General features: G+C 57.0%; 55 protein-coding genes, 2 tRNA genes and 1 pseudogene. 42 read left to right on the forward strand and 16 right to left on the reverse strand.

Translation table 11 applies throughout. The features are described 5' to 3' along the window. The 3 genes from ACE3SE_RS17755 to rstA all read right to left on the reverse strand — a co-directional run. Positions 1-268: hypothetical protein (locus ACE3SE_RS17755; RefSeq protein WP_374557231.1), on the reverse strand; the 268-nt coding region annotated here is incomplete at its 3' end. Positions 269-406: 138 nt separating this feature from the next. Beyond that, positions 407-1678, reverse strand: coding sequence for a two-component system sensor histidine kinase RstB (rstB, locus tag ACE3SE_RS17760; RefSeq protein WP_374557233.1), 1272 nt, complete (start codon positions 1676-1678; stop codon positions 407-409). Positions 1679-1681: 3 nt separating this feature from the next. Continuing rightward, positions 1682-2398 (reverse strand): two-component system response regulator RstA, encoded by a 717-nt coding sequence (rstA, locus tag ACE3SE_RS17765; RefSeq protein WP_045847672.1) that lies wholly within the window; start codon positions 2396-2398, stop codon positions 1682-1684. Positions 2399-2614: 216 nt separating this feature from the next. Between rstA and ACE3SE_RS17770 the strand changes: the two are divergent. From ACE3SE_RS17770 to recG, 15 genes and pseudogenes are all read left to right on the forward strand, one after another. Next, positions 2615-3787, forward strand: a pseudogene (locus ACE3SE_RS17770) (FIST signal transduction protein); the annotation flags it as partial. Beyond that, positions 3770-4600, forward strand: a complete 831-nt coding sequence (locus tag ACE3SE_RS17775; RefSeq protein ID WP_374557300.1) for a methyl-accepting chemotaxis protein — start codon at positions 3770-3772, stop codon at positions 4598-4600. The pseudogene ACE3SE_RS17770 and the gene ACE3SE_RS17775, both read left to right, overlap by 18 nt. A 707-nt stretch (positions 4601-5307) precedes the next feature. Further along, complete coding sequence (cyoA, locus tag ACE3SE_RS17780; RefSeq protein ID WP_231588899.1) at positions 5308-6192, forward strand: ubiquinol oxidase subunit II; 885 nt, start codon at positions 5308-5310, stop codon at positions 6190-6192. 6 nt (positions 6193-6198) lie between these two features. Beyond that, positions 6199-8241 (forward strand): cytochrome o ubiquinol oxidase subunit I, encoded by a 2043-nt coding sequence (gene cyoB, locus ACE3SE_RS17785; RefSeq protein ID WP_374557236.1) that lies wholly within the window; start codon positions 6199-6201, stop codon positions 8239-8241. Between the two features lie 14 nt (positions 8242-8255). Then, entirely contained in the window at positions 8256-8867 is a 612-nt protein-coding gene (gene cyoC, locus ACE3SE_RS17790) for a cytochrome o ubiquinol oxidase subunit III (protein WP_199102462.1), read from the forward strand. Then, the gene (gene cyoD / locus ACE3SE_RS17795; RefSeq protein ID WP_045847667.1) at positions 8867-9190 is read left to right on the forward strand and encodes a cytochrome o ubiquinol oxidase subunit IV; all 324 of its coding nucleotides are present in this window, start codon (positions 8867-8869) and stop codon (positions 9188-9190) included. Before cyoC ends, cyoD begins: the two co-directional genes overlap by 1 nt. An 11-nt stretch (positions 9191-9201) precedes the next feature. Beyond that, positions 9202-10086: a heme o synthase gene (cyoE, locus tag ACE3SE_RS17800; RefSeq protein WP_374557302.1), complete on the forward strand. Its 885-nt coding sequence runs from the start codon at positions 9202-9204 to the stop codon at positions 10084-10086. 216 nt (positions 10087-10302) lie between these two features. Next, positions 10303-11307, forward strand: coding sequence for a tRNA dihydrouridine(20/20a) synthase DusA (dusA, locus tag ACE3SE_RS17805; protein ID WP_374557238.1), 1005 nt, complete (start codon positions 10303-10305; stop codon positions 11305-11307). Positions 11308-11389: 82 nt separating this feature from the next. Next, entirely contained in the window at positions 11390-11983 is a 594-nt protein-coding gene (gene rdgB, locus ACE3SE_RS17810) for an RdgB/HAM1 family non-canonical purine NTP pyrophosphatase (RefSeq protein ID WP_062786441.1), read from the forward strand. Next, the gene (gene hemW, locus ACE3SE_RS17815) at positions 11980-13221 is read left to right on the forward strand and encodes a radical SAM family heme chaperone HemW (protein ID WP_374557241.1); all 1242 of its coding nucleotides are present in this window, start codon (positions 11980-11982) and stop codon (positions 13219-13221) included. The genes rdgB and hemW overlap by 4 nt, the downstream gene beginning before the upstream one ends. Beyond that, positions 13222-13605 (forward strand): RidA family protein, encoded by a 384-nt coding sequence (locus ACE3SE_RS17820; RefSeq protein ID WP_045847662.1) that lies wholly within the window; start codon positions 13222-13224, stop codon positions 13603-13605. A gap of 138 nt (positions 13606-13743) precedes the next feature. After that, positions 13744-14154 (forward strand): DUF4124 domain-containing protein, encoded by a 411-nt coding sequence (locus ACE3SE_RS17825; protein WP_374557243.1) that lies wholly within the window; start codon positions 13744-13746, stop codon positions 14152-14154. 12 nt (positions 14155-14166) lie between these two features. Next, a complete protein-coding gene (locus tag ACE3SE_RS17830) occupies positions 14167-15003 on the forward strand; it encodes a PhzF family phenazine biosynthesis protein (RefSeq protein WP_374557245.1) in 837 nt (278 codons plus the stop codon). 99 nt (positions 15004-15102) lie between these two features. Then, the gene (locus tag ACE3SE_RS17835; RefSeq protein ID WP_131355875.1) at positions 15103-15537 is read left to right on the forward strand and encodes a DUF2147 domain-containing protein; all 435 of its coding nucleotides are present in this window, start codon (positions 15103-15105) and stop codon (positions 15535-15537) included. 78 nt (positions 15538-15615) lie between these two features. Then, positions 15616-17664, forward strand: a complete 2049-nt coding sequence (recG, locus tag ACE3SE_RS17840; protein ID WP_374557247.1) for an ATP-dependent DNA helicase RecG — start codon at positions 15616-15618, stop codon at positions 17662-17664. A 258-nt stretch (positions 17665-17922) separates the two neighbouring features. Here the strand turns inward: recG and ACE3SE_RS17845 are convergent, their stop codons facing one another. The 5 genes from ACE3SE_RS17845 to pstS form a co-directional block, all read right to left on the reverse strand. Beyond that, complete coding sequence (locus ACE3SE_RS17845; RefSeq protein ID WP_374557249.1) at positions 17923-19383, reverse strand: inorganic phosphate transporter; 1461 nt, start codon at positions 19381-19383, stop codon at positions 17923-17925. Between the two features lie 255 nt (positions 19384-19638). Continuing rightward, the gene (gene pstB, locus ACE3SE_RS17850; RefSeq protein ID WP_045847657.1) at positions 19639-20403 is read right to left on the reverse strand and encodes a phosphate ABC transporter ATP-binding protein PstB; all 765 of its coding nucleotides are present in this window, start codon (positions 20401-20403) and stop codon (positions 19639-19641) included. Between the two features lie 12 nt (positions 20404-20415). Then, positions 20416-21327, reverse strand: coding sequence for a phosphate ABC transporter permease PstA (gene pstA / locus ACE3SE_RS17855; RefSeq protein WP_374557252.1), 912 nt, complete (start codon positions 21325-21327; stop codon positions 20416-20418). Between the two features lie 15 nt (positions 21328-21342). Next, positions 21343-22305 (reverse strand): phosphate ABC transporter permease subunit PstC, encoded by a 963-nt coding sequence (pstC, locus tag ACE3SE_RS17860; RefSeq protein WP_045847655.1) that lies wholly within the window; start codon positions 22303-22305, stop codon positions 21343-21345. 117 nt (positions 22306-22422) lie between these two features. Next, on the reverse strand, positions 22423-23463 hold the full coding sequence (gene pstS, locus ACE3SE_RS17865; RefSeq protein ID WP_131355866.1) for a phosphate ABC transporter substrate-binding protein PstS: 1041 nt from the start codon (positions 23461-23463) through the stop codon (positions 22423-22425). Positions 23464-23626: 163 nt separating this feature from the next. On the opposite strand from pstS, the gene tpiA reads away from it, so the two are divergent. The 18 genes from tpiA to ACE3SE_RS17955 all read left to right on the forward strand — a co-directional run bounded on the left by tpiA (position 23627) and on the right by ACE3SE_RS17955 (position 39688). Beyond that, on the forward strand, positions 23627-24373 hold the full coding sequence (gene tpiA / locus ACE3SE_RS17870; protein WP_374557304.1) for a triose-phosphate isomerase: 747 nt from the start codon (positions 23627-23629) through the stop codon (positions 24371-24373). A 1-nt stretch (position 24374) separates the two neighbouring features. Beyond that, entirely contained in the window at positions 24375-24725 is a 351-nt protein-coding gene (gene secG / locus ACE3SE_RS17875; protein ID WP_045847653.1) for a preprotein translocase subunit SecG, read from the forward strand. A 17-nt stretch (positions 24726-24742) separates the two neighbouring features. Further along, positions 24743-24828, forward strand: a tRNA-Leu gene (locus ACE3SE_RS17880). Between the two features lie 91 nt (positions 24829-24919). Continuing rightward, positions 24920-25276 (forward strand): NADH-quinone oxidoreductase subunit A, encoded by a 357-nt coding sequence (locus tag ACE3SE_RS17885; protein WP_045847652.1) that lies wholly within the window; start codon positions 24920-24922, stop codon positions 25274-25276. Then, entirely contained in the window at positions 25267-25743 is a 477-nt protein-coding gene (locus tag ACE3SE_RS17890) for a NuoB/complex I 20 kDa subunit family protein (RefSeq protein ID WP_045847651.1), read from the forward strand. The genes ACE3SE_RS17885 and ACE3SE_RS17890 overlap by 10 nt, the downstream gene beginning before the upstream one ends. Before the next feature lie 11 nt (positions 25744-25754). Next, positions 25755-26351 (forward strand): NADH-quinone oxidoreductase subunit C, encoded by a 597-nt coding sequence (locus tag ACE3SE_RS17895; RefSeq protein ID WP_062786415.1) that lies wholly within the window; start codon positions 25755-25757, stop codon positions 26349-26351. Then, a complete protein-coding gene (locus ACE3SE_RS17900) occupies positions 26344-27597 on the forward strand; it encodes an NADH-quinone oxidoreductase subunit D (protein ID WP_045847649.1) in 1254 nt (417 codons plus the stop codon). Before ACE3SE_RS17895 ends, ACE3SE_RS17900 begins: the two co-directional genes overlap by 8 nt. Beyond that, positions 27597-28097 carry an NADH-quinone oxidoreductase subunit NuoE gene (gene nuoE / locus ACE3SE_RS17905; protein ID WP_045847648.1) on the forward strand — a complete coding sequence of 167 codons (501 nt, stop codon included), beginning with the start codon at positions 27597-27599 and terminating at the stop codon, positions 28095-28097. The genes ACE3SE_RS17900 and nuoE overlap by 1 nt, the downstream gene beginning before the upstream one ends. Then, positions 28097-29392 carry an NADH-quinone oxidoreductase subunit NuoF gene (gene nuoF / locus ACE3SE_RS17910; protein ID WP_045847647.1) on the forward strand — a complete coding sequence of 432 codons (1296 nt, stop codon included), beginning with the start codon at positions 28097-28099 and terminating at the stop codon, positions 29390-29392. The genes nuoE and nuoF overlap by 1 nt, the downstream gene beginning before the upstream one ends. Positions 29393-29395: 3 nt before the next feature. Then, on the forward strand, positions 29396-31750 hold the full coding sequence (nuoG, locus tag ACE3SE_RS17915) for an NADH-quinone oxidoreductase subunit NuoG (protein ID WP_374557257.1): 2355 nt from the start codon (positions 29396-29398) through the stop codon (positions 31748-31750). 3 nt (positions 31751-31753) lie between these two features. Continuing rightward, positions 31754-32800, forward strand: coding sequence for an NADH-quinone oxidoreductase subunit NuoH (gene nuoH / locus ACE3SE_RS17920; protein ID WP_045847645.1), 1047 nt, complete (start codon positions 31754-31756; stop codon positions 32798-32800). 26 nt (positions 32801-32826) lie between these two features. Further along, positions 32827-33306, forward strand: a complete 480-nt coding sequence (gene nuoI, locus ACE3SE_RS17925; RefSeq protein WP_197077215.1) for an NADH-quinone oxidoreductase subunit NuoI — start codon at positions 32827-32829, stop codon at positions 33304-33306. A 9-nt stretch (positions 33307-33315) separates the two neighbouring features. Continuing rightward, positions 33316-33960, forward strand: coding sequence for an NADH-quinone oxidoreductase subunit J (locus ACE3SE_RS17930; protein WP_374557259.1), 645 nt, complete (start codon positions 33316-33318; stop codon positions 33958-33960). A 26-nt stretch (positions 33961-33986) separates the two neighbouring features. Continuing rightward, positions 33987-34292: an NADH-quinone oxidoreductase subunit NuoK gene (nuoK, locus tag ACE3SE_RS17935; protein ID WP_045847642.1), complete on the forward strand. Its 306-nt coding sequence runs from the start codon at positions 33987-33989 to the stop codon at positions 34290-34292. A 35-nt stretch (positions 34293-34327) separates the two neighbouring features. After that, entirely contained in the window at positions 34328-36358 is a 2031-nt protein-coding gene (gene nuoL, locus ACE3SE_RS17940; protein WP_045847641.1) for an NADH-quinone oxidoreductase subunit L, read from the forward strand. Between the two features lie 43 nt (positions 36359-36401). Continuing rightward, complete coding sequence (locus tag ACE3SE_RS17945) at positions 36402-37898, forward strand: NADH-quinone oxidoreductase subunit M (RefSeq protein WP_045847640.1); 1497 nt, start codon at positions 36402-36404, stop codon at positions 37896-37898. 23 nt (positions 37899-37921) lie between these two features. Next, a complete protein-coding gene (nuoN, locus tag ACE3SE_RS17950; protein WP_374557262.1) occupies positions 37922-39376 on the forward strand; it encodes an NADH-quinone oxidoreductase subunit NuoN in 1455 nt (484 codons plus the stop codon). A 15-nt stretch (positions 39377-39391) separates the two neighbouring features. Next, complete coding sequence (locus ACE3SE_RS17955; RefSeq protein ID WP_045847638.1) at positions 39392-39688, forward strand: DUF2818 family protein; 297 nt, start codon at positions 39392-39394, stop codon at positions 39686-39688. Positions 39689-39955: 267 nt separating this feature from the next. On the opposite strand, the gene ACE3SE_RS17960 is transcribed toward ACE3SE_RS17955, so the two are convergent. Both ACE3SE_RS17960 and ACE3SE_RS17965 read right to left on the reverse strand, forming a co-directional pair. Then, the gene (locus ACE3SE_RS17960; protein ID WP_062786398.1) at positions 39956-40822 is read right to left on the reverse strand and encodes a lipid A biosynthesis lauroyl acyltransferase; all 867 of its coding nucleotides are present in this window, start codon (positions 40820-40822) and stop codon (positions 39956-39958) included. After that, complete coding sequence (locus ACE3SE_RS17965; RefSeq protein WP_374557265.1) at positions 40819-41712, reverse strand: lysophospholipid acyltransferase family protein; 894 nt, start codon at positions 41710-41712, stop codon at positions 40819-40821. The genes ACE3SE_RS17960 and ACE3SE_RS17965 overlap by 4 nt, the downstream gene beginning before the upstream one ends. Before the next feature lie 77 nt (positions 41713-41789). Between ACE3SE_RS17965 and metK the strand changes: the two genes are divergently transcribed. After that, positions 41790-42959: a methionine adenosyltransferase gene (metK, locus tag ACE3SE_RS17970; RefSeq protein ID WP_062786391.1), complete on the forward strand. Its 1170-nt coding sequence runs from the start codon at positions 41790-41792 to the stop codon at positions 42957-42959. Positions 42960-43098: 139 nt separating this feature from the next. On the opposite strand, the gene ACE3SE_RS17975 is transcribed toward metK, so the two are convergent. Both ACE3SE_RS17975 and glnK read right to left on the reverse strand, forming a co-directional pair. Then, a complete protein-coding gene (locus ACE3SE_RS17975; RefSeq protein WP_131355847.1) occupies positions 43099-44409 on the reverse strand; it encodes an ammonium transporter in 1311 nt (436 codons plus the stop codon). 30 nt (positions 44410-44439) lie between these two features. Next, positions 44440-44778: a P-II family nitrogen regulator gene (gene glnK, locus ACE3SE_RS17980; RefSeq protein ID WP_045845429.1), complete on the reverse strand. Its 339-nt coding sequence runs from the start codon at positions 44776-44778 to the stop codon at positions 44440-44442. A 271-nt stretch (positions 44779-45049) separates the two neighbouring features. Between glnK and ACE3SE_RS17985 the strand changes: the two genes are divergently transcribed. The 5 genes from ACE3SE_RS17985 (at position 45050) to ACE3SE_RS18005 (ending at position 48506) form a co-directional block, all read left to right on the forward strand. Further along, the gene (locus tag ACE3SE_RS17985) at positions 45050-45337 is read left to right on the forward strand and encodes an accessory factor UbiK family protein (RefSeq protein ID WP_062786388.1); all 288 of its coding nucleotides are present in this window, start codon (positions 45050-45052) and stop codon (positions 45335-45337) included. 5 nt (positions 45338-45342) lie between these two features. Continuing rightward, positions 45343-46842, forward strand: coding sequence for a YifB family Mg chelatase-like AAA ATPase (locus ACE3SE_RS17990; protein WP_374557268.1), 1500 nt, complete (start codon positions 45343-45345; stop codon positions 46840-46842). Between the two features lie 72 nt (positions 46843-46914). Then, the gene (locus tag ACE3SE_RS17995; RefSeq protein ID WP_374557270.1) at positions 46915-47685 is read left to right on the forward strand and encodes an SPOR domain-containing protein; all 771 of its coding nucleotides are present in this window, start codon (positions 46915-46917) and stop codon (positions 47683-47685) included. A 27-nt stretch (positions 47686-47712) separates the two neighbouring features. Then, positions 47713-48330, forward strand: a complete 618-nt coding sequence (locus ACE3SE_RS18000) for a thiol:disulfide interchange protein DsbA/DsbL (RefSeq protein WP_374557273.1) — start codon at positions 47713-47715, stop codon at positions 48328-48330. Between the two features lie 99 nt (positions 48331-48429). Beyond that, a tRNA-Met gene (locus tag ACE3SE_RS18005) sits at positions 48430-48506 on the forward strand. A gap of 222 nt (positions 48507-48728) precedes the next feature. Here the strand turns inward: ACE3SE_RS18005 and purB are convergent. From purB to ffh, 3 genes are all read right to left on the reverse strand, one after another. Continuing rightward, entirely contained in the window at positions 48729-50099 is a 1371-nt protein-coding gene (purB, locus tag ACE3SE_RS18010; protein WP_374557275.1) for an adenylosuccinate lyase, read from the reverse strand. 67 nt (positions 50100-50166) lie between these two features. Further along, positions 50167-50973: an ATP-grasp domain-containing protein gene (locus ACE3SE_RS18015; RefSeq protein ID WP_242673568.1), complete on the reverse strand. Its 807-nt coding sequence runs from the start codon at positions 50971-50973 to the stop codon at positions 50167-50169. 143 nt (positions 50974-51116) lie between these two features. Then, positions 51117-52472 (reverse strand): signal recognition particle protein, encoded by a 1356-nt coding sequence (gene ffh / locus ACE3SE_RS18020; protein ID WP_045845422.1) that lies wholly within the window; start codon positions 52470-52472, stop codon positions 51117-51119. 108 nt (positions 52473-52580) lie between these two features. Between ffh and ACE3SE_RS18025 the strand changes: the two genes are divergently transcribed. After that, positions 52581-53402, forward strand: coding sequence for a cytochrome C assembly family protein (locus ACE3SE_RS18025; protein ID WP_062786365.1), 822 nt, complete (start codon positions 52581-52583; stop codon positions 53400-53402). 37 nt (positions 53403-53439) lie between these two features. Continuing rightward, a complete protein-coding gene (locus ACE3SE_RS18030) occupies positions 53440-53775 on the forward strand; it encodes a ComEA family DNA-binding protein (protein WP_045845420.1) in 336 nt (111 codons plus the stop codon). 57 nt (positions 53776-53832) lie between these two features. Here ACE3SE_RS18030 and ACE3SE_RS18035 read toward each other — a convergent pair whose 3' ends face one another. Continuing rightward, complete coding sequence (locus tag ACE3SE_RS18035) at positions 53833-55230, reverse strand: cryptochrome/photolyase family protein (RefSeq protein ID WP_374557278.1); 1398 nt, start codon at positions 55228-55230, stop codon at positions 53833-53835. Between the two features lie 340 nt (positions 55231-55570). Here ACE3SE_RS18035 and ACE3SE_RS18040 point away from each other — a divergent pair, with 340 nt between their 5' ends. Next, the gene (locus ACE3SE_RS18040; protein ID WP_374557280.1) at positions 55571-56641 is read left to right on the forward strand and encodes a porin; all 1071 of its coding nucleotides are present in this window, start codon (positions 55571-55573) and stop codon (positions 56639-56641) included. Positions 56642-56767: the final 126 nt, after the last annotated feature.

The raw sequence follows: 56767 nt of genomic DNA on the forward strand, positions 1-56767 counted from the left end.
CTTTCTTGGCTTTCTTGGCCGGAGCGGAAGCTTCAGCAGCTTGAGCTTTCTGAGCAGAAGCGTCTTTCTTGGCTACTTTTTTGGCTTTCTTGGCCGGAGCGGAAGCTTCTGCGGCTTGAGCCTTCTGAGCGGAAGCGTCTTTCTTTACTTTCTTCTCAGCCTTCTTGGCCTTGTGGATAGCTACCGGAGCGGAGGTATCAGCAGCGAAGGAAGCAGTGGAGGTCAGGCCAAAGGCGGCGGTCAGAGCGAGCAGAGCCAGCTTTTTCATTTTTGTAAAACTCCTAAGTTCATCTTGAAAATCAAGTTTGAAGGCGGACAGATAGTCCTATTCAGGGGGGCATCCTAACGGTGCTGCACGGCAACGTCTACCCACGCCATGTTTCTCAATGTAACTAAATGTACATTCTCATGTTGGCCAACGAATAATGAAGCGTGCGCCACCCAAGGGCGAGGTTTCCACTTTCACCTCGCCATGGTGCAGCCGCGCAATGCCGGCAACAATGGCCAGCCCCAGCCCGTGGCCACCGGTCTTGCGGCCACGGCTTTCATCCAGCCGGATGAAGGGGTCGAACACCCGGTCCCGGTCTTCTGCCGGAATACCCGGGCCGTCATCGTCCACCATGATGATGCAGTTGCGGTCTTCCATGCGCAGCGTGGTCTGGATCGTGCTCTTTGCATAGCGCCGTGCATTGGACAGGAAGTTGTCCAGCGCGCGGGTGACCAGATACTGGTCAGCCAGAAAGTTCAGCGTTTCTTCCGCCGGTTCCAGCCAGTTCAGTTCCGGGGCCAGCGTGGCTTGCTCATGAATGCGCTCGCATGCCCAGCTGACGGCATCAAACTGCGTCAGCTGCAACGGTGCTTCCGGGCGGTCCAGCTTGGCATGAAACAGCAGTTCTTCTACCAGCGAGTCAATGGCGGACAGGTCTTTTTCGATGGCTTTCTTGGCCGGGGAGTCCTCATCGCCTTCCAGCAGGGCCAGCCGGTAGCGCAAACGTGCCAGTGGCGTGCGCAACTCGTGCGCCACCGCATTGGTCAGTGCCTTCTTGCTGGCCAGCAGGGCGGCAATGCTGTCTGCCATATGGTTGAACGCCGCACCGACCTGGCGTACACCGGAACGGCTGGGCAAATGCACACGGGCGGAAAAATCGCCGCCAGCGAGTTTGCCGGCAGTTTTTTCCAGGGTGACCAGGTCTTTCCAGTGCGGCTGCATCCACAAGAACACCGGAATGGCCAGTGACAAACCCAGCAAGGCCAGCAAGGCGTAATCCACCGACTTGAGCTGATGCAGGAAGAACAGGTAGCGCAAGGGGCCGGCTACCAGCAAGTAATTGCTGTCCTCTATCTTCTGCAGGAACAGGTACTTGTCCTCCAGCATGACGATCTCGCCATTGTTGAGGGCTTCTTCCGATTCTTCATCCAGCAAGTAGTTGCTCTGCTTTTCCACCGTCACCTTGAAGGTAAAGTCATGGTTGGAGCTTTGCAGGGTTTCGGTCCAGCGATCTTCCGGCACGCCGTGCAGGTCGGCTTCGATCAGCGACAGGGTGGTGCGCAGCAAGTCTGACAGATAGCGCTCACCCACATCGTCCACTGCCTGCTTGTAAACCGCACCCACCATGACCACCGCCACCATGAAGCAGGTGACCAGCAGCAGGTAAAACTGGATGAACAGACGACGCATGGATTATTCCCAGCCGGACAAGGAGAACAGGTAGCCGCGATTGCGCACGGTCTTGATGCGGAAAGGTTCGGTGGGGTTGTCGCCCAGCTTTTTGCGCAGGCGGGAAATGGCCACGTCAATGCTGCGATCCAGTCCGTCATAGCTGACACCGCGCATTTCCTTGAGCAGGATGTCGCGGTTGAGTGTTTCGCCGGCATGATTGGCCAGCAACCACAGCAAGTCGAAGTCGGAGGTGGACAGTGCCACCTTTTCCTTGCCCAGCACCACATCCCGGCTGACCGGGTCGATGGACAGCTGGCCGAATACCAGTTTGCGCTGGGTCTTGACCGGTGCGCTCTCGCTGGCGGCCTGGGCCGGGCGCATATTGCGCAGCTGCGAGCGCAGGCGGGCCACCAGCACCGACGGCGGCGTGGTTTTCAGGATGTAGTCATTGGCGCCCAGTTCCAGCCCCAGAATCTGGTTCATGTCGCTATCCAGCGAGGTGAGCATGATGATGGGGCCGTCAAAGTTGGGTCGCAGCTCACGGCAGATGGACAAACCATCCTTGCCCGGCAGCATGATGTCCAGCAGCACCATGTCCGGTGCTTCTCTTTCAATGGTGGCCAGCGCCGTATCACCACGCGGCTCTATCACGACGTCCATTTCGTGGCGGGCCAGAAAATCGCTGATCAATTCGGCCAGATCAGGGTCATCTTCAACAAATACGATACGGTAGGTCATGCCTGCTCATCCATCCGGTTGACACAATACGGGGGGAGTATGGCCTGAGGCAGACTCAGACTCAACCGTACAGCACGAGGACTTGAATCTGAGCTGGATCAGAACATTCGTAATAACAGGCTGGAATGTACGGTTTTTCTTGCTAATATTCATTTCAAACCATGTCATAAGCATGAAAATAATAATGATTCACATTGCCAACGGGAGAGTGTCAGGATGTTTTTCAAGCGCAATAAACCCACCATTCAAAGCGAGCCGGGCAAGCAGGGCTCTGCGCCCATCCAGATCATCCGCAGCCGCACTTCTTCGGTAGAAAACGACCTGCGTGCCGCCAGCCGGGACGACATCGCCCTGGTGCTCGGCTTCATCAATCCGGCAGCCAATCTGGACCAGGTAGCGCGTAGCGCCGCCGCCGCCTTTCCCGGTGCCAAGGTGGTGCTGACCACCACTGCGGGCGAACTGTGTTCGCTCAAGGCAAACGACCCGCTGTATCTTCCGGCCAATCCGGGTTGGGACAGCATGGTGTTCCAGCTGTTTGACAAGCAAATCCTGTCTGCCGTGCATGTGGCCAGCGTGCCCCTGGGCTGTGAAGACCTGAAGGCGGGCCAGAGCAAGATGGGGCGTGACGAGCGGGTGCGCCGCATCATGGACAACTTGTCCCGCGTGCAGCCCGGCTTTTCCATGAGCTATCAGGACGGTTTCGTGCTGACCTTGGTGGACGGCCTGTCCAGCAGTGAAAGCTATCTGATGGAAGCCGTGTACGAATCGGAACGCTTCCCCTACCTGTTCATCGGTGGTTCGGCCGGTGGTCCGCTCGATTTCTCCATGACCCGCCTGCATGACGGCCAGAGCGTGCGCGATGGTCATGCGGTACTGGTGTTCATCAAGCTGTCCCCGGCCTATCGCTACGGCGTGTTCAAGTCGCAGAACTTCCAGGAAACCGGTACTGCTTTTACCATTGCCAAAGCCAGTGCCGAACTGCGCACCGTAGAGTCGGTATTCGACCGGGACGGCAAGGTGGCCAATGTGGTGGAAGTGCTGGCGCGTCACTTCTCCTGCAGCCCTGGCGAAGTGGGTGACAGACTGGGCAAGTACAGCTTTGGCATCAAGATCAAGAACGATATGTTCGTGCGCTCGGTATTGAGTGTGGATGCCCAGAACGGGGTATTGCACTTCGCCTGTGACCTGAGCTTTGGAGAAGAGCTGCACTTGCTCAAACAGGAAGGCCTGGTGGAAAGAACCCAGAGCGATTTCAGCCGCTTTACCCAGGGCAAGCCGGCCGCTGTCGGTGGCCTGCTCAATGACTGCATCCTGCGCCGGCTCAACAACAGCAATGCGCTGTCCGGCAGCAATGTCTACGGCGATATCCCGGTGGCCGGTTTCTCCTCGTTTGGCGAGTTGCTAGGGGTCAATATCAACCAGACCCAGACCGCAGTGTTTTTCTACCCGGCGCGCGACGGCTTCCAGGATGACTTCATCCAGCGTTTCCCCATTCATTACGCCAACTTCAAGAACTATTTTGCCAGCCGTGAAGTCTCCCGTGCCCGCTGCATCGACCGGATGAAGTCGCAGGTGATTCACGAATTGCAAGGCTACAAGAGCTTTGCCAGCCAGTTGATGGAAAGCCTGCCGATGTTCCGTCAGGCCTCGGCCGAGCTGGTGACCCACCTGATTGCCATCCAGAGCGAGATCTCGCGCTTCTCCGGCAGCGTGGAGCAGGGCAACAAGACCTCAGCCAATGTCAGCCTGCGCATTGTCGAGCTGGAGAAAGATGCACGCCAGATTGGCGATGTGATGCTGATGATCAAGAAGATTGCCGAGCAGACCAATCTGCTGGCCCTGAATGCGGCGATTGAAGCCGCACGCGCCGGGGAAGCCGGTCGTGGTTTTGCCGTGGTGGCGGACGAGGTGCGCAAGCTGGCCAACAACACCCAGTCCAATCTGGATGCAACCGGTGGCGCAGTGGAACACGTGATGAGTGGCGTGGCGCAAGTGGGCGTGGACATGCGGTTGATGAGCGAGCATGTCAGCAGCTTTGCAGGCGAAATGCAGCAAGTGGTGAACTTGCTGGGCAAGCTGACCGCTTCATCCAACAGCAGTCAGGAACAGCTGGACCAGATGGTGGGCAGTACCGGCGAACTCTACGAGCGCATGCGCAAGGTAGACCAGGATATGGAAGCCATTCTGGAGCTGGAACGCTGAGCTGACGCACGACGAACCAGATCCCTGATCACCAACCGCCGCCTTGCATTTGCAAGCGGCGGTTTTTCATTGCCTGTAGCTGTGGCGTTACGCAAGGGGAACTTTTTTGCAACGAAATGTAACAGCCGGAATGCTGCGCTGCACCGCGAATGCACATGGCTTAAAGTGTTGCTGTTGCTGCAATAAATCTGACATTTGCGCCTTGATGCAAATCAAATATGCACCATTTTTGCGCGCATTTATGCCAATGAAGAGTTGCTGTCAGCTTGCTAAGGAGAATAAAACTGATTTTTAATAGCGCGCCCGTCACTGTGACAAATTGTCGCAGTCTTGTCAGCCCATGCCGCAAATCAGGCAGAGGGGAGATGGTGACGACGCACGTTTTCTTCAAGCAGGTCCACCCAGGACAGATGGCACCGGCGACCCGGTCCACTCCCGGCGCGCGAGTGGTGTGCCGCGTGTGCGGCGACGGGGCATGACACGGCTGCAGTGTCGTGTGGAATGGTAGTCAAACGGTATTCAACGGTAACAAGGCCGCATGTGACGGCCTTGTTCCTGATGCGGGGCTCCCGCATCCGACATGAACGATGGCGTCATGCTGACATGACGCCGTCCCTCGCCGCGGCGAGCAAGGAATCTTTAACCTGTAAAGTCGTATGATGAGAAACTCTAGACCCACCCGCCTGTTGTGGGGGCTTTCTCCAGTCGTGACTGCACTGCTCACCGGTTGTCAGGGTGGCATTCTTGACCCGAAAGGGCAGGTCGCAGCGGATGAGAAATCCCTGATCATCACCGCCACTGTGCTGATGTTGCTGGTTGTCATTCCGGTCATCGTGATGACTTTCCTGTTTGCCTGGAAGTATCGTGCCAGCAACAAGGACGCCATCTACACGCCCAAGTGGTCCCACTCCAACAAGATCGAGGCCGTGGTCTGGATCATCCCCATCATCATCGTCAGCTGTCTGGCCGTGGTGACCTGGAACACCACGCACAAGCTGGACCCGTACCGCCCGCTGGATTCGGACAAGAAGCCGATCAACGTGCAGGTGGTTGCCATGAACTGGAAGTGGCTGTTCATCTACCCGGATCTGAACATCGCCACCGTCAACCAGCTGGCCTTCCCCAAGAACGTCCCGGTTAACTTCCGCATCACTTCCGATGCCGCGATGAACTCCTTCTTCATCCCGCAGCTGGGTGGCCAGATTTACGCCATGGCCGGCATGGAAACCAAGCTGCATCTGATCGCCAATGAAGCCGGTACCTACAAGGGCATGTCGTCCAACTACAGCGGCGCCGGTTTCTCCGGCATGAAGTTCAATGCCATTGCCACCGAAACGCCCGAGCAGTTTGATGCCTGGGTACAGAAGGTGCGTGCTGCTGGCAAGTCCTTGAATGCAGATGCCTATCTCGCGCTGGCCAAGCCGAGCGAGAACAATCCGGTGGCGTTCTACAACATGCCGGAACCGCGTCTGTTTGATGCCGTGCTGCACAAGTACATGGCAGGCCGCCAGTCGCTGGCTGCCACCGACGACGAACTGAAGCTGGCCGCGCTGACCAAGCGTCTGTGCGAAACCCCGGCCGTCAAGGAGTAATAATCGATGTTGTTAGGCAAACTGACTCTGGATGCCATCCCTCTGCATGAGCCCATCATCGTGGCCGCGCTGTCCGGCGCCGGCCTGATGGGCCTGGTGGTGATGGCGCTCATTACCAAGTTCGGTAAATGGGGCTATTTGTGGAAAGAGTGGCTGACTTCGGTCGACCACAAGAAGATTGGCGTGATGTACATCATCGTCGCCATGATCATGCTGCTGCGCGGCTTTGCCGATGCACTGATGATGCGTGCCCAGCTGGCCATGGCCACCGACGGGCATCTGGGGGTATTCCCGCCAGAACACTATGACCAGATCTTCACCGCGCACGGTGTGATCATGATCATCTTCATGGCCATGCCTTTCATGACCGGCCTGATGAACATCGTGGTGCCGCTGCAAATCGGCGCGCGCGACGTGGCCTTCCCCTTCCTGAACTCGCTGAGTTTCTGGCTGCTGGTGTCGGCGGTGATCCTGGTCAACCTGTCGCTGGGTGTGGGTAACTTTGCCCGTACCGGCTGGGTGGCTTATCCGCCGCTGTCCGAGCTGGGGTTCAGTCCTGATGTGGGGGTGGATTACTACACCTGGGCGCTACAGATATCCGGTATAGGGACGACGCTGACGGCGATCAACTTCCTGGTCACCATCATCAAGATGCGCGCACCGGGCATGAAGCTGATGCAAATGCCGATCTTCACCTGGACCTGCACCTGGGCCAACGTGCTGATCGTGGCTTCCTTCCCCATCCTGACCGGCGCCCTGGCCATGCTGAGCCTGGACCGCTACCTGGACTTCCACTTCTTTACCGCGGAAGCCGGTGGCAACGCCATGATGTACCTGAACCTGTTCTGGGCCTGGGGCCATCCTGAAGTTTACATTCTGGTGCTGCCAGCTTTCGGTATCTTCTCTGAAGTCATCTCCACCTTCTCCGGCAAGCGCCTGTTTGGCCATACCTCCATGATCGTCGCCAGTGGCGTGATTTCGGTGCTGGGCTTCATGGTGTGGCTGCACCACTTCTTCACCATGGGTTCCGGTGCGGATGTGAACGCCTTCTTCGGTATCGCCACCATGGTGATTTCGGTGCCGACCGGCGTGAAGCTGTTCAACTGGCTGTTCACCATGTATCAGGGTCGTATCCGCTTTACCCCGCCGGTACTGTGGACCATGGGCTTCATGGTGACCTTCTCCATCGGCGGCATGACCGGCGTGCTGATGGCCGTTCCGGGTGCCGACTTCGTGCTGCACAACAGCCTGTTCCTGATTGCCCACTTCCACAACACCATCATCGGTGGCGCGGTATTCGGCTATCTGGCAGGTTTCTCCTACTGGTTCCCCAAGGCCTTCGGCTTCAAGCTGAATGAAAAACTGGGCAAGGCAGCCTTCTGGTTCTGGCAGAGCGGCTTCATGTTTGCCTTTATCCCGCTGTACATCCTGGGCTTCCTGGGCATGACCCGTCGTCTGAACCATACTGATAATCCGGCTTGGGACCCGTGGCTGTACATCGCCTGCGTGGGCGCCGTGCTGATTGCCTGCGGTATCGGCTGCCAGCTGCTGCAGATCGTGGTGAGCATCCGCGACCGCAAGAAACTGGCCGACGTGACCGGCGACCCGTGGAATGGCCATACCCTGGAATGGTCCACTTCCTCCCCGCCGCCGTTCTACAACTTTGCCGTTGTGCCGCATGTGCATGATATCGACGCCTTCACCGACATGAAGGAAAAGGGCGAGGCTTACAAGGTGCCGCAGAAGTACGCACCGATCCACATGCCGAGCAACACCGCCACCGGCGTGTACATCGGCGGCTTCACCACCCTGCTGGGTTTTGCCTTGATCTGGCATATCTGGTGGCTGGCGATTGTCGGCCTGGTGGGCATCATCGGTGCCATGCTGGCCCGCGCCTACGACAACAATCTGGACTACTACGTACAGCCGGATGAAGTGGAAGCAATCGAGCGTGCCCACTTTGAAAAAATGGGCATTGATGTGGACAACTACAGCGAACGCGATGCTGACAAGCCGCGTCGTGGCAGCCGTCCCACCACTACTGCTTAACAGGTTGAGCCAAGATGAGTACTTATGTAGAACACGCGCACGACGCGCATGATGACCACGAGCACCACGACAGCGGTTCGCAAACCGTGCTGGGCTTCTGGTTCTATCTGATGACCGACTGCATTCTGTTCGCCACGGCTTTTGCGGCTTATGCAGTGCTGTATCGCAATATCGCCACCGGTGTTTCGGGCAAGGAAATCTTCGAGCTGCCTTATGTGATGGGTGAAACCGCAGCCCTGCTGCTGTCCTCCATCACCTACGGCTTTGCCATGATTGCCGGTTACAAGGGCAACAAGTCGGCCGTGCTGGGCTGGCTGGCCGTTACCTTTGCCTGCGGTGCCGTGTTTATCGGCATGGAAGTGAACGAGTTTCACCACCTGATCGCCGAAGGACATGGCCCGAATGTCAGCGCCTTCCTGTCGTCCTTCTTCGGCCTGGTCGGCCTGCATGGCCTGCACGTGACCGCCGGCCTGCTGTGGATGGCGGTGATGATGTTCGAAGTGGCCAAGACCGGCCTGACCGGCCGCGCCATGACCCGCCTGAGCTGCCTCAGCCTGTTCTGGCACTTCCTGGACATCGTGTGGATCTGCGTGTTTACCGTCGTGTACCTGAAAGGAGCCATGTAATGAGTCAGGCTCATGAACACGCCGCCGACCACGGCAGCGTAAAAAGCTACCTCACCGGTTTCGTGCTGGCTGTCATCCTCACCGCCATTCCGTTCTGGATGGTGATGAGTGGCAGCTTCACCAAGCAGGCCACCGTTATCGGCATCTTCGGCTTCGCCGTGGTGCAGATCATCGTGCACCTCAAGTACTTCCTGCATCTGAACTTCACCAAGGAAGGCAAGCTCAACAGCTTCTCCTTCCTGTTCACCGCGATGATCATCGTGATGCTGGTTGGCCTGTCGGTGTGGATCATCTCCACCGCCGATGCACTGATGTTGCGCTGAGCCGGGACGTGATGAAACTCAAGCGCTATTTGCAGGTGACCAAGCCGGGCATCATCTTCGGCAACCTCATCTCCACCGTGGGTGGTTTCTTGCTGGCATCGCAGGGGCGTCTGGACTGGACCCTGCTGCTGGCCACGGTGGCCGGGTTGTCGCTGGTGGTGGCTTCCGGCTGCGCCATCAACAACTGCATCGACCGCGATATCGACGCACGCATGGCCCGCACCCAGAAACGGGTGCTGGTGACCGGCGACATGAGCCCCAAGGCAGCGCTGGCACATGGTTTTGTGCTGGGTGTTACCGGCTTTGCCACGCTGGCCATCTGGACCAACATGCTGGCGCTGGCCTGTGCTGCGTTTGGCTTCGTGATCTATGTTGGCGTGTACAGCCTGTACATGAAGCGCAAGTCGGTATACGGCACCCTGGTGGGCAGCCTGTCCGGCGCAGTACCGCCGGTGGCGGGTTACTGTGCCGCCAGCGGCCGCTTTGACAGCGGTGCTGCCATCCTGCTGCTGATGTTCTGCCTGTGGCAGATGCCGCACTCCTATGCCATCGCCATCTTCCGCTTCAAGGACTACGAAGCGGCCAAGATTCCGGTGCTGCCGGTGGTGAAGGGCATTTCCGAGGCCAAGCAGCAGATCGTGCTGTACATTCTGGCCTTTGCCGTTGCCACCTTGCTGTTGGTGTTCTACGGCTATGCCGGTTATGGCTACCTGGCCGTGGCCTGTGCCACCAGCCTGTGGTGGCTGAAGATGGCGCTGTCCGGTTACAAGGAAAGCACTGACGACCGCGTCTGGGCGCGTCAGGTGTTCTTCTTCTCCATCATCACCGTCACCGCACTGTCGGTGATGATGGCGGTGGATGGCCAGGTACCGGCCCATATCGGCTGGATGCTCTGATTCCTGCTCACGTCAGATCAAACCTCCGCCAGCAGCCCGCCTGCCGCGGAGGTTTTTCTTTGTCTGCCTGCTTTGACCGTGACGAGGCTTGACCCTGCACCAGAGCGCGCCGGATAATGTGCGCCCTGTTAAGTCTCTGTTTTTGCAGCATGTCAGCAGCCGCTGCCCTCTGATGCACCCTGGCCTGCAAGGCCGGGCCCACTAGCCCTGACCACGATGAACGCCACCAAGTCCGTTTTGCCCTCACGCCGTCTGTCTGTCGCCCCGATGCTGGACTGGACCGACCGCCACTACCGCTACTTTGCCCGGCAAATCAGCCGTCATACCTGGCTGTATACCGAAATGGTCACCACTGGTGCGCTGCTGTATGGCGATGTGGAGCGGCACCTGCGCTTTGACGAAGCCGAACACCCGGTGGCCCTGCAACTGGGTGGCTCCGAGCCGTCCGAGCTGGCGCAGTGCGCGCGGTTGGCGCAGCAGTGGGGTTATGACGAGGTGAACCTCAACGTCGGCTGCCCGTCCGAGCGGGTCCAGAAGGGAGCGTTTGGTGCCTGCCTGATGGCCGAGCCGCAACTGGTGGCCGACTGCGTCAAGGCCATGCGCGATGTGGTGGACATCGATGTCACCGTCAAGCACCGCATCGGTATCGACCAGATCGAGCATTACGACTACCTGGCCGGTTTTGTCGACCAGGTGGCTGCCGCCGGTTGCAACACCTTTATCGTGCATGCGCGCAATGCCATCCTCAAGGGCCTCAGCCCCAAGGAAAACCGCGAAATCCCGCCGCTCAAATACGACTATGTCTACCGCCTGAAGCAGGAAAGACCGGAACTGGAAATCCTGATCAATGGCGGGGTAAAAACCAATGCCGAAATCGCCGAACACCTGCGCCATGTCGATGGCGTGATGGTGGGGCGCGAGGCTTATCACAACCCCTGGCTGATGGCCGAGTGGGATGCTGCTTTCTATGGTGATGACAGCACTGCCGTCAGCCGCCAGCAGGTGGTGGATGCCATGCTGCCCTATATCCGGGCCCGTCTGGCCGAGGGCCACAAGCTGCGTAATATTGCCCGCCATATACTGGGCTTGTTCCAGGGTATGCCGGGTGCACGCCAGTGGCGACGCATGCTGTCCGATGCCAAGCTGTTGGATGGTGCCGACGAAGGCCTGCTGTTGCAGGCATTGGCGGCCATGCCGTCCCGCGTGTCCGACACCGAATAATCCGTGCTGACAGCAGGGTGGACGCGGCATGGTTGGCCGCTTACCCTGCTGTTCTGCGCTGTACGCAACAGGATGAATCCACATGTTCGACAAACTGGTTCTCGCCAGCAATAACGCTGGCAAGCTGCGTGAATTTTCCGCCCTGCTGGCACCGCTGGGTGTCACCGTCATTCCGCAAGGGCAACTCAATGTGCCGGAATGCCCGGAGCCGCATTACACCTTTCTGGAAAATGCGCTGGAAAAGGCCCGTCATGCCAGTCATGTCACCGGTCTGCCGGCGCTGGCCGACGATTCCGGCATCTGCGTGGAAGCGCTGGGCGGCAAGCCCGGTGTGTTGTCGGCCCGCTATGCCGGCGAGCCCAAGTCGGACGAGCGCAATAACGCCAAGCTGATCGAAAAGCTGCAAGGCAAGGACAATCGCCGCGCCTGGTATTACTGCGTGCTGGTACTGGTACGCCATGCCGACGACCCGCAACCGCTGGTGGCCGACGGCATGTGGCTGGGCGAAGTGCAGGATACCGCAGCAGGCGAGGGTGGCTTCGGTTACGACCCCTACTTCTACCTGCCGGAATTCGGCTGCACCGTGGCCCAGCTGGCGGCCGAGGACAAGAACCGTGTCAGCCATCGCGGCAAGGCCATGCAGGCCATGCTGGGCAAACTGCGTGAGCTGGCATGAGCGTGATTGACCTGTCCGGGCTGAAGGGCGGCCTGCGCGAACTGCCGCCGCTGTCGCTCTACATCCATTTCCCCTGGTGCGTGCGCAAATGCCCGTATTGCGATTTCAACTCGCACGAGCTGAAAAGCGGTAGCGGCCAGACTGTACAGTGGAACCCGCAAGCTGGCGTCGCCAGCGGTGGTTTCGATGAAATGGCCTATGTGGAAACCCTGCTGCGCGATCTGGAATACAGCCTGCCCGCCATCTGGGGCCGCAGCGTCAGCACCATTTTCATGGGAGGTGGTACGCCCAGCCTGTTTTCCGCCCAGGCCATGGATATCCTGCTGGCGGGCATTCGTGCCCGGCTGCGGCTGTCGCCGGAAGCGGAAATCACCATGGAAGCCAACCCCGGCACCTTCGAGGCAGAAAAATTCCGCGGCTACCGTGAGGCTGGAATCAATCGCCTGTCCATCGGCATCCAGAGCTTCAATCCGCAGCATCTGCAAGTGCTGGGGCGGATTCACGATGGTGACGAGGCGCGCCGTGCCATCGACATCGCGCTGTCCTGCTTCGACAACGTCAACCTCGACCTGATGTATGCCTTGCCCGGCCAGACGCTGGAACAGGCGCTACAGGATATCGACACCGCCTTGTCGCATGGCATCACTCACCTGTCGGCTTATCACCTCACCATCGAGCCCAACACGCTGTACGCTGTGCGCACACCGCAAAACCTGCCGGATGATGAAGTGTCGGCGGACATGCAGGATGCCATCGAAGCGCGACTGGCCGCTGCCGGTTTCGAACATTACGAAACCTCGGCCTTCGCCCGGCCCGGCAAGCGCAGCCGCCATAACGTCAATTACTGGCAGTTTGGCGACTATCTGGGCATTGGTGCCGGCGCGCACGGCAAGATCAGCAGCCACGAGGGCATCGTGCGGGAAATGCGCCACAAGCAGCCTGCGGCCTATATCCAGGCAGTGGCCGACGGCCAGCCGGTGCAAAGCAGCCGCAAGGTGGCGCGCGACGACCTGCCGTTCGAGTTCATGATGAATCTGCTACGGCTGACCGGCGGTTTTGAAACGCGCCTGTTCACCGAGCGTACCGGTTTGCCTGTATCCTGTATCCGGAATGAATTGCAGCAGGCCATCCAGCAAGGATTGCTGGAGCAGGATGCCACCACCATTCGCCCCACTTTGCAGGGGCAACGTTTTCTCAATGACCTGTTAACCCTGTTTCTCAGGGATGGAGACCAGTAAATGACCAAAGAAATCATCCATACCGAACACGCTCCGGCCGCCATCGGTGCTTACTCCCAGGCCGTAAAGGCTGGCAACACCGTTTACCTGTCCGGCCAGATTCCGCTGGACCCGGCCACCATGACCGTGGTGGAAGGTGGTTTCGCGGCCGAAACCCATCAGGTATTCAAGAACCTGAAAGCCGTGTGCGAAGCCGCAGGCGGCAGCCTGGACCAGATCGTCAAGCTCAATGCCTACCTGACCGACCTGTCCAATTTCGCTACTTTCAACGAAATCATGGGCCAGTACTTCAGCCAGCCTTACCCGGCGCGTGCCGCCGTTGGCGTGGCCAGCCTGCCCAAGGGTGTGCAGGTTGAAGCAGAAGCCGTGCTGTTCCTGGGCTGATTGTTTGCCCGTGCAGTGACTGCAGCAGGCGACTACGGTCGCCTGTTTGCATTTCAGGCAACTGCCAGTTGGTCCGGCAGCCACGGCAAGGGAAATCCCGTTTCATCTCCAGTCCGCTTTGCTTCCTGGAGATGACTCATGTGGTGTCATGGCTATCTGGCGTTGCTGTTGTGTGCATTGCCCGTATCGGCCCAGGTATTCAAGTGCCTGGGCCCGCAAAGGCAAATCCTGTATCAGGATCACCCCTGTCCTGCGGGGCATCAGGCGCAGATGATGCAGCCGGGCAGCTTCAGCCTGGTCAGCCGGGAGTATTACCAGATTCATGGCCGTCAGGTCTTGGTGGCGGAAGAGCGTGGCAAGCCAAAGCGCACGCTGACTCCCGCGCCATCCCGGCAGCGATCCGCCAAGTCATGTGCCAGCCTGCAGACCCGCGAGCAGCGTGCGCGGCAAAACCTGATGCACAGCCGTTCTGCCAAGCAAACAAAGCGTTTCCAGCGTCAGCTTGCCAAGCTGCAACAAGACTTGCAGGATGCCCGTTGTTCAAGCTGATGGGAGAGGTGCATGTCCGGTTTACCGTTTGAAATCGTCAATGTCTTTGCCGAAACCACGTTTGGCGGTAATCCGCTGGCAGTATTTACCGCTGCACAAGCGCTGTCGGATGCAACCATGCAGGCACTGGCCCGGCAGATGAATTTGTCCGAGACGGTTTTTGTCTTGCCTTCCACCGAGGCAGATGCGCGCTTGCGCATTTTTACGCCAGCCCACGAACTGCCGTTTGCCGGACACCCAACCATCGGTGCGGCAGCCGTGCTGTATCACCAGCGGCAATTGGGCGAGCGCTTTGCGCTGGAAACCAATGCAGGGGTGATTCCGATCCGGCATCAGGACGGGCAGTTCATCTTGCAGGCCAATCCTGCCAGGGAGCGCGCTGCTGAGCTGACCATCGAGGCTGCCGCCGCCATGTTGCGCCTGCCAGCTGCGGCCATTGCCGCAGCCCCCAGCTGGCTGGATACCGGCAGCGAGCAATTGTTGATCCGCGCCACCAGTGCAGAGGCCGTTCTGGCCGCCCGGCCAGACCCGGCACTGTTTGTCCGGGACGCCTGCCTCTATCCCGGTCGCAGCGTGGCCTATCTGTGGCACGTGTCCAACAACCTTGCCACGGTGCGCCTGTTTTATGAGCAGGACGGCGTGGTGCTGGAAGACCCGGGTACCGGCTCGGCCTGCGCCAATCTGGGTGGCTGGTGCAGCCTGCATCAGACCTATCCTGTGCAATGGCGGGTGGAGCAGGGGGCAGTGCTGCAACGCCCCAATGTATTGCACTTGACGGTGGATGAGCCGCGTCGTATTTATGTCGGCGGTTGCGTCATTCCTTTGGCGCGTGGCGAATTTGTCTTGTGAGCCGGAGCCATGCTTGACGGTTGACCAAGCCCTTGGCATCCTAGAGTCCAAGCTTCAAACTAGCGTTTCAATAAGACAAACAACACGAGGAAAAACATCATGAGCACATTGTGGAAAGCCGCTGTCGCGGCGGCCGGATTCATGGCGCTGTCACACGCCGCATGGGCTGACAGCCCGATTGGCAGCTGGAAAACCATCGACGACGACACCAAGCAGGCCAAGGCCGTGGTGCAGATCGCCGAAGGTGCCAATGGCGAATTGTCCGGCAAGATCGTCAAGTTGTTCCAGAATCCGGATGTGGTGTGCGAAGCGTGTGATGGTGAGCGCAAGGGCAAGCCGGTCAACGGCATGACCATTCTGTGGGGCCTGAAGAAGGATGGCGATACCTGGGCCAACGGCAAGATTCTGGACCCGCACAATGGCAAGGTATACAGCGCCAAGATGAAACTGGTGGACGGCGGCAAGAAGCTTGAAGTACGCGGCTTCCTGGGCGTTTCGCTGCTGGGCCGCACCCAGGTGTGGGAACGCCAGTAAGCATTCTGTAGCAAGGACAGGGCAGGGCGGCGTGCCAGGGCGGTGCGCCGCCCTGTTTTTTGGTTACAATCGCTGTCGATGACCCACGCCAACGACCTCGCCAACCAGCCACTGAATGTGGCCCCCGCTCTGGCCAAGAAGCTGGACAAGCTCGGCCTGCGCCGTCGCCTCGATCTGGTCTTGCACCTGCCATTGCGTTACGAAGACGAAACCCATCTCTATCCGATTGGCGCTGCTCCGTATGGGCAGCCTGTACTGGTGGAAGGACGGGTCATCAGTCATGAAGTGCAGTTCCGCCCGCGCAAACAGTTGATGGTGCGCCTGGAAGATGCCAGTGGCGTGCTGGTATTGCGCTTTATCCATTTCTATCCCAGCCAGCTCAAACAATTTGCCGATGGTGTGTTGATTCGCGCCATGGGCGAGATCCGTCGCGGTTTTCATGGCGACGAGATGGTGCATCCCAAAACCCGCGAAGTGGTCGAAGGCAGCCCCTTGGCGGAAAGCCTGACACCGGTCTATCCCACGGTAAATGGCGTCACCCAGCCCATGCTGCGCAAGCTCATCCGGCAGGAACTCAAGGCCTTGCCGCTGCCGGAAACCTTGCCGGAGCCGGTGATGGCCCGGCTGGGCCTGCAAAGCTTCGCCGATGCCGTGCAGCTCTTGCATTCTCCGCCGCCGGAATACAGTGCCAGCCAGCTATCCGAGCCAGGCCTGCCAGCATGGCAGCGGCTTAAATTCGACGAACTGATGGCACAGCAGCTTTCCATGCGGCTGGCCTATCGCGCCCGCCGGCAAGGGCAGGCAGCCGCCATCCGGGGCAATGGCCAGCTGCGACAAGCCATGTTGGCCACGCTGCCCTTTGCGCTGACTCGTGCACAGCAAAAAGTACTGGCTGAAATCGATGCCGACCTGGCGCAGTCGCACCCCATGCATCGTTTGCTGCAGGGAGATGTGGGCAGCGGCAAGACGGTGGTGGCTGCTCTGGCGGCGCTGACCGCCATTGAGGCCGGTTTTCAGGTGGCACTGATGGCACCCACCGAAATCCTGGCAGAGCAGCATTACCGCAAGCTGTCCGGCTGGCTGGAGCCGCTGGGACTGACCGTATGCTGGTTATCCGGCAGTCTGCGCAAAAAGCAGAAGGAACAGTCGCTGCTACAGATGACCAATGGCGAAGCCCAACTGGCAGTTGGCACCCATGCCTTGTTTCAGGATGGCGTCAGCTTTTCCCAGCTGGGGCTGGTCATTGTGGACGAGCAACACCGCTTTGGTGTCGGCCAGCGGCTGGCACTCAAGCAAAAGGGGCAGGAGCCCCATCAACTGATGATGTCGGCCACGCCGATACCGCGTACTTTGGCCATGAGTTTCTATGCCGATCTGGACGTGTCCGTCATTGATGAATTGCCACCGGGCCGCACCCCCATCGTCACCAAGCTGATCAACAGCAGCCGGCGCGAAGAGGTCATCGACTATGTCCACAAGACCTGCAGCGAAGGCCAGCAGGTGTACTGGGTATGTCCCTTGATTGAAGAGTCGGAAACCTTGCAATTGCAAACAGCGGTGGATACCCATCGGGTACTGGCCGCCCAGCTAGCACAGTGGAAAGTGGGCCTGGTGCATGGCCGTATGAAGCCGGACGAAAAAGCAGCGGTGATGGCTGCTTTTACTAGCCGGGAGCTGCATGTGCTGGTGGCCACCACCGTCATCGAAGTTGGCGTGGATGTACCCAATGCCAGCCTGATGGTGATTGAACACGCCGAGCGCATGGGTTTGTCGCAATTGCACCAGCTGCGTGGCCGGGTAGGGCGGGGCAGTGCACGCAGTGTCTGCATGCTGCTGTTTGAGAATCCACTGTCAGATCTGGCCAAGGCGCGCCTGAAAGTGATTTACGAGAATGTGGATGGCTTCGAGATTGCCCGGCAGGATTTGCTGATACGCGGGCCGGGTGAGTTTCTCGGCGCACGGCAAAGCGGTGTGCCGATGTTGCGCTTTGCCAATCTGGAAGAAGATATCGAGCTGCTGGAAGCTGCCCGTGAGCTGGCACCAGAAGTACTGCAACGCTGGCCGGAAGCGGCAGAGGCGCATCTGGAACGCTGGCTGTCGGGACGCGAGCAATACCTCAAGGCCTGAAGCCCCCTGGTTTGCTGTTTTTCCTGCCATCAACCAAAAAAAGCGCCCCATTCCGACTGGAATGAGGCGTCAAGGGATTGCTGCAAACAACAAAGGAGAAACCATGATGAAGCGAGTTAATATTAGCAAATAATTAAATAACGAATCAATGGTGTTTTGTTTGCTGTTTGATCATGATCAAACTCTACAGGCCATGATGCCCATCATAGAAAAAGCCGCCCTCGGGCGGCTTTTCAGGCAATGTCGAAGCAACAGGGCTTACTTGAGCCAGTTGCTAGCCAGGTAGTACAGGCTGCCAGACAGCAGCATGGCAACCGGCATGGTAAACAACCAGGCCAGCAGGATGGAGCGCACGGTCGACCATTGCAGGCCGGCCTTGTCCGCCACCATGGTGCCCGCCACGCCGCTGGACAAAACATGGGTGGTGGAAACCGGCAGGCCAAACTGACTGGCCAGACCAATGGAGACCGCCGCAGTCAGCTGGGCCGACATGCCCTGAGCGTAGGTCATGTCCTTCTTGCCAATGCCTTCGCCGACAGTCTTCACCACGCGACGCCAGCCAATCATGGTGCCGCCGCCCAGCGCCAGCGCCACGGCAATGATCACCCAGGTGGGCGCGTATTCGGTGGTAACGGTCAGGTCCTTGCGCAGATTGCTCAGCAGCTGCTTGTCATCCGCACTCAGGTTAGGCAGCGAGCCGGCCTTCTTGGCTGCATCATCCAGACACAGCAGGTCGGTACGAACATCCCAGCGCTTGCTATCCGCCAGGTTGCGATAGGTGCTGCCATCGCCCAATGCAGTAATCAGGTTGTCGGCAGTGCGCAGAGTGTCACGCGGGCGACAGTCATGCACATTGCTACCGGCGGCTGATGGCTTGAACATGGCGTCCAGCGCGGTCTGGTGACGATTGTAGAACTGCTGCAAATGCAGGGCCGCGTCACGGGTGCGTTCGATCTGGTAAGGGGTACTGTCCAGATTCAGTACGTATTTGGCCGGGACAATGCCAATGAGAACCAGCATGATCAGGCCGACACCCTTCTGGCCGTCATTGGAACCGTGCGAGAAGCTGACACCCATGGAGCTGACAATCAGCATGAAGCGCATCCAGAACGGAGGATGCTTGCGGCCTTCCACCTGCTGACGCTGGAAGGGCGTCTTGTGCATATTGCTTTGCGGACGGGAGCGGCGCAGGGCAATCACCAGCAGACCGGACAGCAGTGCACCGACCAGCGGCGAGCACAACAGCGACAAACCCACATCGATGGCCTTGCCCCAGTTCACGCCCTGCGACAACGGAGTGCCGTTGATCAGGCAATTGGCCAGGCCAACACCGAGGATGGCGCCGATCAGGGTGTGCGAGCTGGAAGCTGGCAAACCGAAATACCAGGTACCCAGATTCCAGGCAATGGCAGCAGTCAGCAAGGCAAACACCATGGCCATGCCACGGGCGGTATTGACCGATACCAGCAAATCAACCGGCAGCAAATGAACAATGGCATAGGCAACCGCAAGGCCCCCGGTCAGTACGCCCAGAAAGTTGAATACGCCAGAGGCAAATACCGCCAGGCGTGGCTTCATCGATTGAGTGTAAATGACGGTGGCAACAGCGTTGGCCGTATCGTGGAAACCGTTGATGAACTCGAAAGCCAGGACAAAGCCCAGCGACAAGATCAGGGTGATGGCCACATGGGTGTCCAGCCCTGCAAAGAGGTCCAGCATGATCATGAAAATCGTGTTAAGGAAAGCCGGGATTGTTGTGTCCAGACCTTCGTGCGTCAAGTAAATGAACCAAAAAAAAACCGGCTTGTCGTTTTCCCGCCGCGCAACTGACAGCTTGCTTGACAGGTGTCTGTTTTCGCCGGTTTTTTCAGGCGTCCCAAGCCAAAATCATCTGGAATAATGGCGGGCAAAATGGGGCGGAATGCAAAAGCCCCCGCCCTGGATAAACCAGTTGCGGGGGCCGTGAATGGCGGATCAGCCGAACTTGCCGGTGATGTAATCCTCGGTGGCCTTTTGTTTGGGCGCGGTGAAGATGTTGTCAGTTTCGCCAAACTCCACCAGTTCACCCAGATACATGTAGGCGGTGAAATCGGAAACCCGCGCCGCCTGCTGCATGTTGTGGGTCACGATGGCGATGGTGTAGTCCTCTTTCAGTTCATGAATGAGTTCTTCAATGTGGGCAGTGGAAATCGGGTCCAGGGCCGACGTCGGTTCATCCAGCAGCAATACCTCCGGGCGGGATGCCACGGCACGTGCAATGCACAGACGCTGTTGCTGGCCACCGGACAGCGAGTTGCCGGATTGCTTCAGCTTGTCCTTCACCTCATCCCACAGCGCAGCCTTGCGCAAGGCCCATTCCACGCGGTCGTCCATCTCGGTCTTGGCCAGTTTTTCGTACAACTTCACCCCGAAGGTAATGTTGTCGTAGATGGACATCGGGAACGGAGTGGGCTTCTGGAACACCATGCCCACCTTGGCGCGCAAGAGGTTGATATCCACATCGCGGCCCAGGATGTTATGCCCGTCCAGCAGGATTTCGCCTTCCGAGCGCAGGCCCGGATACAGCTCGTACATGCGGTTGAAGGTGCGCAGCAGGGTGGATTTGCCACAGCCGGAAGGGCCGATGAAGGCCGTGACCATGCGCGGTGCAATCTCCAGATTGATGTTCTTCAATGCGTGGAAATTACCGTAAAAGAAGTTCAGATTCTTGACCTGAAGCTTGACGTTGTTATCAGCCATTGTCGTCATGCCTTAATGCGATTGGGTTTTCTGGCTGCCCATCCAGCGGGCAAGGATATTAAGCGTCAGCACGCTCAGGGTAATCAGCAAAGCACCAGTCCAGGCCAGAGTGTGCCAGTCTTCGTACGGGCTCATGGCGAACTGGAAAATCACGATGGGCAGGTTGGCCATCGGCTGGTTCATGTTGTTGTTGAAGAACTGGTTGTTCAGGGCAGTAAACAGCAGCGGTGCGGTTTCACCGGAAATCCGTGCCACCGCCAGCAAGATGCCGGTCAGCACCCCGGCCTTGGCCGAACGCAGCGTCACATACAGGGTGATTTTCCATTGCGGCGTGCCCAGTGCTGCGGCAGCTTCGCGCAGGGTGTTGGGAACCAGGCGCAGCATGTTTTCGGTGGTACGCACTACTACCGGAATCACCAGCAGGGCCAGGGCCAGGGCACCGGCCCAGCCGGAAAAGTGTCCCACGCTCACCACGTAAACTTCATAAACAAACAGGCCGATCACGATGGACGGTGCCGACAGCAGGATGTCGTTGATGAAGCGGGTGGCGGGTGCCAGCCAGCCGCGCTGACCGAATTCCGCCAGATAGATGCCGGCCATAATTCCGACCGGGGTGCCGATCACGGTGCCGAACAAGGTCATCATCAGGCTACCGTAAATGGCATTGGCGAGGCCCCCCTGGCTGCCTGGCGGCGGCGTGCTCTGCGTGAATGCCTGCAGGCTCAGGCCTGATAGGCCGTGCTGCAGCAGTGTGAACAGAATCCACAGCAACCAGAACAGGCCAAAGGCCATGGTAAGGGTGGAGGCCCCCATGTTGAAGGCATTCACCAGGCGACGGCGACGATAGATCGAAGTATTCATGGTGCTGCTGCTTTCGCTGCGACCCTGCAGTTTCACGGATTCGCTGATGGTACTGTTGGTCATGGTGTTGGCGCCTTGTCAGGATGCCTTGCCTTCCTGTTTCTGCAGGCGCAGTAACAGGAGTTTGGCACAGGCCAGTACGACGAAGGTGATGAAAAACAGGATCAAGCCCAGCTCGATCAACGAAGCCATGTGGAATTCTCCGGTGGCTTCGGCAAATTCATTGGCCAGTGCGGAAGAAATCGACTGACCCGGCTCGAACAGGCCGACGGCAAAGCGGGAAGAGTTACCGATGACGAAGGTCACTGCCATGGTTTCGCCCAGTGCACGGCCAAGGCCCAGCATGATGCCACCGACCACACCGGTCTTGGTGTAGGGCAGGACCACGTAACGCACGACTTCCCAGGTAGTGGAACCCAGGCCGTAGGCAGATTCCTTGAGCATGGTGGGCACCACTTCAAACACATCACGCATCACGGATGCGATGAACGGAATCACCATCACGGCCAGGATCAGGCCGGCAGTAAACACACCGATGCCCATCGGCGCACCCTGGAACAACAGACCGATCAACGGAATGTCACCCAGGTTGTCAATCAGCATCGGCTGGATATGGTCGGCAAACATCGGGGCAAACACAAACAGGCCCCACATGCCGTAAATGATGGACGGAATGCCTGCCAGCAGCTCGACGGCAATACCCAGCGGACGCTTGAGTACATTCGGACACAGCTCGGTCAGGAATACCGCAATACCGAAGCTGACCGGCACGCCAATCAGCAAGGCAATGAAAGAGGTGGCCAGCGTGCCGAACACCGGCACCAGTGCACCGAATTTCTGTGCTACCGGATCCCAGTCGCTATCGGTCAGGAAACCCCAGCCAAACTTGCTCAGGCTGGGCATGGCACCAATGATCAGGGAGATCAGAATGCCCACCAGCAAGGCCAGTACCAGAAAGGCAAAGCAGCGCGTGGCTATTCTGAACAGATTGTCTAGCAGCAGTTGCCGCTGCATTTGCTGGTTATTACTGAACTTTTCCATGAGGGATACTCGGTCGCGTCTCAGACAAAAAGCCGGGGTGGTAAGCCCCGGCCTTGCGGCTACAACTATCTGAAAGGTGCACAACAAGCACGCTCATTCGTTGTAGCCAGATTGTTATCAATTAAAGACCGGCTTACCGCTAGCGTCGGTAATCTGCTTCCAGCTGGTACGAATGACGGCTTTGACATTGTCAGGCATCGGGATGTAGTCCAGATCCAGAGCGGTCTTGTCGCCATTCTTGTAAGCCCAGTCGAAGAACTTCAGTACTTCGGTGCCCTGTGCCGGCTTGTCCTGTTTCTTGTGCATCAGGATGAAGGTTGCACCTGCGATCGGCCAGCTATCCTTGCCCGGTTGGTTGGTCAGCAGCAAGTAGAAGCCGGGAGCCTTTTTCCAGTCGGCATTGGCAGCTGCGGCACGGAAAGATTTATCGCTCGGGGCAACAAAATTGCCAGCATCGTTTTTCAGGTCGCCGTATGCCAGCTTGTTCTGCTTGGCGTAGGCATATTCAACGTAACCGATGGAGCCCTTGATACGGGTTACATAGTTGGCTACGCCTTCATTGCCCTTGCCACCCACGCCGGTCGGCCAGTTTACCGCAGTGTTGGAGCCAACCTTGCTGGCCCACTCGCTGGAAACCTTGGACAGGTAGTTAGTAAAGATAAAGGTGGTGCCGGAGCCGTCGGAGCGACGTACCACAGTGATCTTCTGATCCGGCAGCTTGACGCCAGGGTTCAGGCTGGCAATGGCCGGGTCATTCCATTTGGCTACTTTGCCCATGAAGATCTCGGACAGCAGCGGACCGGTGAACTTCACCTGACCTGCTGCGATGCCGGGTACATTGATTACGGGTACAACACCGCCCAGTACGGTCGGGAACTGGGTCAGGCCGGATTTTTCCAGTTCTTCGGGTTTCAGGGGCATGTCGGACGCGCCGAAATCAACAGTCTTGGACTGGATTTGCTTGATGCCGCCACCCGAGCCGATGGACTGGTAGTTCATATTGTTGCCACTGCCAGCCTTGTAGGCAGTGGCCCACTTAGCGTACAGGGGATAGGGGAAAGTAGCGCCGGCGCCGGTGATGTCGGCTGCCATGGCTGCACCAGCAACAAAGCCGGCGGACAAGGCCAGCGAAGCGACCAGACGTACAGACTGTTTCATGCTTGCTCCTGAGTATTAGGGTAAGGGCGTGCTAAGTGTTGAGGCGCATCCTATCCCTCCAAGTTTTCAGAAATATTACAAGTCGTCGAAAAGCCGTATGGGATGTTTTGACGCCACCGCGAGTGGGGATATAATCCGCACCTCAAATACGGAGACAAGCGACATGGCAGGCAAGCTGATCATCGGCAACTGGAAGATGAATACCCGCGCGCAAAGCGCACAATCCCTGGTTGCGGCCTTGCTGGCCGATCCGGTCTGCAATCAGCCCTGGGTGGGTGTTGCTGCTCCTGCAGTCTATCTGGCAGCACTGGGCGCGCAGCTTGCCGGTCAGTCTCTGCAATTGTCGGCGCAGGATGTCAGCAGCTTTGCCGCTGACGGTGCTTTTACTGGGGAAGTGTCTGCCGACATGCTCCGTGACGTTGGCTGCCGCTATGCGCTGGTTGGACATTCCGAGCGCCGCCAGTATTTTGGCGAGGCCAATCCGGCCTTGCTCTCCAAGATGAACAACGCCATGGCTGCCGGTGTGATTCCGGTATTGTGCGTGGGTGAGACACTGGCCGAACGCGAGTCCGGGCAGTACCTGGAGGTGATTTTCAGCCAGCTGGCCATCCTGTCCGAGGTGAACGACGGCGAGTACGTCATTGCTTATGAGCCCGTCTGGGCGATCGGCACCGGCAAGGTGGCATCGCTGGAGCAGATTGCCGAGATTCACACTGCAATCAAAACGTGGTGCTTGCAAAATGCCAAGCCCTCGGCTAATATTCGCGTCCTCTACGGCGGCAGTGTAAAGGCAGAGAATGCCGAGTCAATTCTGAAGACAGAAAATGTCGACGGAGCCCTTGTTGGTGGGGCATCTCTGGACGCCGGATCATTCAGGATGATTTGCCAGGCCGCAGGAAAATTGATATAGTATGGAACTTATTAAGACGCTTATTTGGGTTATAAACCTCCTTTCCGCAGTGACGATCATCGTCCTTGTCCTCATGCAGCATGGCAAGGGTGCGGATATGGGTGCAGCTTTCGGTAGCGGCGCTTCCGGTAGTCTGTTTGGTGCGTCTGGTTCTGCGAATTTCTTGAGTAGAACCACTGCAATTGCAGCGGTTGTATTCTTCTCCACGAGTCTCACCCTTGTTTATCTGTCGGGGGGCGGAAAAACAGATCTGGGTGTGATGGGTGGCAAAGTTGAGCAAGTTGCGCCGCAAATCCCGGTCGGGGCAACCACTGGCAAAGCTTCGGGTACTACATCAAAAATTCCGGAGTGACAGTAAAGTTATATAGTGCCGACATGGTGAAATTGGTAGACACGCTATCTTGAGGGGGTAGTGGCCGTAGGCTGTGTGAGTTCGAGTCTCACTGTCGGCACCACCATTCAAAAATAGGCCACCGGGATTCCGGTGGCCTATTTTATTTGGAGCCAAGGAGGGTAATTCCTCCTTTTTTTGGGGGTGTACGGGAAATGCTGCAAAATTATTTTCCCATTCTGTTGTTTGTCATCGTCGGTTTGTTGGTCGGCGTAGGTCCTATTGTCCTTGGCAAGGTCCTCGCACCCAATCGTCCCGACCCTGAGAAACTCTCTCCTTATGAGTGTGGATTCGAAGCCTTCGAAGACGCACGCATGAAGTTTGACGTTCGCTACTACCTCATCGCCATTCTGTTCATCCTGTTCGATCTGGAAATTGCATTTCTGTTTCCCTGGGCTGTGGTCCTGAAAGAACTTGGTGCCTATGGCTTTGGCGTAATGGTGGAGTTCCTGGCGGTGTTGACGCTGGGCTTCGTCTACATGTGGAAAAAGGGAGCGCTGGAATGGGAGTAGAAGGTATTCTGGAAAAAGGCTTCGTGACCACGACAGCCGACAAGCTCATCAACTACACCCGAACCGGTTCACTGTGGCCCATGACCTTTGGCCTGGCATGCTGTGCGGTGGAGATGATGCATGCCGGTGCCGCACGTTATGACCTGGACCGTTTCGGCATCGTTTTCCGCCCCAGTCCCCGTCAGTCTGACCTGATGATCGTGGCTGGTACGTTGTGCAACAAGATGGCACCGGCGCTGCGCAAGGTGTATGACCAGATGGCAGAGCCCCGCTGGGTCATCTCCATGGGTTCCTGTGCCAACGGTGGTGGTTACTACCACTATTCCTATTCTGTCGTCCGTGGCTGTGACCGCATTGTGCCGGTCGATGTCTATGTGCCGGGCTGTCCGCCGACTGCCGAAGCACTGCTGTATGGCATCATCCAGCTGCAGAACAAGATCAAACGCACCTCTACCATCGCCCGATAAGGTAAGCACTTATGGCCTCCAAGAAAATGGAAGCACTGGGATCGGTCGTCGAGCGTGTGCTGGGCGACAAGCTTGTTTCAAGCACGCTGGCCCTCGATGAACTGACCATCGTCTGCAAGGCGGCGGATCTGACCGACGTGGCCACCACGCTGCGTGATCATGCCGAACTTTCCTTCGAACAACTGATCGACCTGTGCGGTATGGACTACAGTGCCTACCGTGACGAGCCGTGGGATGGCCCGCGCTTTGCCGCCGTCTACCACCTGCTGTCACTCAAGCACAATGTCCGTATCCGTCTGCGCGTGTTTGCCGAAGACGACAGCTTCCCGCTGCTCGCCTCGGTCAACCCCATCTGGAATGCGGCCAACTGGTTCGAGCGTGAAGCGTTCGACCTGTACGGCATCGTGTTTGAAGGTCACCCCGACCTGCGTCGCATCCTGACCGACTATGGCTTTGTCGGCCATCCGTTCCGCAAGGATTTCCCGCTGTCCGGTCACGTTGAAATGCGTTACGACCCGACCCAGCAGCGCGTGATCTACCAGCCGGTCACCATCGAACCGCGCGAAATCACTCCGCGCATCATTCGTGAGGAGAACTACGGTGGCTGAGATCCGTAACTACACGCTGAACTTTGGTCCTCAGCACCCGGCAGCCCACGGCGTATTGCGTCTGGTGCTGGAGCTGGACGGCGAAGTGATCCAGCGTGCCGACCCGCACATTGGCCTGCTGCACCGCGGTACCGAGAAACTGGCTGAAAGCAAGACTTTCATCCAGTCCTTGCCGTATATGGACCGTCTCGACTACGTATCCATGATGTGCAACGAGCACGCCTACTGCCTGGCCATCGAAAAGCTGCTGCAAATCGAAGTGCCGCTGCGTGCGCAATACATCCGTGTGATGTTTGCTGAAATCACCCGTATCCTGAACCACCTGCTGTGGATTGGCGCTCACGCCATCGACATCGGCGCCATGACCATGTTCCTGTACGCTTTCCGTGAGCGTGAGGACCTGATGGACTGCTACGAAGCCGTGTCCGGTGCCCGTATGCATGCCGCCTACTTCCGCCCGGGTGGTGTATACCGTGATCTGCCGGACTCCATGCCGCAGTACACCGTATCCAAGATCAAGAACGCCAAGGAGCTGGCGCGCCTGAATGAAGGCCGCAAGGGCTCCATGCTGGACTTCATCGACGATTTCACCAAGCGTTTCCCGACTTACGTAGACGAATACGAAACCCTGCTGACCGATAACCGTATCTGGAAGCAGCGTACCGTGGACATCGGCGTGGTCAGCCCGGAACGTGCCAAGAACCTGGGCTTCTCCGGCCCGATGCTGCGTGGTTCCGGCATCGAGTGGGACCTGCGCAAGAAGCAGCCCTACGACGTATACGACCGTCTGGACTTCGATATTCCGGTGGGCAAGAAGGGTGACAGCTACGACCGTTACCTGGTCCGCGTGGAAGAAATGCGCCAGTCCAACCGCATCATCCAGCAATGTGTGGCATGGCTGCGTGACAATCCCGGCCCGGTCATCACCGACAACCATAAAGTGGCTCCGCCTTCCCGTGAAGGCATGAAGTCGAACATGGAAGACCTGATTCACCACTTCAAACTGTTTACCGAAGGCATGCATGTGCCGGAAGGTGAAGCCTACGCGGCTGTAGAACATCCGAAGGGTGAGTTCGGTATCTATCTGGTATCCGACGGTGCCAACAAACCGTACCGACTGAAAATCCGTGCCCCGGGTTTTGCCCATCTGGCAGCCCTGAATGAAATGGCAACGGGTCACATGATTGCCGACGTGGTGGCCATCATCGGTACCCAGGATATCGTGTTTGGGGAGATTGACCGCTAATGCTATCCGCACAATCACTCGCCGCGATCGACCGCGAAGTCGCCAAGTATCCGGCTGACCAGGCTCGTTCGGCGGTCATGGGCGCGCTGCGCATTGCCCTGGTGGAGCGTCGGGAAACCGGCAAGACACCGGAAGAGCGCTGCCTGAATACCGAGGTGATCGAATTCGTTGCCAACTACCTGAATATCGCTCCGGTAGCTGCTTACGAAGTCGCCACCTTCTACAACATGTACGACATGAAGCCGGTGGGCAAGTACAAGATTACCGTTTGTACCAACCTGCCCTGTGCCCTGTCCGGTGGCGTGAATGCTGCCGAGTACATCTCCAAGAAGCTTGGCATCGCCATTGGCGAAACCAGTGCTGACGGCAAGTACACCTTGCTGGAAGGGGAGTGCATGGGTGCCTGTGGCGATGCGCCGGTCTTGCTGGTGAACAACCACAAGATGTGCAGCTTCATGACGCCCGAAGCAATCGACAAGAAACTGGCGGAGCTGAACTGATGGCAATCTTCGTCAATGGTGTGATTTTCGACGGCGTGGACACCTCTGCGCAGGACTGCTGGAAGCTGGAGGCCTATGTGGCCCGTGGCGGCTACCAGGCCCTGCGTCGCATCATCGAATCCAAGATGCCGCAAGAGGACGTGATCGCCGAAGTGAAAAATTCCGGTCTGCGCGGCCGTGGCGGTGCGGGCTTCCCCACCGGCCTGAAGTGGAGCTTCATGCCGCGCTCTTTCCCGGGCGACAAATACGTGGTGTGCAACACCGACGAGGGTGAACCGGGTACTTTCAAGGACCGCGACATCCTGCGTTTCAATCCGCATGCGCTGATCGAAGGCATGATCATCGCCGGCTACGCCATGGGTACCAAGGCTGGCTACAACTACATTCACGGTGAAATCTTCGAAGAGTACGAACTGTTCGAAGCAGCACTGGATGAAGCGCGTCAGGCTGGTTTCCTGGGCAAGAACATTCTCGGCAGCGACTTCAGCTTCGATCTGTTCGCCCACCATGGTTATGGCGCCTACATCTGCGGTGAAGAAACCGCGCTGCTCGAATCGCTGGAAGGCAAAAAAGGCCAGCCGCGCTTCAAGCCGCCTTTCCCGGCCAGCTTCGGCCTGTACGGCAAGCCGACCACCATCAACAATACCGAGTCCTTCGCCTCCGTGCCTTTCATCATTCGTGATGGTGCACAGAAGTTCCTGGAAGCGGGCAAGCCGAACAATGGCGGGACCAAGTTGTTCTCGGTATCCGGTCACGTGAATCGTCCGGGCAATTACGAGATTCCGCTGGGCACCCCGTTCTCGGTACTGCTGGAAATGGCAGGTGGCATGCGTGATGGCAAGAAGCTGAAGGCAGTGATTCCGGGTGGTTCGTCCGCTCCGGTATTGCCCGGCGACGTCATGATGCAATGCACGATGGACTACGACAGCATCTCCAAGGCCGGCTCCATGCTGGGTTCTGGCGCTGTCATCGTGATGAATGAAGATGTGTGCATGGTGAAGGCGCTGGAGCGTCTGGCCTACTTCTATCACGAAGAGTCCTGCGGCCAGTGTACGCCGTGCCGCGAAGGCACCGGCTGGCTGTACAAGGTGATCCATCGCATCGCCAACGGCGAAGGCCGTCCGGGTGATCTGGAGCTCCTGGATTCGGTAGGCAATAACATGGCCGGCCGTACCATCTGTGCACTGGCAGATGCTGCCGTGTTCCCGGTTCGCAGTTTCACCAAGCACTTCCGTAATGAGTTCGAGTATCTGATCGAACACAAGAAGCCCTTGGTGGACCACAAATGGTGTTGAGCGATGCTTGAAATCGAAATCGACGGTAAAAAACTGACTGTCCCGCAAGGCAGTACCGTGATGGATGCCGCCCATTCCGTGGGTACGCACATCCCTCACTTCTGCTACCACAAGAAACTGTCCATCGCGGCCAACTGCCGCATGTGTCTGGTTGAAGTGGAAAAGGCACCCAAGCCGCTGCCCGCCTGCGCTACGCCGGTGACCGACGGCATGAAGGTGCATACCCATTCCGACCTGGCCAAGAAGGCACAAGCCGGCGTGATGGAATTCCTGCTGATCAACCACCCGCTGGATTGCCCGATCTGCGATCAGGGCGGCGAGTGCCAGCTGCAGGATCTGGCCGTGGGCTATGGCAACTCCACTTCGCGCTATCAGGAAGAAAAGCGTACCGTGGTGGCCAAGGACATGGGCTCGCTGGTATCGGCTGAAGAAATGGCGCGTTGCATTCACTGCACCCGCTGCGTGCGCTTCACCGAAGAAATCGGCGGCTTCCAGGAAATCGGCATGGCCAACCGTAGCGAATTCTCGGAAATCATGCCCTATCTGGGCAAGACCGTTAATTCGGAAATCTCCGGTAACGTCATCGACCTCTGCCCGGTCGGCGCGCTGACTTCCAAGCCTTTCCGCTACACCACCCGTGCCTGGGAGCTGTCCCGCCGCAAGTCGGTCAGCCCGCACGATGGTCTGGGTTCCAACCTGATCGTTCAGGTGAAATCCAACGAAGTGATGCGTGTACTGCCGCTGGAAAACGAAGCCATCAACGAATGCTGGATCGCCGACCGCGACCGTTTCTCGTATGAGGGCCTGAATTCGGCCGAGCGTCTGCAAAAGCCGATGATCAAGTTTGACGGCAAGTGGCACGAAACCGACTGGGAAACCGCACTGGCCTATGTGGTCAAGGGCCTGAACGGCGTGTCCGCCGATCACGGCAAGGATGCCATCGGCTTCCTCACCAGTCCGCACTCCACTACCGAAGAACTGTATCTGGCACAAAAGCTGGCTCGCAGCTTTGGTGTGAACAACATTGACTACCGTCTGCGTCGTAGCGACTTCTCGGCCGATGCCGCCCAGCAAGGTGCGCAATGGCTGGGTTCCAGCATTGTCGAGCTGACCGACGCCAAGTCCATCCTGGTGGTGGGTAGCACCCAGCGCAAGGAACAGCCGCTGCTGGCTTCCCGCCTGCGTCAGGCGGTGAAGAAGGGCAGCGCGCTCAACGTCATCCACGTGACTGACGATGCGCTGCTGACCGCAGTCAATGCCAAGCTGATCGTATCGCCGCTGGCGCTGGTCAACGCGCTGGCCCAGGTGCTGAAGGCCGTGGTTGAGCTCAAGTCTGCTCAAACCGCTGTTGATCTGGCTGCTGTTACTGTTGGTGCCGAGGCGCAAGCCATTGCCGCCAGCCTGAGTGGTGCCGAATCGGCTGCCATCGTGCTGGGCAATGTGGCCCAACATCATCCTGCCTTCGCCCAACTGCTGAAGCTGGCACAGGAAATCTCCGCGCTGACCGGCGCACGTTTCGGCCTGCTGGCTGAAGCTGCCAACAGCACCGGTGCTGAACTGGTTGGTGCCTTGCCGCACCGCGCCGCCTTTGGTGCTGCGGCCACTGCAGGTCTGAACGCTGCTGCAATGATTGCCGCGCCGCGCAAGGCTTACTTCCTGCTCAACACCGAAGTCGAGTCCGACAGCTACAATCCGCAAGCTGCGGTAGCCGCCATGAAACAGGCTGCCACCGTGATTGCGCTGACCGCCTACAAGGGCGCAGGCCTGCTGGATTACGCTGACGTGCTGTTGCCGATCGCGCCGTTCTCCGAGACCGCCGGCTCCTTCGTCAACATGGAAGGCAAGCTGCAGTCCTTCAACGGCGTAGTACGTCCGCTGGGCGAAACCCGTCCGGCCTGGAAGGTCCTGCGTGTACTGGGCAATATGCTGGGCCTGACCGGCTTCGAGCAGAACAGTGCTGAAGAAGTCCGTGCCGAATTGCTGGCCAAGGGTTCCATCGAATCCTCCCTCAGCAATGCACTGGGCGATGTGGCCATCAATGCAGCCGTGACCACCGGTCTGGTGCGCATTGGCGAAGTGCCGCTGTACCAGGCTGATGCCATCTGCCGCCGTGCGCCGTCCTTGCAGAAGACTGCGGATGCAGCTGCGCCGGTTGCCTCCGCGCACTCCAGCGTGCTGGCCAGCCTGAATGTGGCGGCCGGTTCCCAGGCCGTGTTGCGTCAGGGTAGTGGCGAGCTGAAGGTGCTGGTTGAAGCCGACGACAGTCTGCCGGCTGATACGGTGCGCCTGGCAACAGCTCACCCGCTGACTGCTGGTCTGGGTGGCATGTTCGATTCCATCGCGCTTTCACAGGGGTAAAACATGGAGTTCTTGCAAAGCATTCTCGGTAATGAAGCGGGGCTCACGGTGTGGACCCTGCTGAAAATCATCGCCATCGTGGCACCGATGATGATTACCGTCGCTTATCTGACCTACGCCGAGCGCAAGGTCATTGGCTACATGCAGATCCGTATCGGCCCTAACCGGGTTGGTCCGCTGGGCCTGCTGCAGCCGCTGGCTGACGGCCTGAAGCTGCTGATGAAGGAAATCATTCTGCCGACGCAGTCCAGCAAGGGCTTGTTCCTGCTGGCTCCGGTGCTGGCCATCGGCCCGGCACTGGCGGCCTGGGCTGTGGTTCCCTTCAGCGATACGCTGGTTCTGGCCAACATCAACGCGTCCTTGCTGTACATCCTGGCGCTGTCCTCGATTGGTGTTTACGGCATCATCGTGGCCGGCTGGGCTGGTAACTCCAAGTACTCCTTCCTTGGTGCCATGCGCTCTGCCGCACAGATCGTTTCTTACGAACTGGCAATGGGCTTCGCACTGGTTGGCGTTCTGATGGTGTCTAGCAGCCTGAACCTGGTTGACATCGTCAAGCAGCAGGCACATGGCATGGCAGGTGGTTCGCTGTTCTCCTGGAACTGGCTGCCGCTGTTCCCGCTGTTCATCGTCTACCTGATCTCCGGTGTGGCCGAAACCAACCGTGCTCCGTTTGACGTGGCCGAAGGTGAATCCGAAATCGTGGCCGGTTTCCACGTGGAATACTCCGGTATGGCATTCGCCGTATTCTTCCTCGCCGAATACGCCAACATGATTCTGGTTTCCGCCCTGACTTCCATCCTGTTCCTGGGTGGCTGGCTGTCGCCCTTCCCGGCAAGCTGGGGCCTGCTGGGTGCTGGTGGCTTCTTCTGGCTGGCTGCGAAGATGGCGTTTGTGCTGTTCTGCTTCCTGTGGTTCCGCGCGACATTCCCGCGTTATCGCTACGACCAGATCATGCGTCTGGGCTGGAAGGTGTTCATTCCGGTTACCCTGGTGTGGATCCTGGTCCTGGGTATCTGGATGATGACCCCGCTGTCGCTGTGGAACTGAGGGGATAGGTAAAGAACATGGATACGATTCGCAACTTTTTCAAAACCTTCCTGCTGGTGGAACTGGTCAAGGGCCTGATGCTGACCGGGCGTTATTTCTTTGCCCGCAAGATCACCGTCCAGTTCCCGGAAGAGAAGACGCCGATCTCCCCGCGCTTCCGCGGCCTGCATGCGCAACGTCGCTACGCCAACGGTGAAGAGCGTTGCATTGCCTGTAAGTTGTGCGAGGCGGTGTGCCCGGCAATGGCGATCTCGATCGAGTCGGAACAGCGTGAAGACGGCACCCGCCGTACTTCCCGTTACGACATCGACTTGACCAAGTGCATCTTCTGCGGTTTCTGCGAAGAGGCATGCCCGGTCGACGCCATCGTCGAAACGCACATCTTCGAATACCACGGTGAAAAACGTGGCGACCTCTACTACACCAAGCCGATGCTGTTGGCGGTGGGTGACAAGTACGAGGCCGAAATCGCTGCCAACAAGGCAGCCGATGCCAAGTACCGTTAAGGGGGCCTCATGAGCATGACTACGGTTATTTTCTACATCCTGTCCGCCATTCTGCTGTTTGCGGCGGTCCGGGTGGTCACTGCCAAGAACCCGGTACACGCCGTGCTGTATCTGGTACTGGCCTTCTTCACCAGCTCCGGACACTGGCTGCTGCTGCAGTCCGAGTTCCTGGCCATTACCCTGGTACTGGTTTATGTGGGCGCGGTGATGGTGCTGTTCCTGTTTGTGGTGATGATGCTGGACATCAATATCGAGCAATTGCGTGAGGGTTTCTGGCGCAATTTCCCGGTGGCGGCCACTGTCGGCCTCATCATGGCTTTCGAAATGGTACTGATCCTGACCAACCCGCACACCGGCCTGGCTGATTACAAAGCCGGTGCCGCGCTGGCTGCCGATGCCAGCAATGTGAAGGTACTGGGTCGTCAGCTGTATACCACCTACCTGCTGCCGTTCGAGCTGGCTGCGGTTGTGCTGCTGGTGGCCATGGTGGCTGCCATCGGTCTGACCCAGCGTAGCCGCAAGGATACCAAGGTGGTGGATGCCGGCGATCAGGTCAAGGTTCGCAGTCAGGACCGTGTACGCATCGTGAAGATGCAAGCCGAGAAAATCGTGGAAGCGGCCGATACTGCCGAGTCCGGTGAGCAACAGGCCTGACGGCCGAACAACATAAGGGAGGAAATGTGCTGACACTAACTCACTTCCTGGTGCTGGCCGCAATCCTGTTTGCCATCAGCGTGCTGGGGATTTTCCTGAACCGGAAGAACCTGATCGTGCTGTTGATGGCCATCGAACTGATGCTGCTGGCGGTGAATTTCAATTTCATTGCCTTCTCGCATTACCTGTCCGATACAGCAGGCCAGATTTTCGTGTTCTTCATCCTGACGGTAGCAGCGGCAGAATCCGCCATTGGCTTGGCTATTCTGGTGGTGCTGTTCCGCAATATGCGGACCATCAACGTTGAAGACCTGGGCAGCCTCAAGGGCTAAGGCAAACCGGTTACCAAACTACAAAGCACACAAGCATGGATATGAAAAGCTTATACCTGCTGATAGCGCTCTCACCTCTGGTGGGGTCCATCATTGCAGGCTTGTTTGGATGGGCAATCGGCCGCCGCGCTTCCCACGTCGTGACCATTCTCGGCGTGGCAGTCTCGGCAGCCCTGTCCTTCAAGGTACTTTATGCCTTCCTCACGGGGCAGGCTGAAGTTTTCAATGCGCCGGTCTACACCTGGCTGACGGTAGGGGGCTATGAGTTCTCCGTCGGCTTCCTGGTGGACTCGCTGACAGCAATGATGCTGGTCGTGGTGACCTTCGTGTCGCTGATGGTGCATATCTACACCATCGGCTACATGCAGGAAGACCCGGGCTATCAGCGCTTCTTCAGCTACATCTCGCTGTTTACCTTCTCGATGCTGATGCTGGTGATGAGCAACAACTTCATCCAGCTGTTCTTCGGTTGGGAAGCAGTGGGCCTGGTGTCCTACCTGCTGATCGGCTTCTGGTTCAAGCGTCCGACCGCCATCTATGCCAACCTCAAGGCATTCCTGGTTAACCGCGTGGGTGACTTCGGTTTCCTGCTGGGTATCGGTCTGGTATTGGCCTACTTCGGTGGCTCGCTGAACTACAGCGATGTATTCGCTGCGGCTCCGGCACTGGCACACAAGACCATCCAGATCATCCCGGGTTGTGAGTGGTCGCTGCTGACCGTCACCTGCATCCTTCTGTTCATCGGCGCGATGGGTAAGTCGGCACAGTTCCCGCTGCACGTGTGGCTGCCGGATTCGATGGAAGGCCCGACCCCGATCTCCGCGCTGATTCACGCGGCGACCATGGTGACTGCCGGTATCTTCATGGTATCGCGCATGAGCCCGCTGTTTGAGATGTCGGATACTGCGCTGAACGTGGTGCTGGTGGCTGGTTCCATCACCGCCCTGTTCATGGGCTTCCTTGGCATCGTGCAGAACGACATCAAGCGTGTGGTGGCTTACTCCACGCTGTCGCAGCTGGGTTACATGACCGTTGCGCTGGGCGTTTCCGCCTACCCGGTGGCCATGTTCCACGTGATGACCCACGCATTCTTCAAGGCCTTGCTGTTCCTTGGCGCCGGTTCCGTCATCATGGGCATGCACCATGACCAGGACATGCGCAATATGGGTGGCCTGCGCAAGTACATGCCGATTACCTGGTTGACTTCGCTGCTGGGTTCGCTGGCGCTGATCGGTACTCCGTTCTTCTCCGGCTTCTACTCCAAGGACTCCATCATCGAAGCGGTTCAGTTGTCGCATCTGCCGGCAGCCGGTTTTGCCTACTTCGCGGTGATTGCCGGTGTATTCGTGACTGCCTTCTACTCCTTCCGCATGTACTTCCTGGTCTTCCATGGCAAGGAACGCTGGATGGAGAAAAAGGACGACCATCATCATGGTCATGACGATCACGACCACCATCATGGCCTGGGTCCGAACGACAAGCCGCATGAGTCGCCGTGGGTAGTGACCCTGCCGCTGGTATTGCTGGCCATTCCGTCGGTGCTGGTGGGCTTCTTTGCCATCGAGCCGCTGCTGTACGGTTCCTTCTTCAAGGGCGTGATCACCATCAACAGTGAAGCACACCCGGCGCTGGAAGAACTGGCTCACGAATTCCACGGCTCTGTTGCCATGGGCGTTCACGCATTCACTTCGCTGCCCTTCCTGCTGGCCCTGGCCGGTGTGGTGACTGCCTGGTTCTTCTACATGAAGGCACCGCAGATTCCGGCTGCCATCAAGCAGAAGTTCAGCTTCGTGAACCAGATTCTGGAAAACAAGTACTACCTGGACGAACTGTATTTCGCAGTGTTTGCCAAGGGCTCCCGTGCTCTGGGTACCTTCTTCTGGAAGGTGGGCGACATGCTGCTGATCGACGGCCTGGTGGTAAATGGTGCAGCCAAGCTGGTGGGAACCTTCTCCAGAGTGGTACGCAAGCTGCAGACCGGCTTCATCTACAGTTATGCCACGACCATGATCATTGGCGTGCTGGCTCTGATGACGCTGTGGTTCTCGCAGATCATCCTGCGCTAAGGCCCAGACCTCTGGAATTGGAATAACTACTTAGGTTTTGACTATGTTCACAAATCAGTTAAGTCTGGTGATCTGGGCCCCGATCGTGGCCGGGTTGCTGGTACTGGCTACGGGAGGAGACCAACGGGCCACCTTGGCTCGCTGGGTCGCCGTAGCCGGTGCCCTGATCGGTTTTCTGTTGTCCCTGCCGTTGTTTACCGGCTTTGACAACCTGAACGGCGGCATGCAGTTCGAGGAAGTAAAGCCGTGGATTGCCTCTTTCGGCATCCAGTACCATCTGGGTGTTGACGGCATTTCCATGCTGTTTGTCATCCTCAACAGCTTCACTACCCTGATGGTGGTGCTGGCTGGCTGGGAAGTCATCAAGAAGCGCCAGTCGCAGTACATGGCCGCTTTCCTGATCATGTCCGGCCTGATCAATGGTGCCTTTGCCGCGCTGGATGCCATCCTGTTCTATGTTTTCTTTGAAGGCATGCTGATCCCGATGTACCTGATCATCGGTGTCTGGGGTGGTCCGCGTCGTGTGTATGCATCTTTCAAGTTCTTCCTGTACACCCTGCTCGGTTCGCTGCTGATGCTGGTTGCCTTGATCTACCTGTACTTCCAGGCTGGCAAGACTTTCGACATCCAGGCCTTCCAGGCAATTGCCAAGATTCCGCTGCACGTACAGATCCTGCTGTTCATCGCCTTCTTCCTGTCGTTCGCAGTGAAGGTGCCGATGTGGCCGGTGCACACCTGGTTGCCGGATGCCCACGTGGAAGCGCCGACTGGTGGTTCCATGGTGCTGGCAGCCATCACCCTGAAGATTGGTGCTTACGGCTTCCTGCGGTTTGCCCTGCCCATCCTGCCGGATGCCGCACGTGAACTGTCGTGGATCATGGTTGCCCTGTCGCTGGTGGCCGTGGTGTACATCGGTCTGGTGGCGCTGGTGCAAACCGACATGAAGAAACTGGTGGCTTACTCCTCCATTTCCCACATGGGTTTTGTCACCCTGGGCATGTTCATGTTCACCGGTTCGCATCTGAACCAGTGGGCGGTTGAAGGCGCGCTGGTACAGATGGTGTCGCACGGTTTCGTTTCCGCCGGCATGTTCTTCTGTATCGGTGTGATGTACGACCGCGTGCACAGCCGCAACATCGCCGACTACGGTGGTGTGGCCAACAAGATGCCGATCTTTGCTGCCTTCATGATGCTGTTTGCCATGGCCAATTCCGGTTTGCCGGCGACTTCCGGTTTTGCCGGTGAGTTCATGGTGATCATGGGTGCGGTACAGGTGAACTTCTGGTACGCCGCGCTGGCCGCAACCACCCTGATCTTCGGTGCTGCTTACACACTGTGGATGTACAAGCGGGTGATCTTTGGCGAGGTGAGCAATCACCATGTTGAAGAAATGGCTGACGTGAACAAACGCGAGTTCCTGGTGCTGGTCGTTCTGGCCATTGCGGTGCTGGGCATGGGTCTGTATCCGCAAGGTTTCGTCGAGAAGATGCACCTGTCGGTAAATGACCTGATTGCGCATGTTGCGCAGACCAAGCTCTAAGCTAAGGCCATAAGGAAAACATAATGAATTGGGCTGATCTGAACCTGATGCCTGCATTGCCCGAACTGTTCATGTCCGGGGCAATTCTGGTCATCCTCATGCTCGATGCCTTTATTTCGGACGCAAAGCGCGGCATGCATTACGGCCTCGCCTTGCTGACGTTGGCAGTCTGTGCCGTGTTGCAGGTGCAAACCTATCCGGTGGTGCCGGTACATACCTTCTCTGGCATGTTTGTCAGCGATGCACTGTCCAGTCTGGTAAAGCTGGCCATGTACGGCAGTACCGCCATCGTGCTGGTATACAGCCGTCAGTACATTGCTGACCGCGGCCTGCTGCGCGGCGAGTTCTTCTCCCTGGCACTGTTTGCTCTGCTGGGCATGAACTTCATGGTATCTGCTTCCAGCTTCGTGTCGCTGTACATGGGTCTGGAACTGCTGTCGCTGTCGCTGTATTCGCTGATTGCGCTGCAACGCGACTCGGTGAAGGCAACCGAGTCGGCCATGAAGTACTTCGTGCTTGGTGCACTGGCTTCCGGCCTGCTGTTGTACGGTATTTCCATGATTTACGGTGCCACTGGCACGCTGGATCTGGCGCTGGTTGCCAAGGCAATCAAGGCACATACCGCCAACGACATGCTGCTGGTATTTGGCCTGGTGTTCATCGTGGCTGGCTTGTGCTTCAAGCTGGGTGCCGTTCCGTTCCACATGTGGGTACCGGACGTTTACCAAGGCTCGGCAACAGCCGTTACCCTGATGGTGGGTGCTGCGCCGAAGCTGGCTGCGTTTGTCTTTGTGCTGCGCATCCTGGTGCAAGGCCTGGAAGGCATGGTCGCCGACTGGCAGGCCATGCTGGCCCTGGTGGCCGTGCTGTCGATGGCAATCGGTAACATCACTGCCATTGCACAAACCAATATCAAGCGCATGCTGGCTTACTCCACCATCTCCCATATGGGCTTCCTGCTGCTGGGCCTGTTGGCTGGAACCCCGGATGGGTACGCCGCTGCCCTGTTCTACGCCCTGATCTACGTGCTGATGTCCATGGTCAGCTTCGGTATCCTGCTGGGCCTGTCCCGTGCCGGTTTCGAATGCGAAACCCTGGATGACCTGAAGGGCCTGAACAGCCGCAACAGCTGGTATGCACTGCTGATGCTGCTGACCATGTTCTCCATGGCCGGTGTTCCGCCGCTGGCTGGCTTCTATGCCAAGTTCGCCGTGATCAAGGCCATTGCAGACATCCATCTGTACTGGCTGGCCGTGGTATCCGTGATGATGTCGCTGATTGGTGCCTTCTACTACCTACGTGTAGTGAAGAACATCTACTTTGATGAAGCACAGGATACTTCCGCCATCGTGATGCGTGCCGACATGAAGCTGGTGCTGTCGCTGAATGCCATTGCGCTGCTGGTACTGGGCGTAGTGCCGGAACGTGTGATCGTGCTGTGCATGCAAGCGATGAAGCAATCGCTGGCAGCCATCTAAGCGAAAGCCCTGTACATGCAAGCCAGTGTTGCTACCTTGCTGATCGTCGCCTTCCTGGCGGCAAACCTGCCTTTCCTGACCTCGCGTCTGGCTGGTGTGCTGCCGGTTGCCAACAAGCATTTCGGTTGGCGTTTGCTGGAAATGGCCGTGCTGTTTCTGCTGGTCGGCCTGTTTGCCCGTTTTCTCGAGGCCAAGCAGATGCCGGTCCAACAACAGCACTGGCAGTTCTATGTCACGACGGTTGCCTTGTTTGTGGTGTTTGCGTTTCCCGGTTTCGTCTACCAGATGTTCTGGAAGAAGCGCAGTCACTAGGCAGTTCAGCTTGCAAAGAAAACCCGGCCCCGGCCGGGTTTTTTCATGGCCTGTCATTGCCTGTTCGGGACAAAGGATTGCTTGCAGGTAGCGACTGGGTTTGCAGTCGCCGGGCATGGTAGTAAGGGTAGCAGGGGAGGGCAGACGCGCCAGGTTGGAAGGTTAAAGACCCTAAAGGAAGGATTGATCCTTATCTGCGGGCTTTCCAATTGCTACAGACAAAAAAAACCCAGCACGGGGCCGGGTTTCTTGTTACAGGCATGGCATTCAATAAATGCGCGGTTCACCTTCTGGCCGGCTTTTGAAGCGTTTATGCAGCCAGAAGTACTGGTCGGGTATCTCGCGGATCCGCTCTTCCAGGAAGGCATTCATGCGCCGTGTATCAGCTACTACATCATCGGTCGGGTAGTTTTCCCATGCCGGATAAAATTCCAGCTCGAAGCGATTGCCAACACGGCGCGCGATCAAGGGAACCACGTGCGCCTTGGCCAGTTTGCTGATGCGTGACAGTCCGGTAATCGTCGCAGCGTCCTTCTCGAAGAATTTCACGAACACCGAGTCGCGCGCACCGAAGTCCTGGTCAGGCAGGTAGAGGAAGGGAGTGTGCTCCTTGCGCATGGCCTTGATGATGGAGCGCAGGCCTTCATTACGCGGCACGATATAGCAATTGTTGTAGCGCTGACGGCCAGCGTAGATCTGGGCATCCAGCGTGTCGTTCTTCTGCTGCGAGTAAACGCTCACCAGTGGCAGTACCTGGTTCAGCGCGAAAACACACATCTCGAAGCCGACAAAGTGCGGGTAAAACAGGATCACATCCTCACCCTTGGCGCGCAGCTCCTCCACGATATGCAGATTCTTGATGGTGACCAGCTTGCGGATACGATCGGCAGAGCTCCACCAGGCGACGCCGTATTCCAGCGCCAGGCGGATCATGTAGCCGAAGTTGGACTTGATCAGGCGTTTTCGTTCAGCCTCACTCATATCAGGGAAGCAAATGCGCAGGTTGGTGAGGCCCACCTTGCGACGGTCTGCCGCCAGGTGATAAGCCACCAAGCCAATTCCATCCGCCAGCAAACCAATCGCCCACATGGGCAGCAGGCGAATCAGCCATAACAGGGCAAAAACAATCTTCATGGGTTTCCTTGCTGATGGTCCGGCGGAGTCACGCCCGCCGGACATTTGTAACGGTTGTAGCTCCACAGGTACTGGCTGGGGAAGCGGCGGATCATGTCCTCAACGGTCCGGTTGAGTAGCGCACAATCGGCATCCTTGTCACCACTGAATGGTTGGGACATGGCTTCGATATGCACCACGAAGCCCTCGCCGCGTGGCAGTCGTTCGCCAACAAAAAACAGCACTTCCACCCCGCTCACCTGTGCCAGGCGTGGCACCAGGCTCATGGTGTAAGCCGGTTTGCCAAAAAACGGTGCCCATACGCCTTCCCCGTTACCGGGAACCTGATCGGGCAGAATGATGGTTGCCTCGCCCGATTTCAAAGCCTTCATCAGAATACGCACACCGGCACCGGTTGCCGGCGCGGTTTTGCCCTTGCCACGTGCACGGCCTGCCTGCATTACCGGTTCCAGCCAGGTCAGTTTTGGCGGCCGGTACATGGCAGTCAACGGAAAGGGCAGGCGCGAGCTGATGTAACGGCCGGCAATGTCATAACTGCCAAGGTGCGGGGTGACAAAAACAATGCCATGACCGGCTTGCAAGGCACGCTCAACATGCTCCCAGCCATGACAGGCTTTTACCAGTGCGGCAATGTCTTCCGGCTTCCGGCACCAGGCTATTGACAATTCCAGTGCACCTTTACCGGTTTCCAGTGCGGATTGTTTGACTAGTCCTTGTAAAACCTGATAATTTTCACAGATTTTACTCGACGCCAGATTACTTCTCATCCGCTCTGCATAGCGGGGGGATGAAAGGTAAGTAAGCCGCCCCAGAATGGCGCCGAGACATTGCAGCCACGACAGCGGCAAACGCGCCAGCAAGGACAACACGAGTTGGACCAGCTTGGACATGGTTTAGTCAGTGGTGATCGTAAAGCGGCCTATTTTATCATCACACTGTTTTGCTTTATTCGGGAATCAACAAACAAATGAGCGAATATCTGTTTACGTCGGAATCGGTATCGGAAGGCCATCCGGACAAAGTAGCCGACCAAATCTCCGATGCCATCCTCGATGCCATCCTGCGCGAAGACAAATACGCTCGCGTAGCAGCCGAAACCCTGGTCAACACCGGCCTGGTGGTACTGGCTGGTGAAATTACCACCTCGGCCAATGTCGACTACATCAAGATTGCACGCGAGACCATCAAGCGCATCGGTTACGACAACTCCGAGCTGGGTTTCGACTACCACGGCTGCGCCGTCATGGCCTGCTACGACAAGCAATCGCAAGACATCGCCCAGGGCGTGAACGAAGGCGAAGGCCTGGACCTGAACCAGGGCGCTGGCGACCAGGGCCTGATGTTCGGCTATGCCTGCGACGAAACCCCGACGCTGATGCCTTTCCCCATCTACTACGCCCACCGTCTGGTGCAGCGCCAGGCCGAACTGCGCAAGGACGGCCGCCTGCCGTGGCTGCGCCCGGACGCCAAGAGCCAGATCACCTGCGTGTACGATGGTGAAACCGGCCTGCCCAAGCGCATCGACACCGTGGTGCTATCCACCCAGCACAGCCCGGAAATCGATCACAAGACGCTGACCGAAGCCGTCATCGAAGACATCATCAAGCCGGTTCTGCCGCCGGAAATGCTGACTGCCGAAACCAAGTATCTGGTGAACCCGACCGGCCGCTTCGTCATTGGCGGCCCGATGGGCGACTGCGGTCTGACCGGCCGCAAGATCATCGTCGACACCTATGGCGGTGCAGCCCCGCACGGTGGTGGTGCCTTCTCCGGCAAGGACCCGTCCAAGGTAGACCGCTCGGCAGCCTATGCCGGTCGTTACGTGGCCAAGAACATCGTGGCTGCCGGCCTTGCGCGTCAGTGCCAGATCCAGGTTTCCTACGCCATCGGCGTGGCTGAGCCGACCTCGATTGCAGTGGATACCTTCGGCACCAACAAGATCCCGAATGAAAAGATCGTGGAACTGGTGAAGAAGCACTTCGACCTGCGCCCGAAAGGCATCATCCAGATGCTGGACCTGCTGCGCCCGATCTACGGCAAGACCGCCGCTTACGGCCACTTCGGCCGCGAAGAGCCGGAATTCACCTGGGAACGTACCGACAAGGTGGAAGCGCTGCGCGCTGACGCTGGTCTGTAAACCAGTTAGCTGTTGTTGCAAGATCAAAAAGCACCGATTCATTCGGTGCTTTTTTCATGTCAGTTTAACGTGGGCAGAAAAAAAGGGCGCCGAAGCGCCCCGAAGTCCCTTACCACAACTTGTTGATGGTGTTGGCTGCTTACTCCACACGCTCACCGTGCAGAACCACATCCAGACCTTCGCGTTCTTCGTCTTCAGCCACACGCAGGCCAACAACCACATCAATGATTTTCAGCAGGATGAAGGTGATGATGGCGCAGTACACCACGGTCACACCCACACCGATTGCCTGGGTAGCCAGGCTACCTTCGGCACCGCTGATGCTCTTCACCGCAAATACACCGGTCAGCAGCGCACCAACAATACCGCCAACACCGTGTACACCGAAGGCATCCAGCGAGTCATCGTAGCCCAGCATGTGTTTCAGGCCAGTTGCACCCCAGAAGCAAACCACGCCAGCCACTGCACCAATAATCAGGGCACCTTTGACATCCACAAAACCAGCTGCAGGAGTGATGGCAACCAGGCCAGCTACAGCACCGGAAGCAATGCCCAGTACCGACGGTTTTTTCTTGTGGATCCATTCAGCAAAAGTCCAGGCCAGTGCAGCAATACCAGTGGCAACCTGGGTGGTGACCATGGCCATGCCGGCACGACCATCAGCGGCTACCGCAGAGCCGGCATTGAAGCCGAACCAGCCCACCCACAGCATGGAAGCGCCAATCAGGGTCAGGATCAGGTTGTGCGGCGGCATGGCTTCCTTGCCAAAGCCCACGCGCTTGCCCATCACCAGGGCACAGATCAGGCCGGCAATACCAGCGTTGATGTGAACCACGGTACCGCCAGCAAAGTCCAGCACACCCAGACCGCTCATCCAGCCGCCCGGTGCCCATACCCAGTGGGCAACCGGTACATAAACGAGCAAGGACCACAGCGCAGTAAAGATCAGCAGGGCAGAGAATTTCATCCGTTCAGCAAAGGCACCGGTGATCAGTGCCGGGGTAATGATGGCAAAGGTCATCTGGAACATCATGAACACCGATTCCGGAATCGATCCAGCAGACGGATGAACGGCAACTTTTTTGGTGTCGGCAATGTAGTCCATGCCATCCAGGAAGACACGGCTCAGGTCACCCAGGTAGGGATTGCCAACGGTAAAGGCCAGGCTGTAGCCAACGACGGCCCACAGTACGGTCACCAGCGCGGTGATGGCAAAGCTTTGCATCAGGGTGGCCAGTACGTTCTTTTTGCGGACCATACCGCCGTAGAACAGGGCCAGGCCCGGAATGGTCATGAACAGCACCAGTGCGGTGGAGGTCAGCATCCAGGCTGTGTCGCCGGAGTTGATGACCTTGAAGTCAGCCATGGCCGGACCCGCCGGTGCATCAGCCAGAACGGGCAGGGCCAGTGACAACAGGCCGGTACCCAAGGCAGCAAGTTTCTTCTTCATGTGATTTCCCCTGTATGGCTATAGCGTGGCTTAAACTGCGTCGGTACCGGTTTCCCCGGTCCGGATCCGCACGATTTGCTCAAGATCGAAGACAAAAATCTTGCCATCACCAATCTTGCCGGTACGTGCCGATTTTTCGATGGCCTCGACAACCTGGTCCAGCAGACTGTCATCAATGGCAATTTCCAGTTTGACCTTGGGCAGGAAGTCCACGACATATTCAGCGCCACGATACAGCTCGGTATGACCTTTCTGACGGCCAAATCCTTTGACTTCCGTGACGGTAATGCCTTGCACGCCAATGGCGGATAGCGCTTCACGTACTTCATCAAGCTTGAAAGGCTTGATCACGGCGGTGACCAGTTTCATGTTCACTCCTTTTCGGTGGACCCGGTTAGTTGCTTGCGTTACTGAGGAACACTACTGCATAAACCGTGCCAGCTTATTATCTTGCTGTTACCTAAGTGTTTTCCGCGATTAAATCTGTAATTGCTGAGCATTAATGGCTGTCAGCACCAAGGCGGAGCATCTATTATTGAGCCTCTGCACTCAATTGGTGCGTTGCTCGCTGCGCTGCAGCGCCGAATGGATTTTGCTACACTCGAAGCGGACTATCGATTACCTGCAAAGGAGCACCAAGATGTTGAGTCAGAAGATTTTTGAAGAAATCAGCAGCAAGATCAGCGATACCATCGCAGCCAGTCCGGCCAAGGACATCGAAAAGAACATCAAGGCCATGATGGCATCCACTTTCTCCCGCATGGATCTGGTGACCCGCGAAGAATTCGATGTGCAGCAGGAAGTACTGGTGCGTACGCGTGAAAAACTGACTGCACTGGAAGCCCGCCTGGCCAAGCTTGAAGCCCAGGTTTTCCCTGAGGAAGCCCAGGCCAGGACCGAAGCCCAGGCTGAGTTGGGTCATTCCTGAGCACGATGGCTCTGGCCGTAGTAGCGAGCCGTGCCCTGGCCGGGCTGCATGCCCCGGAAGTTGCCGTTGAAGTCCATCTGGCCAATGGACTTCCGCAGTTCACCATCGTCGGCTTGCCCGACACCGAAGTGAAGGAAAGCCGGGACCGTGTCCGGGCCGCCATTCTCAATTCCGGCTTTGAATTCCCCGCGCGTCGCATCACGGTCAATCTGGCTCCGGCTGATCTGCCCAAGGACTCTGGCCGTTTCGACCTTCCCATTGCCATTGGCATTCTGGTTGCCGCCGGCCAGATACAATGCCCACATCTTGCAGACTATGAATTTGCCGGTGAACTGGCACTGAGTGGCCAGCTGCGTGCAGTGCGCGGTGCCCTGGCCATGGCATGCCAAACCCGTCGTGCAGGCCGTGCCTTCATGTTGCCGCGAGACTGTGCTCAGGAAGCTGCGTTGGTGCTGGCAGATCAGGTTTATGCCGTGGATAGCTTGCTGCAAGTTTGTGCACACCTGAATGGCACCCAGCCCTGTTCACCCATCGTCGTCAACCAGAATGATACACGGCCCGTTTATCCGGACTTGGCCGATGTCAAAGGCCAGGCCGCAGCACGTTATGCCTTGGAGATTGCCGCTGCAGGTGGACACAGCCTGTTGCTGGTTGGACCGCCGGGTACGGGGAAGTCCATGCTGGCATCGCGTTTGCCGGGCATTCTGCCAGCGATGAATGAGGAAGAAGCGCTGGAGGCCGCCTCGGTTCAGTCACTTGGCACGCGAGGCTTTTTACTGGAGCAATGGCGCCAACGACCATTCAGGGCTCCGCACCATACCGCATCAGCTGTTGCTCTGGTTGGCGGAGGCTCAGACCCGCGGCCGGGCGAAATCAGTCTGGCACATCATGGCGTGTTGTTTCTGGATGAGTTGCCAGAGTTCGATCGCAAGGTATTGGAAGTATTGCGTGAACCTTTGGAATCAAAAGTAATCCATATTTCGCGCGCCAGCCGGCAAGCCACTTTCCCTGCCGACTTTCAGTTGATCGCTGCCATGAATCCCTGTCCTTGCGGGTATCAGGGGCAGCCTTCCGGGCGCTGTCAATGTACACCGGAACAAATTGCCCGCTATGTTGGCAAATTATCGGGCCCGTTGCTGGACCGGATCGACATGCATGTACCGGTTCCGGCTCTGGGTGCGGATGAGCTCACCAGTGCAGTGGCCGGCGAGGGAAGCGAGCTGGTGCGTCTTAGGGTTCAGCAGGCGCGTGATGTGCAGTTGCAGCGTCAGGGATGCAGTAATGCCCGTCTTTCCGGATTGGCGCTGGAGCAATATGCCGCCGCTGACCCGGCAGCACTTGCCTTGCTGGCAGGTGCTCTGGAAAAGTTGGGACTGTCGGCCAGAAGTTATCACCGGATATTACGCATCGGACGTACGGTGGCGGATCTGCAAGGAAGCGTGAAACTGGAACGGCATCATATGCTGCAAGCCATTCAATTAAGAAGGAGTGGTTTTGGTGTGTGATGCGGTAAATATATTTTCGTCTGGTTTTAATAGATAATGTACCGATTGATTGTATGGAAATGGTAGTAGTACATGGCAAATCGTGATGTGAAGAATTCCTCTCGTACCAGCGCTTCCGGGCGAGGACGTCCTGGCCGCAAGAGTGGGGGCGGGGGGCTGGTAGCGGGCATTGTCATCGGCCTTATCGTGGGCGTTGTCGTTGCAGTGGGCCTCGCCATGTATCTGAATCGTTCTGCAACGCCATTTTCCAATCTGGAAAAACTGGATCGCAAAGCCGGTTCTTCTGCAAGCTCGGCACCATCGACAGAACTTCTGGAACCGGGTACCAAAATTGCCGATGTACAAGCAAATCAGCCGGCACCTGTTGCATCTGCTCCGGTGAAAGTCGAACAGCCGGCACCACCACCCATGCCCGCAGAGCAGCCGGCGGCAACAAGTACGGCTCCTGCGGCAAGTGCCAAGAATAAACCGGCTACCTCTCCGGCCACTACGGCCAAGGATGAACAGCGTTTTGACTTCTACAAAATCCTGCCCGGTCAGGTAGATGCAGTCCCTGCCGATGGCAAGGCTGCAGGTAAAGACCGGGAACCTTCTGCTGCTGCACCAGCCAAAAAGGTCTTCCTGCAACTGGGTTCCTTTCAGAATGAAAATGAGGCGGACAACCTCAAGGCCAAGCTTGCCTTGCTGGGTGTTGAGGCCAAAATCCAGTCTGTTTCGATTCCTGACAAGGACATGGTCCATCGCGTCCGTATAGGCCCATTGAGCAAGCCTGAAGATATCGATCGCCTGCGTGCCCAGTTGAAGCAGGATGGTATCAATGCTGCCGTCGTCAAGGCAGAGTGATTCAAATAAACGTCTAGAGGACAAAAAATGAAAAAATGGTTGTTGATGACCTTGCTGCTGGTCAGTGGTTTTGCCAATGCTGCTTCCGAACTGGGCAAGGATTATGTGCTGATGGCCAAGCCGCAGCCGGTGGCTAATCCCAAAAAGGTTGAGGTAATCGAGTTTTTCTCCTACACCTGCATCCATTGTTTTCATCTGGACCCGCTGATCACCGCCTGGGAAAAGAAAAAGCCGGCCTATGTTGATTTCCGTCGCGAGCAGATTGTTTGGCAAAAGCCGATGGAGGGCTTTGCCCGCCTGTTTGCCACGCTGAATGTCACGGGATACATGGAGAAGCTGAATGCGCCGGTGTTCGACGCCGTCATGCAGCAGAAAATCAACCTGGCCGATCCTTCGGTGCTGAATGACTGGCTGAAGAAACAGCCTGGTGTGAACCTGGCCAAGTTCATGCAAACCTATAACTCCTTCGGTATCAACAGTCAGGTTGCTCGCGCCAGCCAGATCACTCGTGCCTACAACATCGAAGGAACGCCTACCATTGTCGTGAATGGCAGGTATGCGCTGTCACCGGCTGCTCCGGAGCGTCTGATCGAAGTGCTTAATGACGTCATTGCCAAAGCCAAGGCGGAAAGCAATATCAAGTAATGCATGTCCCGATGGCAATGCCTGCATTCGCAGGCGTTTGCTTTTTTCGGACGAAAGCTTGACTCTTCGGGAAATAGCAGGTACTATTCATTTCTCTGACGCGGGGTGGAGCAGTCTGGTAGCTCGTCGGGCTCATAACCCGAAGGTCGTAGGTTCGAATCCTGCCCCCGCAACCAAGTTTTCAAGAAAAGACCACTCTCAAGAGTGGTCTTTTCTTGTATGTGCGCAAGCACACCATTACGTTCAGTTTGCTGTTCAGGAACGTATTCCCTCGAGTCATATTTTCGGGCCGTCTTCTTTGGAAGATGGCCCATTTCTTTTTCTGATTCATGCCTAATGCAATAGGCAATAAAAAACCGCCTTCATCGAAGGCGGTTTGCTTGGCTGGTCAGGGGTGATCAGATGCGTTTTGCCAGTTCTGCTGCCTTGCCAACGTAGGCAATCGGAGTCAGCTCCAGCAGGCGTACCTTTTCAGCTTCCGGAATTTCCAGTCCCTTGATGAAGGCGGACAGTGTTTCGCGGGTAATGCCATCCTTGCCGCGGGTCAGCTCTTTCAATTGCTCGTAAGGGTTGGGTACACCGTAGCGGCGCATTACGGTCTGGATCGGTTCAGCCAGCAATTCCCAGCTGCGACCCAGTTCTTCAGTAATGGCTACCGGATTGATTTCCAGCTTGTTCAGGCCCTTGAGGCAGGCTTTGAAACCCAGCATGGTATAGCCGAAGCCAACACCCATATTGCGCAATACGGTGGAGTCGGTCAGGTCACGCTGCCAGCGGGAAACCGGCAGCTTTTCTGCCAGGTGTTGCAGGATGGCATTGGCCATGCCCAGATTGCCTTCGGAGTTCTCGAAGTCGATCGGGTTGACCTTGTGCGGCATGGTCGAGCTGCCTACTTCATCCTTCTTCACTTTTTGCTTGAAGTAGCCCAGCGAGATGTAGCCCCAGATATCGCGGTTCAGGTCGATCAGGATGGTATTGATGCGGCCTACCACCTGGTACAGCTCGGCCATGTAGTCATGCGGCTCGATCTGGATGGTGTAGGGATTGAAGGTGAGGCCCAGTCCGGAGACGAAGCGGCCACACAGGCTTTCCCAGTCGATTTGCGGGTAGGCAACCAGATGCGCATTGTAGTTGCCAACGGCACCGTTGATCTTGCCCAGGATTTCCTGCGACACCAGTTGTTCACGTTGGCGCTTCAGGCGGTAAACGGTGTTGGCCAGTTCCTTGCCCATGGTGGACGGCGTGGCGGGTTGGCCATGGGTACGGCACATCATGGGCAGGTCAGCCAGTTCGTGCGCCAGTTGTTGCAGCTTGTGAATCACTTCGTCCAGCGCAGGCAAGACCACGGTATTGCGTGCGGTCTTCAGCATCAGGGCATGCGACAGGTTGTTGATGTCTTCGGAAGTGCAGGCGAAGTGAATGAACTCGCTGGCTGCCATTACTTCTGCATTGCCGGAGAGGCGTTCTTTCAGCCAGTATTCGATTGCCTTGACGTCATGGTTCGTGCGGGCTTCAATTGCCTTCACCTCTTCACCATGCTGCACGGTGAAGTTGGCAATGACGTCATCGATTTCGCGGATAGTCGCTTCGGAGAAAGGTTTCACTTCCTCGATGCCCGGCTCGGCGGCCAGCATTTTCAGCCATTCCAGTTCAACCTTGATACGGAATTTCATCAGGCCATATTCGGAGAACAGGTTGCGCAAGCCTTCAACCTGGGCGGCGTAACGGCCATCCAGAGGACTCAGGGCGATCAGCGGGTTCAGATTCATGACGAGGTATTTCCAAACGTGGTGTGCCAGACATGCTGGCAGGTTTCAGTACAAAACAAATCTATTTTTACAGCGCGGCCAGGCGGCGTGCTAATCCGCTAGCCAGGCTATCGGCAGCTTCAGGCCGATAGCGGAAAAAAAGCTCCGGTTCAATCATTTCAACTTCCATGATGGCTAGCTGACCGGCATTGTCGCGCACGATATCCACACGCGCATAAAGCACATCAAACGGAATCGCCGCAACGGCATGTTCCGCAAACTGCTGCTCTTCATGGCTGGCCATGTGTGGATGGACACTGCCACCATGATCATCCTGTACCCGGAAGTCGCCAGTTTTTGGCACCTTGCGGATGGCATGGCTGAACTGACCATCAATCACCATCAGCGATATCTCGCCTTCGGTCAGGATTGCATGCTGGAAAGGCTGTAACAGCAGTGCCTCCTGTTGAACCAGTTCAGCAAAAGTGCATTCCAGTGCCAGTGCATTCGTAGGCGCAAGACGGTAAGTATGCCGTGCCGATCCTGACACAACCGGCTTGAGAATGGCGTCTGACCAGCCACTCTCCGCCAGGCATTGTGCCAGGGGGCGCTTATCACCCTTTTCAATGTAGTGGGTCTTCACGACATTGATGCCTTTTTCTGCAATGAAGCGCAGGTAATGCTTGTCGATATTCCAGTCGATGAGTGCTGCACTATTAAACAGGGTGGTCTGCTTGGCCACCTTGTTTAGCCAAGGGCGGAATTCTGCATAGCGGTCAAAGTAGTCCCAGGTGGTCCGAAACAGCAGGCTTCGCGTTTGCTGCCAGTCAAAATCCGGGTCATCCCACGCTTTGCGTGCGACACGCAAACCCTGCTTTGTCAGGGCATCCAGCACCAAACCATCTTCGTGATGGACCTGTTTGCAGTACCAGTCATCGGTATCCAGTTCCAGCAGGCTGTGCTTGGTGAGTACCACTACATCAAACAACATGATTTCCCTTCACATCAAGCAAAACGGGTGCAGAGCACCCGTTTTGCTTACATTCCCGGCATCATGCCTTTCATGCCGCGCATCATTTTCATCAGCCCGCCTTTGGCTGAAAACTGCTTCATCATTTTCTGGGTCTGCTCAAACTGGTTCAGCAGGCGGTTGACCTCTTGCACCGTCACACCGGAGCCTGCGGCAATGCGGCGTTTGCGGCTGGCCTTGATCAACTCGGGCTTGCGACGTTCCTCCATGGTCATGGCATTGATGATGCCCTCAATGCGACGCATGGACTTTTCTGCTTCTGCACCCTGAATACCCTTGGCCATCTGACCAAGCTGACCAGGCATTTTCTCCAGCAGATTGGACATGCCGCCCATTTTCTTCATCTGCTGCATCTGTGCCTTGAAGTCTTCTAGGTCAAAGCCCTTGCCAGACTTGAGCTTCTTGGCCATGGCAGCAGCTTCATCCTGATCGATGCCCTTCTGGACTTCTTCGATCAGGGACAGCACATCACCCATGCCCAGAATACGGCTGGCGATACGATCCGGGTGGAAGGCTTCAAGCCCGCTTACTTTTTCGCCAACACCAATAAACTTGATCGGTTTGCCCGTGATGTGGCGTACGGACAGCGCAGCACCACCGCGCGAGTCACCATCCATCTTGGTCAGGATAACGCCGGTCAGCGGCAGGGCTTCATTAAAGGCCTGCGCAGTATTGACTGCATCCTGGCCTTGCATGGCATCCACCACAAACAGCGTTTCGACCGGGTTGATGGCAGCGTGTACCGCCTTGATCTCGGCCATCATCGCTTCATCAATGGCCAGGCGACCGGCAGTATCCACCATCAGTACATCAAAAAAGTGGCGCTTGGCATGATCAACAGCGGCACGTGCGATATCCACCGGCTTTTGATTGCCGTCGGAGGGGAACCACTCGACACCTACCTGTTCAGCCAGCAATTTCAGCTGCTCGATCGCAGCTGGACGGTAAACGTCAGCGGAAACCACCAGAACTTTCTTCTTCTGGGTTTCTTTCAGTAATTTGGCCAGCTTGCCAACGGTTGTGGTTTTACCTGCACCCTGCAAGCCAGCCATCAGTACAATGGCTGGTGGAACAGCTGCCAGATTGAGGGCGTCGTTTTTCTCCCCCATCAATTTGACAAGTTCTTCGTTGACCACGCCGACCAGGGCTTGCCCCGGTGTCAGGCTGCCCATGACTTCCTGACCCAGAGCACGTTCCTTGATCTGGGAAATGAATGCCTTCACGACAGGAAGTGCGACGTCGGCCTCCAGCAATGCCATGCGGACTTCCCGCAGTGCATCCTGGATGTTGGTTTCGGTCAGGCGGGCATTGCCGCGCAGGTTCTTGATGACGCCGGACAGGCGGTTGGTCAGGTTGTCTAACATGCTGAGTCCTTCTGTCTGCCAACAAGGGACAGGTTGGTGTAGACTTTCAAACTTACGATTTTACCACGAGCTGCCGGGTTGACGCCCGCAAATGATGGCGCTAACACCATGACCGCGTTTCTTTTTTCCCTGACTATTCTGCTGAGTCTGGCCTATGCCGGGCTCTCATGGCATTTCATCGGTAACTGGAAGGGTGTTGCCAGTTTGCCGCGTAACCCGAAACTGGAGCATACCGCGCTGGGTTTCTTGCTGTTAGTGCATGCCTATGCGGTAGTGTCTCCTTTGTCGGAAGGCGTGATGTTTTCCTTGGGAGTGGGGCGTGCCCTGTCGGTTGTGGTTTGGATGATGCTGGTGATTTACTGGACATGTGGCTTTTTCTACCGGGTAGAGGGCCTGCAGTTGTTCATGATGCCATTGGCCGTATTCACACTGGTGTTCTCGCTGGTATTTCCGGGTGAGCACATCATCCATGACCTTGGCAATCCGGCTTTCGCCCTGCATGTTTTGGTATCGATTGTGGCTTACAGTCTGTTTGCCATTGCAGCGTTGCTGGCCGTATTGATGTTGTTCCTCGAGAAAGCCCTGCACGACAAGCGTTGGTTATCGCTGGTACGACAGCTTCCGCCTTTGCTCTCGTTGGAAAAAATGATGTTTCAGGTAATCGGCATCGGCTTCTTGCTGCTGACGGTGTCCCTGCTGACCGGCATCGTTTTTTCTGAAGAGGTGTTTGGCAAAGCAGTTGCCCTGAGCCATAAGACAGTCTTTTCCGTCATCTCCTGGTTATTGTTCGCTGCTTTGCTCTTGGGTCGACATTTCAAGGGATGGCGCGGGAAGATTGCGATACGCTGGACACTGGCTGGCTTCGGGACCTTGTTGCTTGCTTACATCGGTAGCAAAGTAGTACTGGAATTACTGTTGCATCGTTATTGACTGGAATGTTTTCAATCAATGTAAGGAGCCTCGTTACATGAAAAAACTGTTTGCGCTGATTGTTGGTATGTTTTTTATCTGCGCCTCTGCACTGGCCGCTATCAACATTAATACGGCTAACCAGCAGCAGCTGGAGTCTCTCAATGGCATCGGCCCGGTCAAGGCCAAAGCCATTATCGATTACCGCACCAAGAATGGTGCATTCAAGACCGTGGATGACCTGAAGAAGGTAAGCGGTATCGGCGACAAGACACTGGAAAAGTTGAAGAAGGACATCAGTGTCACCGGGACTAGTACCGTTCCCGCTCCTGCGGCCGCAACCCCTGCCAAGGCGGCTGCACCAGCAGCCAAGGCCGCGCCGGCGAAAAAGTGAGCTGCTGAAGCTGTCGTTGTAAAAGCAAAGCGCCCATATGGGCGCTTTTTGCTATTGTCACTCCTTGCTTTTGCCAAACAGCATCAAGGCTTTCTGTCGCTGTTCCGCATGGTCAACCAGTGGTTTCGGGTAGTCTCTGCCCAGTTGAAAGCCCATGGGCGGATTTTTTGCCAGCCATGGAGCATGAATGTCCTTGTTATTGAACTGGGCCAGTTCGGGTACATAGCGACGGATGAACTTGCCATCAGGATCAAATTTGGCGGACTGGGTGACCGGATTGAATATCCTGAAATAGGGCTGTGCATCGCAGCCGGTTGAGGCTGCCCACTGCCAGCCACCATTGTTGGCTGCCAGGTCAAAATCGATCAATTTGGCGGCGAAGTACGCTTCCCCCTTGCGCCAGTCAATCAGCAAATCCTTGACCAAAAAACTGGCTGTAATCATGCGTAAGCGGTTATGCATGTAGCCGCTCTGGTTCAGTTGGCGCATTGCCGCATCCACGATCGGATAGCCTGTACGTCCCTCCTGCCATGCAATCAGCCACTCTTCACGATTCTCAAATGCCAGCTGACGATACTCTTCCTTGAAACTTTGTCCGGCAGCAATGGGAAAGTGCCAAATCAGCTGCTGATAGAAATCACGCCAGATCAACTCGCCCAGCCAGCAGTCAGCTCCCTCACCGCCTTGCAGGCAAGCAAACTGAACCAGTTTTCTGATGGAAATGTTACCGAAGCGCAAGTGGGTTGAAAGATAGGACACCCCTTTGGTTGCCGGATAGTCACGCCATATCTTGTAATGTGAGATGCGCTGACAAAAGTCGGTAAACAGCTGCTGTGCCGCATGACTGCCACCTTTCAGGCTCAGCAGGCCGGCTTTAAAACCCAGCTCTTCCAGTGATGGTGTGGGAGAGGGGCTCCATCGGTCCAGGTGCTGCAGATACTGGTGAGTCGGATAGGCCTGCATGTAAAACCCATCCAGTTTTTTCAGCCATGCATTCTTATAAGGTGTGAATACCGTGTAGGGGCGTCGTGTGGTGGTGAGAATTTCATCTGTTTCAAAGATGACCTGATCCTTGAACAACTGCAGTTGACGCCCCTGTTGTGCCAGCTGCTCAGCGACGTGCTGATCACGCATGCGTGCTGCAGGTTCGTAGTCACGGTTGGCAAATACAGAATCTGCCTGCCACTGTTGCGCCAGTGCCGGAACAACATCAGAGGCTCGCCCTTGTGTCACATGCAAATCGCTGCCTATGCGATTCAGCTCCTGTCGTAGCACGGCAACTGATTGCCAGATGAAGTCGATCCGTCTGTCATCGGCAGCAAGTTCATCCAGAATTTCACGGTCAAAAACAAACAGGCAGCGGACGGGTTTGCCAGCTTTCAGTGCATGGTACAGCGCTGCATTGTCATCCAGCCTCAGGTCGCGGCGGAACCAGAAAATGTTGGTATTGGACATGATAGGGCGTTGTCAGGTGGTTGGTAGGCATGCAAAAAACAGTCCATTATTAGCATTTTTGCAACACTTTGCTGGGGTTGTTGTTTTTTTGGTTTTGCCGGTTTGAAGCGATAATTTTTAGTAAATATCAATAAAAACAAAGACTTGTTGTTTTGTTGCTGGCTGGGTGCTTCCGGCTGTTACTACGGTTTCGCTGCGATGTTTTGTATTTTTGCAACGGGCGTTTTATATTTCAGCCAGCAACCAGCCGATCAATCGGCGGTGAAAAAATGTCCGGGTGTCTTGCGCTGGCAAGGCAATCTAACAGGACTACATTAACTGACTTCGAAAGGAATTAGCGATGAACAAGAAGCTGATCGCCCTGGCTCTGGCCGCTCTGCCGGTAGCTCACGCAATGGCTGATGTAACCATTTACGGCACTATCGAAGCCGACATGGAAAGCAACAAGACCTACGCTAACGGCGTTAAGGATGTAAATGGCAAGCCGAAGGCTGTTTCCCGTATCGACGACACCGGTTCCCTGATCGGTTTCAAGGGTAACGAAGACCTGGGCAATGGCCTGAAAGCCATCTGGCAAGTTGAGCAAGGCCTGAGCATCGACGGTACCACCGTTAACGCTTCCAACACCTTCGCTACTCGCGATTCCTTCGTTGGTCTGCAAGGCGCTTTCGGTAAGGTACGTATCGGTAAGCTGAGCACCTTCCTGAACTCCGACGCTGGCGCTCCGGATGCCTGGATCTACGGTAACAAGGGTGTTAACGGTCAGTCCTACAGCTCCATCAACCAGCTGGACGGTCGTGTTAACAACGCCATCCGTTACGACATCCCGGAATTTGTTGCCGGTCTGAGCGGTGCTGTTGTTTACGGTGTTGACGAAACCAACGCTACCAACAAGCAAAATACCTTCAGCTTCGGTACCACCTACACCAACTCTGGTTACTTCGGTACCTTTGGCTATCAGCGTTTCAACAACAACATTGCTGGTAACAAGGCTGGTAACTACTGGCGTCTGGAAGCTGGCTACAACGCCAACAATATCCTGGCAGCTGCTTACTATGGTCAATCCAAGCTGGCTTCCGGTACTACCGATGCTACCTTCGGCTTCGCCTCTACCACTGATCTGCCGAACGGTTCCGAGCTGAAGAAAAAAGAAGCTGGTCTGACCCTGGGTTACACCATTGGCGCTATCACCCCGAAATTCTCCTATGGCCGTGTATGGGGTGCTTCGGTTGACGGTACCGATGTTAAGGGTCACCTGAACCAGTACGTACTGGGTGCTGACTATGCTCTGAGCAAGCGTACCACTGCTTACGCTTCTTACGGTTACGTTCAGAACACCTATCGTGATTCGAACGATAACAAGTTCTCCAACGAGCGCACCGTTGCTGTTGGTGTTCAGCACAAGTTCTAATTCTCGTTCAGAGAGTTAAACTTAAGAAAAGGACTGCTTCGGCAGTCCTTTTTGCATTATTCTGCTGTAGAAGCGGGATAGTGAGCAGGCCTAGCCATGGGGCCTGCCACTTTGTCCGTGCAGCGC

This window comes from Aquitalea pelogenes (assembly GCF_041914625.1).
GTDB classification, from domain to species: Bacteria; Pseudomonadota; Gammaproteobacteria; order Burkholderiales; family Chromobacteriaceae; genus Aquitalea; species Aquitalea pelogenes.

Coding starts and splice junctions, on each gene's coding strand:
- rstB (WP_374557233.1), bottom strand. CDS start 1,678: ATGCGTCGTCTGTTCATCCAGTTTTACCTGCTGCTGGTCACCTGCTTC.
- rstA (WP_045847672.1), bottom strand. CDS start 2,398: ATGACCTACCGTATCGTATTTGTTGAAGATGACCCTGATCTGGCCGAA.
- cyoB (WP_374557236.1), top strand. CDS start 6,199: ATGTTGTTAGGCAAACTGACTCTGGATGCCATCCCTCTGCATGAGCCC.
- cyoC (WP_199102462.1), top strand. CDS start 8,256: ATGAGTACTTATGTAGAACACGCGCACGACGCGCATGATGACCACGAG.
- cyoD (WP_045847667.1), top strand. CDS start 8,867: ATGAGTCAGGCTCATGAACACGCCGCCGACCACGGCAGCGTAAAAAGC.
- cyoE (WP_374557302.1), top strand. CDS start 9,202: ATGAAACTCAAGCGCTATTTGCAGGTGACCAAGCCGGGCATCATCTTC.
- dusA (WP_374557238.1), top strand. CDS start 10,303: ATGAACGCCACCAAGTCCGTTTTGCCCTCACGCCGTCTGTCTGTCGCC.
- rdgB (WP_062786441.1), top strand. CDS start 11,390: ATGTTCGACAAACTGGTTCTCGCCAGCAATAACGCTGGCAAGCTGCGT.
- hemW (WP_374557241.1), top strand. CDS start 11,980: ATGAGCGTGATTGACCTGTCCGGGCTGAAGGGCGGCCTGCGCGAACTG.
- ACE3SE_RS17820 (WP_045847662.1), top strand. CDS start 13,222: ATGACCAAAGAAATCATCCATACCGAACACGCTCCGGCCGCCATCGGT.
- ACE3SE_RS17825 (WP_374557243.1), top strand. CDS start 13,744: ATGTGGTGTCATGGCTATCTGGCGTTGCTGTTGTGTGCATTGCCCGTA.
- ACE3SE_RS17830 (WP_374557245.1), top strand. CDS start 14,167: ATGTCCGGTTTACCGTTTGAAATCGTCAATGTCTTTGCCGAAACCACG.
- ACE3SE_RS17835 (WP_131355875.1), top strand. CDS start 15,103: ATGAGCACATTGTGGAAAGCCGCTGTCGCGGCGGCCGGATTCATGGCG.
- recG (WP_374557247.1), top strand. CDS start 15,616: ATGACCCACGCCAACGACCTCGCCAACCAGCCACTGAATGTGGCCCCC.
- ACE3SE_RS17845 (WP_374557249.1), bottom strand. CDS start 19,383: ATGCTGGACCTCTTTGCAGGGCTGGACACCCATGTGGCCATCACCCTG.
- pstB (WP_045847657.1), bottom strand. CDS start 20,403: ATGGCTGATAACAACGTCAAGCTTCAGGTCAAGAATCTGAACTTCTTT.
- pstA (WP_374557252.1), bottom strand. CDS start 21,327: ATGACCAACAGTACCATCAGCGAATCCGTGAAACTGCAGGGTCGCAGC.
- pstC (WP_045847655.1), bottom strand. CDS start 22,305: ATGGAAAAGTTCAGTAATAACCAGCAAATGCAGCGGCAACTGCTGCTA.
- pstS (WP_131355866.1), bottom strand. CDS start 23,463: ATGAAACAGTCTGTACGTCTGGTCGCTTCGCTGGCCTTGTCCGCCGGC.
- tpiA (WP_374557304.1), top strand. CDS start 23,627: ATGGCAGGCAAGCTGATCATCGGCAACTGGAAGATGAATACCCGCGCG.
- secG (WP_045847653.1), top strand. CDS start 24,375: ATGGAACTTATTAAGACGCTTATTTGGGTTATAAACCTCCTTTCCGCA.
- ACE3SE_RS17885 (WP_045847652.1), top strand. CDS start 24,920: ATGCTGCAAAATTATTTTCCCATTCTGTTGTTTGTCATCGTCGGTTTG.
- ACE3SE_RS17890 (WP_045847651.1), top strand. CDS start 25,267: ATGGGAGTAGAAGGTATTCTGGAAAAAGGCTTCGTGACCACGACAGCC.
- ACE3SE_RS17895 (WP_062786415.1), top strand. CDS start 25,755: ATGGCCTCCAAGAAAATGGAAGCACTGGGATCGGTCGTCGAGCGTGTG.
- nuoE (WP_045847648.1), top strand. CDS start 27,597: ATGCTATCCGCACAATCACTCGCCGCGATCGACCGCGAAGTCGCCAAG.
- nuoF (WP_045847647.1), top strand. CDS start 28,097: ATGGCAATCTTCGTCAATGGTGTGATTTTCGACGGCGTGGACACCTCT.
- nuoG (WP_374557257.1), top strand. CDS start 29,396: ATGCTTGAAATCGAAATCGACGGTAAAAAACTGACTGTCCCGCAAGGC.
- nuoH (WP_045847645.1), top strand. CDS start 31,754: ATGGAGTTCTTGCAAAGCATTCTCGGTAATGAAGCGGGGCTCACGGTG.
- ACE3SE_RS17930 (WP_374557259.1), top strand. CDS start 33,316: ATGAGCATGACTACGGTTATTTTCTACATCCTGTCCGCCATTCTGCTG.
- nuoL (WP_045847641.1), top strand. CDS start 34,328: ATGGATATGAAAAGCTTATACCTGCTGATAGCGCTCTCACCTCTGGTG.
- ACE3SE_RS17945 (WP_045847640.1), top strand. CDS start 36,402: ATGTTCACAAATCAGTTAAGTCTGGTGATCTGGGCCCCGATCGTGGCC.
- nuoN (WP_374557262.1), top strand. CDS start 37,922: ATGAATTGGGCTGATCTGAACCTGATGCCTGCATTGCCCGAACTGTTC.
- ACE3SE_RS17955 (WP_045847638.1), top strand. CDS start 39,392: ATGCAAGCCAGTGTTGCTACCTTGCTGATCGTCGCCTTCCTGGCGGCA.
- ACE3SE_RS17960 (WP_062786398.1), bottom strand. CDS start 40,822: ATGAAGATTGTTTTTGCCCTGTTATGGCTGATTCGCCTGCTGCCCATG.
- ACE3SE_RS17965 (WP_374557265.1), bottom strand. CDS start 41,712: ATGTCCAAGCTGGTCCAACTCGTGTTGTCCTTGCTGGCGCGTTTGCCG.
- metK (WP_062786391.1), top strand. CDS start 41,790: ATGAGCGAATATCTGTTTACGTCGGAATCGGTATCGGAAGGCCATCCG.
- ACE3SE_RS17975 (WP_131355847.1), bottom strand. CDS start 44,409: ATGAAGAAGAAACTTGCTGCCTTGGGTACCGGCCTGTTGTCACTGGCC.
- glnK (WP_045845429.1), bottom strand. CDS start 44,778: ATGAAACTGGTCACCGCCGTGATCAAGCCTTTCAAGCTTGATGAAGTA.
- ACE3SE_RS17985 (WP_062786388.1), top strand. CDS start 45,050: ATGTTGAGTCAGAAGATTTTTGAAGAAATCAGCAGCAAGATCAGCGAT.
- ACE3SE_RS17990 (WP_374557268.1), top strand. CDS start 45,343: ATGGCTCTGGCCGTAGTAGCGAGCCGTGCCCTGGCCGGGCTGCATGCC.
- ACE3SE_RS17995 (WP_374557270.1), top strand. CDS start 46,915: ATGGCAAATCGTGATGTGAAGAATTCCTCTCGTACCAGCGCTTCCGGG.
- ACE3SE_RS18000 (WP_374557273.1), top strand. CDS start 47,713: ATGAAAAAATGGTTGTTGATGACCTTGCTGCTGGTCAGTGGTTTTGCC.
- purB (WP_374557275.1), bottom strand. CDS start 50,099: ATGAATCTGAACCCGCTGATCGCCCTGAGTCCTCTGGATGGCCGTTAC.
- ffh (WP_045845422.1), bottom strand. CDS start 52,472: ATGTTAGACAACCTGACCAACCGCCTGTCCGGCGTCATCAAGAACCTG.
- ACE3SE_RS18025 (WP_062786365.1), top strand. CDS start 52,581: ATGACCGCGTTTCTTTTTTCCCTGACTATTCTGCTGAGTCTGGCCTAT.
- ACE3SE_RS18030 (WP_045845420.1), top strand. CDS start 53,440: ATGAAAAAACTGTTTGCGCTGATTGTTGGTATGTTTTTTATCTGCGCC.
- ACE3SE_RS18035 (WP_374557278.1), bottom strand. CDS start 55,230: ATGTCCAATACCAACATTTTCTGGTTCCGCCGCGACCTGAGGCTGGAT.
- ACE3SE_RS18040 (WP_374557280.1), top strand. CDS start 55,571: ATGAACAAGAAGCTGATCGCCCTGGCTCTGGCCGCTCTGCCGGTAGCT.